Below are 57,671 nucleotides of genomic sequence, written 5' to 3'. Positions count from 1 at the left end.
GTGTCCTGTGGGGGCGGCGGGGGTGCTTGAAAGGTCGAGGCGGACTCCGGCTCTGGGGGTGCGTCCCGTTCCGGCTCCTCGTCTTCATTTAAAAGGTGGTCAGTGGTGACGCCGAAGGCCTTTGACAGGGCCAGCAGCTTGCCAATGTCGGGGGACGCCTCACCCAGCTCCCATTTGCTCACGGCCTGACGGGACACCCCCACATGGGTGGCCAATTCCTCCTGAGACAGCTTTTTGGTCCGGCGGTAGTAAGCGATCTTTTCATTGAGCTTCATATTCAGCTCTCCTCTCTGCTATCTTTTGGGTTTCCACCCTGTGGGCGGCAAACCTGTGTCTTCAACGATATCAGAAAAGGCGGTTGCAATCTACCAGCAAGGGCTGGAAGTTTCCGCAACCTGTGGTTGCGGCGGCTCAGAAGGGCAGGAGCCAGTCGTAATTGGGCGCGCTGCTCTGGTTGTTCCAATTACTCCAGTTGGGGGTCAGGCAGATGTTCAGATCCACCCGGCCATCAATCCCATCCACCACGCCGCTGCTGGAGTACTGCCACATGTTGTAGTGGTAGCGGAAGCTGGTGGGGGCGGTATCCTTGGTGTAGTGGGCCAGCCAGAAGGGGTAATCCTGCAAATACTCCAGCTGGAGGCCCCCGCTGTACACCTTTGTGGGACTGCCATAGGTCATGGGGGTATAGCCGGCGTCCTTAATCACCTTGCAGAAGGCCAGGGCGCAGGCGGTGACGGTGTTGCCGTCAGTGCCCCTGGTGCGGGAATCCTCCTTATCCTGCTCCTCCCAGTCGAAGACCACCGGGTAGGTGACCCGGTAGCCCTTCTGCCACTCCAGCAGCTGGTAGGCCTCCTCCTCCGCTTCGGCGGGAGTGAGGGCCTGGGAGAAGAAGTATACTCCCACCTCCATACCGTTGGAGAGGGCACCCGTCATGTTGGCGTCAAAGTACTCATCCTTCTGGATGGTGCCCAGGGTGTAGCCCCGATAGCCGGCCCGGATCATGGCAAAGTCCATGCCGGTGGCGGCCACCCGGGACCAGTCGATTTCCTTCTGGTGGGCGGAGACATCAATGCCCCGAACAGCGGATCCATAGCGGTAAGAGAGATATCCCGTCTCCTCATCCAGACTGTAGTACTCATTAGAATATGTATTGCTCCGAATGGTTTTTGGGGCCGGGAGGGTGTAGCCATAGCTTATACCGTAGTAGGCTTGGGCATAGTTCATGATGATGGTGGCGCCCTCCGCCCGGGTGGTGTTGTTTTGAGGCAGGAAGGTGCCGTCTGTGTTGCCGGACATCATCTTGGCTCCATAGGCCCACTCCACGGCGGTAAGAGCCCAGTCGGAAATGTCAGCCCGGTCTGTATAAGGGGACTGGGCTGCGGATTCCTGTCCCCGGTTGGTCCACAGCAGTACGGCGATCTCTTCCCGGGTAATGGAGGCCTCCGGCCGGAAGGTACCATCCGGATAGCCGTTGACCACGCCGTTGGCCTTGGCCCAGCGGATGGCTGCGAAATTGGGGTGATCCACTGTCACATCGGTGAAGGGGGGTTCCTCATCCTGGTTGTCCTCCGCCCCTGCCGCCTCCAGGGCAGAGCCCTCCAGACGGTAGAGGGCCTCGGCCAAAACGGCCCGGGTCAATGGGGCCTCAGGCTGGAAGGAACCCTTGTTCACGCCATCCATCAGAGTGTGCTGCTGGCAGAAGGCGATTGGTGTGGAGTACCAGATTGCGTCATCCACATCCAAGTAGGTTGTCTTGTTAGCATGGGCAGGGGTCAGGCTCAGGGTTAGCGCCAGCGCCAGGCCGGCGGCCAGGGATCTGCATTTTTTCATCATTCTCCTCGCTCTCTTGATCTGCGTTTTTTGGGAGTCTCTCCCAATGTCGTACCCTGTCAGTATAACACGAAGAGCCCGGCTGGCTCAACTATATTTTTATGGAAATCAAAGGGGACTGGGCGGGATGAATATATAGGCCACGTCTACCAAATGTCTACCTCAAAACCAGCCAATCCCTTGCGGCACAAGGGATTGGCGGGTTTTCCATTTTCCAGGTCATCTACCAGGTGTCTACCGGTCCGCACTTTTTTATATCAAATCAGGTGATTTTTGCGGATTTCTATCCGTTTTTGCAATCTTTAATACCATGCAAGAGGCGTGACACGGCGGTGGTAGGGCGGGAACGTTAAAAAACCTCTGATTTTTTGGTCAAAATGTAGAATTTTCCGGCAAAAAGGTTGGACTTACGGGGTCTACCAAAGATCGGACGAGGATGCGTTTGACCAGACCGGCCCCTCTCAGGCCGAAAAAAATTAAAGGAGGAAATCCGAATGAGAAACCTGAAGCGGGCCCTCAGCCTCACTCTGGCTTCTGTCATGCTCCTGGGCATGATGGTTGTCGGTTCCAGCGCGGCTGCGGGCTACGACGATGTCAGCGAAACTGACAACGTCGAAGCGATCGAGGTTCTGCAGACCATCGAAGTCATGGTCGGCGACGAGCGGGGCTTTGGCCCTGAGCGTTCCGTCAACCGCGCTGAGATGGCGGTTGTCATGGGCAAGCTGCTGAACCTGGATTACAACTACTATACTGCTACCTGCCCCTTTGACGACGTGTACGACTGGGCCCGGGGCTGGGTCGGCGCCTGCGCCGCCAACGGCATTGTGTCCGGCCGCGGCGACGGCGTGTACGATCCCGGCGCCACTGTGACCGCTGTGGAGGCCGCCTCCATGCTGATGCGTGCCCTGGGCTACTTCAAGTACCAGAGCGACTACGCCAACGGCTTTGAGGTCTCCACCGTCCTCCAGGGCAACAACATCGGCATCTTCAAGGGCGTTGGTTCCAGCGCCACCGAGCCCATGACCCGTAATCAGGTGGCTCAGATGGTGCTGAATGCTCTGAAGAGCGGCATGGTTCGCCCTGACGGCAACACCCTGAACTACTTTGACTCCGAGGGCAACGTGATTGCCACCAACGGCAAGGTCAACTACGTCTTTGTCACCAGCTGGGAAGCTTTTGCTACCTCCATCAGCTCCGTGAACGCCACCTCCATGGGCTCCACCAACAACGCCCCCATTGTGGAGCTGGGCGAGCAGCTGTACAACGGCGAGCTGAAGCTGTACGGCGAGGGCAGCACCATTGCTGACCGTGAGTGGGACGTCTTTGGCCGCCCCGCCCGCCGCTGGGAGTACAAGGGCAAGGATATCGGCACCTACGTGAAGAATGAGCTGCTGAAAGAGAGCTACACCGCCAAGGTGACCGGCCAGACCTTGTACGATCTGCTGGGCAAGAGCACCGTTGACACCTACAACTTCCAGATTGAGATCGACGGCGTGCAGATTGTGGGTACCAACCCCGACACCAACGCCTCTGGCATTCTGGGCAGCGCCGCCTTTACCAAGGACGACCTGTACCGTACCAACAAGGACGCTGTGGGCAACACCGGCAACGGCGTGCTGACCCAGGTCTATGTGGATACCGAGTTTACCAAGAGCAACGCCAACTCCAACACCTACTGGGTCTACATCTCCGTCATCAACACCTATCTGGCCAAGTCCAACGAGGACTATGACGCCAAGAATGATGATGTAGAGCTGCGTACCTGGCGCCTGGACAACAAGGGCACCAAGGATTCCCCCATCTTTGTGAAGTCCACCGACAAGGTGAAGAACAAGGTGGAGGATACAGGTAAGGAGAAGGACTTCTGCGACATCTACGCCAAGGGTGAGGACTTCAGCCTGGTGCCTGATGTGAAGAAGGATGAGCTGTACCTGGTCACCGTGGCTGACGGCGAAATCCAGACCATTGAGGCCCCCGAGATTCTCAGCGCTGTCACTGTGGACGCCTTCAAGCTGTTTGACCACGTGACCACCGGCGGCCAGCAGTATGACCACGCCACCACCGCCCGCTACGACGTGGAGGCCATTGAGAACTGGACCAGCTTTGACGGCGCGCTGAACCTGAAGGAGCTGACCTACAACGTCATTCTGGACGAGTACGGCTACCTGATCGGCCTGGAGCGCAACGAGAATCCTGATCAGTACGTGTTCCTGACCGGCCTGGAGGCTGGGGCCAGCAACCTGTACGCCAAGCAGGTTGACGGCAACATCATCCACCTGGACGGCACCATGGAGACCGTCAAGATTGACCTGAGCAAGAGCCGCTGCGGCCAGTACAACGCCGACGGCACCGCTCACACCAACCACGGCCTGATGTACCACAACACTGGTGTTGGCCAGACTGTGAACCTGTCCCAGCTGAACACCTGGTGCACCTACACCGTGGACAACAACGGTGTGTACACCCTGAAGATGGTGCCCGTGGCCGCCGCCGTCAACGCCACCAGCAGCACCATCAAGATCGGCCAGTTCGCTCAGGACGTTGATGTGTTCAATGACGGCACTACCGACTCCAAGGGCAACGACACCAAGGCCATCAACACCAAGCGCGTGTCCCTGAAGGCCTCCGCCGCTGCTACCAGCGACTATGTCTACGGCAACGACGACACCGTGTACCTGACTGTGGGTCTGGAGAAGGTCGCCGTGGATGATGACTTTGGACCCAGCGGCATCTACAAGTGGATCATTGACGACGTGGACTCCGTCACCACCGGCGTGAAGAACGCCAACCTGATTGCCACCGAGCTGGGCGCCGGCGAGGGCGGCTACGCCTATCCCGCCGCCGAGATCTACACCCTGTATGACAACAAGGGCATTGTGATTGCCGCTGTTGTGATCGGTGAGGACGAGGGCGCCAGCAGCAACTACGCCTACATCCACACCTCCGGCCTGGAGGAGGAGTCCTACAAGCACACCTCCGACACCAAGTCCGGCGACGGCGAGTGGACCTGGCTGCGTAAGGCCGTTGTCAACGGCGAGATCGTCACCCTGAGAGAGGTCGGCGACCAGCCCGAGTACCTGCACCCCAGCAACATGGCTCAGGGCCAGTGGTATGAGATCAAGTACGACGCCAGCGGCAACGTCCGCCGGGCCGACGCGGTCGAGTACGTCAACGACAAGAAGTGGCCTGCGGTCGATATCGCCAAGTGGATCGCCGAGGTCGTGGACGTTGAGGACTCCACCGACGAGTACAACACCGTTGTTCTGCGGGACATCACCACTGTGGACGGCCTGTCCTACAAGAACGGCACCCTGTACACCGCCAAGAATGAGACCCGCGGCTTCTCCGTCGATCCCGACGTGAAGACCGTCCTGGCTCTGGCCGGCAAGAACGGCAACGGCAAGGGCGCTGACTGGTTCGACTCCACCACCGACGGCTACAAGGGCTATGTCGGCCTGGAGCAGGCCCTGCGCGAGATGAACGCTGAGGATTCCGGCTCCTTCGATCTGGCCAGCGTTCAGATTATGGCCCTCTTCGAGAATGGCCGCGCTACCACCATTATCATCAACGACCTGAACAAGGCTCCCGACAACAAGAAGCCCGGTACCAACAGTGGCAGCCAGACCCCGGGCAGCAGTGTCACCGCCGGCAAGAATGAGCCCATCGAGTCTGTCAGCGGCAGTGTGGAAATCAACAAGTTCACCAACGCGTCCACCTTGAATGTGACCTTCAAGGCTCCCGAGTGGGCCGATGGCGTCAATGGTGCTGCGGGAGATGTTACCTTCAAGTACACTGTAAAGGTGAACGGCGATAAGCTGACTGAGGGCACCAACAATAGCGCCACTTACGACGCTAACGCGAAGGAGTACACTGCCTCTGCGAACCTCAATGACCTGAAAACCGCTCTCGATCGTGAGCAGGTCAGCTCCAGCGACAAGATCACCGTTGAGATTACCAATGTCACTTGGAAGTATGCGGTTGTGGAGTACTATGTGACCGACGGCACCAAGGAGACCGAAATTGACGCTGCGAACATTAAGGATGGCACCGGTAACACTGCGGTAGATAAGCTGGCTATCGGCGGCAATGGTGTTGCCCTCTCCTTCAAGTACACCAGGCCCGATGGCTATGAGGACGTCGGTACTGTGAAAGCCACTTACACTGGCATGACTTCTACCACCGCGAGCGGTGCGACTGTCGATACCACTGGCAACACTGCCGTTAACCTGGCTGCCGCTAAGGCTGAGGGCGGCAAGATCGTCAAGATCGTGATCGGCAATGTGAAGGCTGCCACGCCTCCCACTCCCGCTGTTGAGTACAACGTTGAGGTTGCTTCTGGGGTAACTGGCCTCAAGTTCGCTGTGCTGGATGCCGGTAGCAATCCCGCTACTATCGCCGGCATCGCGGCTGACAAGTGGCAGGACCTCCCCGTGAAGGCTGCTAAGGACAAGGTTATTGCGGTCAAGTTTGCCGAAGATGGAGTTGGATTTGCTACCAATGAATTCGCTGTGAGCGACAAGGGTAATTATACGGCGATTTCTGCAACCGCTATTGAAGCCAACAAGGGGTACTTCTTCACCATGCCTGAGGGCGACGTGATCGTCACGAAGGCTGAGAACAATGTGCCTAAGGTCATCCACGGTTGGGTGAAGGCTGACGGTGCTGTTATTAACCTGCAGACCGACAAGGCTGCCGATTCGTTGACCACGATGGCCCAGAAGGTGCCTCTCGCTGTTGAGTGGGTCAATGCGAAAACCGACTATACAGCTGTAGCTGTGAAGGACCTGAACGGAAATATCACCGGTATGACAGTGAATGGCCTGAACGTTGGCACGATCAACATCGGCGACGCGACCACTGACTCGGTAATATATGTCAAGGTCGATGGCAAGGATGTCGTAGCCGACGGCACGAGCGTTGCTAAGACCGTCACTGGTGTTCTGAGTGCGGCTGGTAAGACCCTCAGCAGTGCGAACCTCTACGTTTATATAGACACCACTGGCACAAAGACCGCTGCTGTATCCAACGCTGCTACCAATGTTGCGGATGGTGCTATCATTAACACCAATAGCGATAAGGGTTACTTCAACCTGACTGCCAGCACCGTTACTGCTGTAACGACCGGAGCGAGCACCGGCAACTCCATCGACACTAGCACCAATACTCCCATTATGGCTCTGGTTGTTGCTGACGGAGACAAGGTTACTACAACGACTGCGAATGCCGCTACACTGGTGAAAGCCGATGCTACTCTGAAGGTCACTCTGAAGTTCACCACCGCTGGCACGGTTGGAACTAAGGATTTGAAGGCCGCCATTTCGGCCACAGGCGCAGCTGCGGCTGGTACGTTTGCGAATGCGGCTGTTATTCCTGAGTTTGCCAAGGGTACTGCGTTTACTGTTGGTACGGATGGAACGACCGCTGAGATGGAATTCACCTTTGACGCTATCGGTGCTACCGATGTGTCCGTCATAACTGTTACTTTCTCTGAGTAAGAAACAGTTTATGGATATGTGGTAAAGCACAGAGACCCCGGGCTTTGGCCCGGGGTCCCTTTTACATTAAGACACGTCGTGGAAAGAGACAACGAAATAGTTTCGGTTAGGTATATTCATCATGATTCTGCTGTCAAGGTTGCCGTTTTCGGTGATGGAAAGCTGGGAACCGTTCCATGAGACGTCGAGGGTGGTAGGCAGAATCCCGTGGGCGGAATCCTGGACGAAGGAGACGCCGGCGTTATAGCTCAGGAGCGCCGCTCCCTGGGGGCCGATAATGACCACAAACTTCGGCATGGAGGTGAAGGAGAGGGTTTTAACTGTGTTGCCGTCTCCGACATAAGCGCTGGTCTGGACGCTGCAATTCCCCCTCCTGGCCAGCGAGTAGTTCAGCGACGCCACCGCCGACGCCCTGGCGTTGACCTCCGCCGTCACCGCATTGGCCGTCTCCTTGAGCACCCTGTCGATCTTCAAGTTGTCCTCGTTGAAGTCGATACGCCGCACGGCGTCATCTTCCTCCCACTGGCAGAGCTGGTAGTTGGCTGTGTGTTTGCTGGACATAGAAATTCCTCCTTAACATGTAAAAGTAATTGAGCCCGAAAAAAGCTCCTTTCGCAAAGGAGCTGTCAGCCGCAGGCTGACTGAGGATTGTATTTTGCGAAGCAAAATGTATGAAATAAACAAGATTTATGCAATTCTCATTTGCTGCGCACATTTCGTCTGCGACGAAATACAATCCTCCGTCACGGCTCCGCCGTGCCACCTCCTTTGCGAAAGGAGGCTTTTCGCTGCGGCGGGTGGGCTCTCTATATAACGAGGGAAAACGCCCCAAAGTGGGACGTTTGCATACATTTAATGGAAATGAGGGCGCATTGCGCCCTTTTTTGATCAAAATAAATTGGGTGGTGAAAATTTAGGCATTTGCCAAAAGCTGTCTATTGAAGGGGACAAGCTTCCTCATTAAAATCGAAAGTAATCTCCCGCCGGTAATGGCTGGCGGGCAGTGTTCAGAGGAGTGATTTAAAATGAGGAACAATCACAAGCATCGGGTTCTTGCGCTGGTCATGGCCGCAGTTATGACGGGGGGCTGTGCGGTACCTGTCGGGGCGGCCGCCATTGGCGACGGTGTGACTCCCACCTGTGATGAGGCCTATTATGCCACGCTGGATTACTACGGAAATCTGCTGGAGGGCAGTGTGGTCAAGAGCTACGCCCTGAACGGGGCCGGCTCTGTCACCGATTACGGCAGCTACGACGAGGTGGTCAACCTGACCGACAGCACCCCCGCCGCTCTGGAGGCGGGCAGCGCCACCTTCCAATTTGACCAGGTCCCGTCCCATTTCTACTTTGAGGGCAAAACCGCCGCCCCCTTCCGGGAGCTGCCCTGGACCATCACCCTGCGCTATACCCTCAACGGGGTCCCCGCCAAGGCGGAGGATCTGGCGGGAAAAACCGGTGTGGTGGAGATTTTTCTGGATATCGTCCCCAACGAAAAGGCCAGCAGCTATGCCCGGTACAACTACACACTGGAGGCCATGGCCCTGTTCAATGAGGATGATATCCTCTCTCTGGAGGCGCCTGGGGCTCAGGTCCAGCTGGTGGGCAATCTGCGCACCGTCCTCTTCCTGGCCCTGCCTGGGGAGGAACAGCACTTTTCCATCCGGGTGGGCAGCGAGGATTTCTCCTTTGGCGGCCTGACCGTCCTGATGGTGCCCGCCACCCTGGCCCAGCTGGAGGAGATTGCCAAGCTGAGCCAGCGCAAGGACGACCTGGAGGAGGATTACAAAAACCTCTCCGGCAGTCTGGACGCCCTTCTGGACGCGCTGAACAACGTGCAGGACGGCCTGTACGCCTCCGCCAGCGGTCTGGACCAGCTGGACGCCGCCCGGGGCACCATCTCCGTCGGCAAGGGTCAGCTCTATGACGAGGCCGGGGTGCTGCGGGGAGACCTGTCCAACATTGCCCAACTGCTGGAGCCGGTGGAGCAGCGGACCCTGGCCCTCAGCCAGACCATTACCGGCTCCAAGGCGGTGCTGGGCAGCATGACGGACACGGTGGTGTCCCTCCGGACCCAGCTCAATGACTTGGAGAAGGCCCTGACGGGCCTGGAGAGCGGGGCCAGCGACGTGCGCCAGGTGGTCCGCGGGCTGGCCGATATGAAGAGCAGTCTGCGCTCCCTCCAGCGGGCCCTGGGCGACAGCCACATGGGCGGCAGCAGCAGCGGCGACAGAAACACGTCCAACCTGAAGGACCAGGTGGACAAGACAAAGCAGGTGGGAAGCGCCTACAACGAGACCAACGACGTGGAGTTTATGGCCAAAATGCTGCAGCTTCAAGGGCAGAGCCCGGAGCAGATTGCCGGGATCAAAAGCCTGGTCGGTCTGACCCAGCAGCAGGCCGAGGCGATGGGGGTAGCGTCAGAGTGGCAGGCGGCCCAGGGGGCAAAGGCGCAGACGGACGCCATGTACCAGGCCAAGGGCAGCCTGAGCTTTCAGCAGTTCTGCGGAACCCTCCCCGGCGTGGACGACAAAACCGCCAAGCAGATGAGCGACCTGTGGACCGTCTATAATAGCGGCCCGGCGGAGAAAAACGCCGAACAGAGGACGGTCCCCGAGGCGGAGGAGCCGTCTGAGCCTGCTGAGCCCGAGGCTGAAGGTGAAACTGTGGAGGCTGAAGCGGTCACATCCGAAACCGGAACAGAGACCCAGGCGGAACCGGAGCAGAGCGTATCCGGTACAGCGGGCGCGGCCCTCTCCGCCGCCTTCGGTTCCGGCGGGGGACTGCTGTCCGCCGCCATGGCAGGCAGCGGGCTGTACATTGACAATGTCACCGCCGAAAGTCTGTCCAATGAGGAGGGAACCGGCGATACTCCCAGCCCCGCCGCCGCTTCCGACGAGAAGCAGACCGTGGGCGGCGCGGCGGTGGACCTGATTGTAGACGGCCTGGACAGCGCTCTGAATCAGGCCAGCAACAAGATCAACACCATCCAGAATGAGCTGAACAGCACCATTGACAGCATTACCCGTCCCACCGGCAGAGTGGTGGGGGAGCTGGCTGACCTGTGTGATGATGTGGACGATCTGATCGACCTGATCGACAGCGCCGAGGACTTGTCTGCCGCCCTGCGCCAGTCCTCCGAAAAGCTCCAGGGCGTTCTGGGTGACATAGACGCCCTGCGCAATATCCTCAATGAGTATGAGCCCACCCTCCAGGAGGGAATCGCCAACGTGGGCAGCCTGAGCACCTCGGCCTCCTCCGCCCTCCGGGACCTGGAGACCCTGCTGGCAGACACCGAGTCGCTGATGAAGACCTCCGGAAACCAGCTGGACAGCGGCACCCGGCAGGCCCTCCGCGGGCTGGCCGCCACCCTGCGCCAGACCGCCAAGGCCATGGCCGCCACCGGCGACGTCCGGGACGCCAAGTCCACCATCAATACCATCATTGAGGACACATGGAACGAGTACACCGGGGATATCAACAACATTTTGCTGATGGACGCAGAAGCGGAGGCCGTCTCCCTCACCGACAGCCGCAACCCCGCTCCGTCCAGCGTTCAGGTTCTGATCCGGACCCAGGAGATCAAGGCGGAGGAGCCGGACCAGGCCGCAGAGGAGATGGCCGCCAGGGCGGAGACCACCTTCTGGGGCCGGGTGGCCCAGATGTTCAAAGACTTCTGGAGCGCCATTACCGGCATCTTCCATTGAAAGGAGGGCCCGCCCTATGGTGGAAAAAATTGCCCATAAGCTGACCCGAAAGCCCAAACTGGTGGCCCTTATCGCCCTGCTGATGCTGATTCCCGCCATAATCGGCTATGCCGCCACCCGCATCAACTATGATATTCTGTCCTATCTGCCCCAGGATTTGCCCTCCTCCCAGGGGGAACAGATGCTGGAGGAGCCCTTCCACATGGCGGCCACCAGCATGCTCATTGTGGAGAACATGCCTGCGGGCTACACCAACCGGCTGATTCAGGATATCAAGGAGGTTCCCGGCGTATCCAGCGCCATCTGGATCAGCAACCTGGTGGGCATCCAGGTACCGGTGGAGATGATTCCAGCCAACTTCCGGGATATGTTTTTCTCCGGAAAGGCTACCATGATGCTGATTCAGTATGACCACGCCGGCGCCTCCGACGAAACCATGGAGGCCATTGAGCAGGTGCGCCGGGTGTGCAATGAGAACTGCTTTCTGGCCGGCTTCTCCGTGGTGGTGAAGGACACCCGGGATGTGATGGACAGTGAGCTGCCCATCTTTGTGGGCCTGGCAGTGCTGCTGGCCCTAGCGGCCATGTCGGTCACCCTGGAGTCCACCGTGCTTCCCTTTGTCTACCTGGCCAGTATCGGTATGGCGGTGGTCTACAACTTTGGAAGCAACATTTTTCTGGGGGAAATCTCCTATATCACCAAGGCCATTGCCGCCGTCTTGCAGCTGGGGGTGACCATGGACTACTCCATCTTCCTCTACCACCGGTATGAGGAGGAGCGGGAGCACTACGACGACAAGCGGGACGCCATGACCCAGGCCATCATTGCGGCGTTTCGGTCCCTGTCCGGCTCCAGCCTGACCACCATCGCCGGCTTTCTGGCCCTGTGCTTCATGCGCCTGACTTTGGGCCGGGATATCGGCATTGTGATGGCCAAGGGCGTGGTGCTGGGAGTGGCCACCGTCATTCTGGTGCTGCCATCTCTGGTACTGATTTTTGACAAGCAGATCGACAAGCACCGGCACAAAACCCTGATCCCCTCCTTCGACCGGGTCAACAGCTTTATCATCCGCCGCCGGGTGCCCATTGTGGTCCTCACCCTGGTGCTCTTCCTGCCCGCAGTGTATGCCCAGCGGCACGCGGAAATCTACTACAAGCTGGATGAGTCCCTGCCCCGGGACCTGCCCTCTATTATCAGCAATGAGAAGCTGAAAAACGACTTTGATATGGCCACCTCCCACTTTGTGGTCCTGCGGGACGACATCTCCGCCTCCGATATGAATGAGCTGGAGACCCGGATGGAAGCGGTGCCCGGGATCACCTCGGTGGTGTCCTACCACAGCATGCTGGGTACCGGTATCCCGGACTTCTTTGTCCCCAGTGAGGTAAAGGATATGCTGCGGCAGGAGGGCTATCAGCTGATGATGATCAACTCCAGCTATGAGCCGGCCACCGACCAGGTGGCCCGTCAGCTGGACCAGATGAACGAGATTATCTTCCACTATGACCCGGAGGCCATGGTCACCGGCGAGGGCGCCATGTACCGGGACCTGATCGACACCTCCTCGGTGGACTTTCAGATCACCAACTACATCTCTATCGCCGCCATTTTCCTTATTATTGCCTTTGTGTTCCGATCTGTCACTGTCCCTCTGGTGCTGGTGGCCACCATTGAGCTGGCCATCTTCATCAACCAGGGCTGCTGCTACTTCCTGGGCACTGAGATTCCCTTCATCGCTCCCACCATTATCAGCTGTGTCCAGCTGGGGGCCACGGTGGACTACGCCATCCTGATGACCTCCCGCTTTCAGGAGGAGCTGCGCTCCGGAAAGAGCCGGGAGGAGGCCATCCGCATCGCCGCCTCCTCCTCAGATGCCTCCATTGTCACCAGCGCTCTGGTGCTGTTCTGCGCCACCCTGGGCGTGTCCTTCGTCTCCTCCATCGACCTGATCGGCTCCATCTGCGTCATGCTGTCTCGGGGAGCCCTCATTTCCGCCCTGGTGAGCATCTTCCTGATGCCGGCGGTGCTGTATGTCTGTGAGCCGGTGTTCAGCAAAACCGGCCTGAACTGGCGTAATGCGCCGCCGCCCAGAGAGCGCCGGCGCAAAGTAAAGCAGGAGGCCGCCCCTGCGGGCAAAGCCTCCTGACAGCGCTATGTATTCACGTCCCGGCGAAGGACCTCTCCTTCCCAGCCCCGCTTGAGCTGGTAGATCCGGTGGAAGTAGGCGGAGATGTCGTACTCCATCCCGCTGTTCAGCCAGTCGATCACATTGCCAAAGACCTCACACTTGTGGTAGCGGATGAGCATCTCCTTGTCCTGCTGGTCCACAGGCCGGCCGGCAAAGTCCACCTCCACATAGGTCCGCACCACATACTCGCAGACCTCCATCAGATGGCGCTCAAAGACCTCCCGGCTCAGAGAGTGGTAGATATGGAAAATCGCACGGCGGTTTTGCTGTACAAATTCCGCCGCAGTGTCGCAGCAGTCCTCCAGGGAGTCCATCGTAGGGTGGCTGTCTATTAATTCCCGCACCCGTTCGGCGATGATCTCCTCCAGCAGGGCGGGCAGGTCCTCAAAGTGGTAGTAAAAGGAGTTGCGGTTGATCCCGCAGGACTCCACAATGTCCTTCACCGTGATCCGGTTCAGAGGACGTTCATCCAGCAGTGAAAGAAAGGTATCCTTGATGGCTTTTTTCGTAAAATTAGGCATTGACGGTTACCTCCTTGCCAGCAAATAAAGCTCAGTTTACAGTATATCATATTTTGCTCAGACTTGATACCTTCTTTTATTTGCCTTTTGTGTTTCCCTGCGGCAGCTTAGTCAATAAAACAAAAAACCGCCATTCCTTTTGATATAGTCAACACACTTGAAAAAACGCAGTTCGCGTTTTCATCCAGTGGGCTAATGCCCGATGGGCGTGCAAAGCACGCAGGTGCTGCCTATGAATCCAAAGCCAGGCTGCATAAGCGGCCCGCTGCAGCGAAAATCGCCACAGACTTCACAAGAATCATTTTGATTCTTGTGAAGTGCTTTGACTATACAAAGGATGGCGGTTTCTTTGACATGTTCTGTCAGGTAGAAATGAGGCAGGAACTCCAGAAAACACAGTTGGTAGGTGAATGTGGAACTGTCTTAAATGGACCAGCAATTTTGCCGCCTGGCAATCAATCTGCGGTCCCCTTGCCGTCAAATGCGATAAACAGTACAGATCCTATGATACACAGACATCCAATCAGCGAGCGAAGCGGGAAAGACTCTCGATAGATCAGAACACTTAAAAAAACACCGGCCACAGGCTCCAGCATATTTAAAAACGACGCTTTCCTTGCTCCTATCTGCTTAATTCCGGCAGTGATCAAATAGAATGCCAGCAAGGAGCCCAAGCCAACTACCCCAATCGCTATCGCACCTGTTTTTAAATCGGCTGGAAGCGAAAAATGGTGACTAACACCGGTCTTAATAAGATAAATTATCATTGTAATCAGGGACATGTAAAACAGCTTGAGCATAAGAGGCAGCCGATTGACCTGACCATGCTGATTGGCGGTTACAAAGAAGGCGTATGACAAAGCGGAGCCCAAGGCAAATATGACACCCTGCAGGCTAATGCCCCCCTGCAGGTCACTGACTAAAACCAGACCAAAGATACTCAATAACACAGCCCCGGCGGAAAAGATGGAAATCCCCTGGTGAAATACCCCACAGGAGATAATCAAGACAATGGCTGGATAGAGAAAGTGCAGCATTACCACAGTACTAACCGGAAGCAATTCATAGGCAAGATTGAGCAGATAGTCGGTTACACCCATACCAACAGCGCCTAAAACAAAGAGCTCCAAGATATCCTTAATCGGAATTTTTATCGAAAGCTTCTTTACTATCAGCAGACAGGCTGCACCCAATACCATAGTAACCGTCTGATAGCATAACAGACAATCTGCTTCCATTCCTCGAAGCAGAACATAATTATTGCCAGAGGGAATCACGCCAAACAAAAAAGATGCGGCGGCAATATAGAGGATACCAAGCAGCAAATTAACAGATCCTTTCATGCTGTTTCTTTGGAAATTTTGTTTCAAAGTTCGGCTCGCTGTTGTGGGGAACAGAGGGCACCACCCCTGTTTTCTTTAGGCAAAGAGAGACACAAACCGGAATAGCGACAGCTAAGAGGGCGATCAGAAACACCAGCTGCTGTCCCTCGCCGAATGCCAGCATTATGAGGCAGACAATCTGGGCAACCAGCGCAAACATAGGCACCCATCTCTTTTTCTCAGATACGGCGGCCTGCAGGCACTTCTCGGGGATATATCCGTTTCGGCGCAGCCGGCGACGAAACATCATCTGTGATGCGATAATGCCAATCCAGGCCAGCGTGCCGGTAAAACCGGAGACGCTCAGCAAGCTCTCATACAGAACACCGCCACCGGCAAACAGTCCCAGCATCAACACCAACCACATGGCGGCTAAGGTAAAGAGCACAGCAGGCCTTGGGCTTCCATTTTTATCTAACTTAGAGAAGATTTTGGGGGCCAGCCCCTCTACAGATAGCCCATACAGGCAGCGAACCGTTCCATAAAAGCCGGTATTGGCGCAGCTGAACGCAGCAATCAAAACCGCGGCTGAGAACAAACCCGCCCAGAAGTTAAGGCCGTAGTAGGACAGGACCTGGGCAAAGACCGAGCCGTCTAATGTGGCGTTTTCGCTTGGGAAAATACCCAAAATCAAAAGAATTGGAACCAGATACAGGCAGGCAATGCGGTATGTAACGCTTTTGCAGGCTGCTGGTACCGCCACGTCGGGATTCTGGGTTTCCGATGCGGCCAGCCCCACGATTTCAGTGCCCTGAAAGGTGACAAGCACTACTACCATGTTGGTCAGTACCACGCCAGCCCCGTTGGGAAACAGGTTTTGGACAAAGGAACCGGCTCCAAAATTGACGCTGGAGCCCAGAAAGCCCTCGGCGCCCCAAAGGCCAATCCAGATTCCAAACGCAATCACGGAAAATAAAATGACCGCGCACACCTTAATAATGGCCAGTGTGGACTCCACTCGGGCAAATACGTCTACAGCGCTCAGATTTATAACTGTCAGCATCGCCAGAGCACCGATGGCATAAGCACCCGTATGGCCTGGGAAAAATGTATTTAGCACCATGGCTGCCGCAAGTGCCTCCGAAGGGACATAGCACACCCAGTTGAACCAAAAGGACCAGCCGATTCCAACCGAGGCCGTCTCTCCCAAAAATTCGCAGGTGTATGACACAAAGGAGCCGGTTCGGGGCAGATTGACCAGCAGCTCCGCATAGGCGATCATCATGCCGTAGACAATGACACCCACTAAAAGAAATGCCAGCAGTACAGCGGGCCCCATGTCTCGGATTAGAGCGCCAAGTCCCAAAAAATAGCAGGAACCAATTACCCCGCCAAGGCCGATAAAGGCCACCTGCCAGCCCTGAATCCCTTGGCGCAATTCGGTTGAAGCGGATTGTTCGGAGGGTTTTCCCCCAGAATCACGCATAAAATCTCCCCCTTTTCTTTTGGTGTTAATTATGGTATACTGAAAAAACAATAAGGTCGGATGGTGTGGTATGAAAGATTGGATCAAACGGTTCTGGAACGCAAAACTGCCTGTTCATAACCGGGTAACCGTGGGGCTGGGAATTTTCTGCCTCCTGATTGCAGTTGTACTGACAGTTGTATATATCAAAGGCGGGTAAAAAAACAAGCTCCGGTTTTAACCGGAGCTTGTCTGCTTTATTGCGCACGAATCCGGGCAAGCTGATCCGGGAGGAAGGTTGCAATGTCGGGAATGTAAGTTACCAGAAGCAGCGCAATCAGTCCGGCAATAACATAGGGAATAACGCCCTTGACAACCTCCTTGAATTTGATTCCAGTTACGCCGCTTACTACGTTCAGGTTACAGCCAACAGGGGGTGTTACCATGCCGACAGCTGTGTTCATCGACATCACAACGCCCAGTGCAATGGGGCTGTACCCCAGGCTGACACAGATGGGATAAAAGATCGGGGTGAAAATGTACTGACAGCAGTTTCCGTCGATAAAGCAGCCCGCAATCAGTAGGATAATGTTTACAATAATAAGAAATACCACTGTGCTGCCATTGGTAAAGGTCTTGAGCAGCGTAGTAACAGAGCCGGAGATTCCGGAGACGGTCAGCACATAGGAGAACAGGGCGGCAGTTCCAATCGTAAACATAGTCTGTCCGCTGGTCTCGCAGGCGGCGCTGAACACCTCCACAATGTCCGAAAACTTCAATGTCCGGTAGATAACTACACCTACAAATAGTCCGTAGACAGCGGCCACTGCGGCGGCTTCTGTAGCGGTAAAGATACCGCCATAAATTCCACCCAGAATAATCACAGGCATCAAAAGTCCCCAAAAGGCATCCTTAAATGCGTTCCACCGCTCCCTTGAGCTGGCTTTCGGTAAGACTTTCAGCTTTTTTTTGTCCGTGGTCAACAGACAGGCGGCAATCAGCAGAGCGCCCATCAAAATTCCGGGGATGATTCCGGCCATAAACAGATCGCTGGTGGATACACCGGTAATGGACGCATATACAATAAAGACAATAGAGGGTGGGATGATAATGCCGATGGAGCCCGCCGTCGCCATCAGTGCTGCAGAGGAGCCCGGTTCATGGCCCACATCCATCATGGCGGGAACCAGGATCATTCCCAGGGCCGCCACAGTGGCCGGTCCAGAGCCGCAGATGGCGGCAAAAAAGCAGCACACGATCACACATACAATGGCCAATCCACCACGCACATGCCCTACCATGGCCTGCGCAAAGCGGATTAGGCGGCTGGAAATGCCTGCGCGCTCCATAATTGCGCCGCCCAAAATAAAGTAGGGAATTGCCAACAGCACAAAGCTGGTCAGGGAGGAGTAGTAGTTGTACGGTACTACCGTCAGCGTGGTTCCATCCAGAACCAGACAGACCAACCCGGCCACGCCCATGGATGTACCAATGGGCGCCCCGATCAACACCAGGGCCAGGAACAGAAATAGAACAATGAACCCAATCATTCCGTCTCCCCCTTAGCGTCTGACCCCTCCGGTCCTGACAGCTCCTGTCCGCGGTGCCGCAGAGTACGGATCAGCACAATAATGGAATAATACGCCATAAAGCCGCAGCCGATTGGAACCGCAAGTCCCCAGACCCACTCTGGCCAGCGCAGCATAGTAGTTACCTTTCCCAACTTAAACTGCTGCTGCACCATGGTAATTCCCGCATAGGTCATATAGATGCAAAACAGCATATTAAGCACCGCACTGAACACTTTAAAACAACGGGAAACTCTTGGAGAGACCAGTCCTTCCAGAAGCGGGATATCATAGTGCGACTCATTTCGCACCGCCTGGGACGCCCCCAGGCCTGAGAGCAAAACCGCCAGATGGGCTACGACCTCTTCCGACCATGAGATTCCCAAACGCAGCACATAGCGGGAGACAACGTTCATAAACGTGATAAACAGCATTACCGCAAAGATCAACGCGGCCAGCCTGTCATTTGGGTACAGCTTTTTCATGAAAAGAATCTCCTTCTGATTCAGTGGCTTATTGCCCGCGTGAATAAAGCGGCTCTACCCGCGGGCAGGTTTATGTCTGGAAAGACTTATGAGTCCAGGCCCCAAACCTGAAGGGTCTTCTCATCCATACCAGCCAGATTTTCTTCAGTAACCGGACGGGCCAGTTCCTTAAAGGCGTTCAACTGTTCGTCGGTCAGATCGCAGAAGGTCATGCCTTGAGTCTCAAACTCGCTACGCAGGCCTGCTTCCTGGCTGGAAAGCTCTTCTCTTGCATACTGGGCCGCCTCCTTGGCGCACTCCTCCAGAACTTGCCGCAGTTCCTCACTGTAACCATCCCAAGCGTTAGTATTACATACAATGTGGAATGTAGACAGCGACATATTCATAATGGTGCAGTAGCTCTGGACCTCCTGCAGATTGGCAGAGGCGATGGTGGCCAAGCCGTTGATTTGTCCATCTACCGTCTTCTGCTGCAGAGCGGAATAGAGTTCGGAGAAGCTCATTACAAACGCGTCGCCGCCCAGAGCCTTAATCAGGCGCATATCGTTATCACCATAGACGCGGAAGCGCAGGTCGGCCAGGTCGGCGGGCTCATACACCGGGTGCTTGGAGTTGGTCATCTGTAAAATGCCGTTTCCAAGGCTGGCCAGGTAAGTCAGGCCGGTTTCATTGAACTCATCCTTCAGCCACTGCTGGCCCTCTTCCGAGTCAATGCGCTCATAGGCATCCTCATAGCTTTTAAATACAAAGGGTGATTCCAAAATATAAAACTCAGGGTTGATGCTCTCCATCACAGCCTCAGAAAGGATACACATGTCATATGCGCCGCCCTGGATAAGCAGCTCAACCATGCGGTCCATATCGCCGCCGGCCAGTTGGGCATTTCCGTAGCCCTCGATTGTCACGGCACCGTCAGTCCGTTCCGCCACAAGCTCCTTTAGCTTAGCGCAGGCAATTCCATCCAGGCCATTGTCTCCTGTGGAATACGAGACCTTGATCGTCATCTTCTCAAATGTGCTTTGGGCAGTGCCGTCAGATTTAACAGAAGAGGATGCCTGACTGGGGCTGCTTTGATTGCCGCACGCCGCAAGGCTCAGACACATTGCAAAGGTAAGAACCGCAGCAAGTAACTTTTTCATATAAAACCTCCTACACATTATCCGTATTCCTTTATGGTGCAAACTCTACTTCTGCTTCCAGAGTTTACTGTTTTTTTGAAATCATGCACTCATTGATAAAAGCACTGATTTCGTCCACAGCCCGCTTAACCGTCTCCGCGCCTTTTTCAGCGGTCCCCTTGGTGGCATCGCCCAAGGTGCCGGTTTTTGTGTACTCAATGAAATCTGTATAGACTGTAATGCGAGGGTAGGGGTCCTCAATCAGAGCAGGGGAGTTGACCGCCTTGCTCATGTCTACCAATTCCGGGAAAAGGTGGAGCAGCACCGACGTGCCCGCCTCACTGGCATGGCCATGGGGAGTGTCTGTTTCCCACAGATCTTGGGTCAGGCCAGGAATGTACTGCCAGAAAGCAATCAGTCCGCCGTTTACCCCATGCTCCTGCCGTAACTCATCCATCAGCTCATTCAGAGGCTGTGTATTGGCCACATGGCTGTTGACAATAAAAATGTTCTGGAATCCCCACTTAATAAAGCCCTCACAGATATCCCGGTAGACCGCTTTCAAATGGGAGCTCCGGGTGGCGATTGTACCTGGGAAGGCGTTCAAGTCATAAGACTGCCCCACCTCCAGACTGGGCCCTACCAGGGCGCCAGTCTGTTCCGCCACCAACTCCGCAATTTTGCGGGAGACCAGAATATCGCTGCCCATTGGCAGATGTGGACCATAGACCTCGGTGGCGCCGGAAGGAAGAATGACAGTATTCGTCTCCTTTCGGCGCTGGTCGAACTCGACCCAGGACATTTCGCTGACAATATTGGTTCTCATATTTACTTTTCCTCCAAAGAAACTGTAATCAGGTTGCGGCAGGTTCTCTCTGCCTGGATCCGGTAATTAGCAAATATTCACCGCGAATTGGGAGCGCTCTCTATTTACAAACTTACAACTTTTCCGCCTAAAATTCAATTCATATTTTACACAAAATTCAGACCATGAATTGTACATAACGACGAAAATAGTGTATAAAGTCTGATTTTTCTATGTTTATTATTGACTTTACTCTTGAAATAAAGCATAGTAAGCATAGCGTGAAAACTGTTATTTATACGCCACATACATAAAATTGGTAGCGCTTTCATTATGGAGACGCGCAAAAAGTAATTGAAGGAGGTATTATTTATGGTAAAGGTAGCGCTGTGCCAGTCAGACACTGTCGGTACTCCCAAGGAAAATGTTGCGCTGATTGCACGAATGGTGGAGCAGGCCGTTCAGGAAGGAGGCGTGGACATCGCTGTTTTTCCGGAGGACTGTTACTACGATGTGGATGCCGCTGAGGCCACCCGGCTTGGTAAGCCTGAAGATCTGGACGGCTATTTTGTCACTCAGATGCGGGAACTGGCCCAAAAGCATCACGTCAACCTAATCCCGGGTACATTTCACCGTTTGGCGGAGAATGGAAAATACTACAACACTGAGCTGTTTATCAACAGAGAAGGAGAAATCATTGGGCAGTACGACAAAATACACCTGATGAAGGCGATGAACTATGACGAGTCGGAGACCGTAGAGGCCGGCAGCCACAGCGCCGTATTCGATACAGATATCGGACGAGTGGGTATGATGGTTTGCTATGACCTGCGCTTCCCAGAGTTAGCCCGCGGCATGGTTCAGGAGGGGGCCAATATTATTTTTGTCCCCGCTTTTTGGCCTGCTGGTAACCCCCTGCCCCCCCGCACCGATCACTGGGATGCGTTGGTAAACTGTACAGCTCTCCTCAATCAGACCTATGTGGTCGCTGTAAACCAATACGGCCAAATGTCCTCAGAAATCCCCTTTGGCCGATCCTGTGTAGTGGACCCTTGGGGAACTGTACTGGCCCAATGTCCCAACAAGGTCAGCATTGCTTATGCCCAGTTGGATATGGACTATCAGGAGCAGGTCCGTCAGCGGCTGGCCACCTGGCAGAACCGCCGCCCTGATTGCTACACTCTGCGCTGAAATACAGCCGCATTTGACAACAAGCGCGTGATCGTGTATATTTATAACTGAAAACAGTAATGTTTGCAGGAGCGTAGTTCAGTTATGAGTACAACGATTGATGATATCGCAAAGGCTTGCGGACTGTCCCGCGCCACGGTTTCCCGCGTTCTGCAAAATAGTCCCAATGTCAGCGCCAGGAGCCGTCGGCTTGTGGAGCACGTGATTCAGGAGACCGGCTATCAGCCCAATAAGATGGCTCAGAGCCTGGCGCAGGGATTTTCTAATACGGTGGCCCTGATTGTCGGCAACATCTCCAGTATTGCCCAAATTGAGATCGCAAAGGTCATTCAAAAGGGACTGTACGATCACAATTACATGGTTTGGCTGTGCAACAGCGACTACAGCACAGAGCTGTGTGACTCTTATCTGGACGTCGCTATGGCCAACAAACTGGCAGGGACCTTTTTGGTGACAGCAAGTGCGACCCCCAAAAAATTGATGCAGGCTACCAACAGCGACATGCCCATTGTAATGATCCACCGGCAGGACCTGGCCTCCTCCTGTGACTCCATTTTGGGCGACGATCAAAAGGCCGCCTATCAATCGGTACTATATCTGCTGTCTATGGGACACAGACATATCGTTCTGCTGGGTGTTCCGCAGACCATGATCGCCGGGCGCAACGCCTACTGGGGATACCGGTGCGCATTGATGGACAGCGGCTTTCCCTTTTCAGAAAGCAGCGTCTATGAAATTGATATCACCTCTTATTCAGACGCGCTGAAAAGCCGCAATCCCTTTGATGTGTCTCGAGTGTTCCAGGAACATCCGAACACCACAGCTGTTATCAGCTTGTCTCACGAGGTGGCCATTGACTTTTATCTGCAGTGCCGGAAGATGGGGAAACAGATTCCCAAAGACCTAAGTTTGATCTCCCTAGACCCCGTTCAAACCAGCATGATACCGGAAATCTCCTTTTCCACTTTCGGCGCGAACCAGAGGGCGCTGGGGCAGGCGGCGGTTAAGCAAATGCTGGAGCGTATTCAGGCCCGTAAGTCCTCTAAGCGGGATACTCAGCCGTATATCAGCTCCAACATTATTATTGAGCCTACTTTTTTTGAGGGAAACAGTGTGCAGAAATTATAAGCACAAAACAGGCTTGTTTTCCCGGTTCGACACCGTACGCTGGAAGGATTTCTCTAATCGGATAGTGGAGAAGTTTTGGGGGTGCCAGGTTGAGGCACGGCAAACCTGTTTTGCCATTTTCCTCCTGGCCTCACACAAGTGCGGACTTGCAGGCGATAATTTTGTTATTCTTTTCCTAAACAGTCAGGACCACCCGTTATGCGGGTGGTCCTGACTGCGAAAAAGTGTGTTTCGTTGGCAAAAAAGATGCGTCAAAGAAGCCTTGTACCGAGGGGGATTTAATCTTGAAACAGTCATACTTAAAAGGACGCGGTTGATTTTGTTTGGGCAATCGGTATAATATCCCTAAAAACACACAAACGGCAAGCTCCCTCCACGGAGGAGAGAAACCGTAATTATGGGGAGGGCTATATGCGGTTAATATATCTGTATATCAATAAATACTGCAATCTTCGTGAAGTGGAGTTCAATTTTAGCCCGGAGATGCGGCTGCATTTTGATGGAGAGACCGGCAGGCTTACTGCGTCAGATACCAAATTCCGCCTCCCGGAGCGGTTTTGGGGAGAGAATATCAGCGGCCTCAGTGTTGTTGTGGGCAGCAACGGCGCGGGGAAAACGAGTCTGATGCAGGCCGTTATAGAGCTTTTTCTGGATGCCCATGGTAGCGGGAATGGAGACGCAGAGGGCATATTGATTTTTCAAGAGGGCGATAAGCTGGTTGGGTACTATAATCCGGAGCGGAATGTCGCTCCGGTAAGAGAGTGGAAGGGCTTTGGGAACTATAGCCTGCCGAAGTGGTTGGATCGCGACAGCGTGAGCCGTATTTTGGGCAGGACAAAGCTGATTTATTTGACCAACGCGCTGACCGTGCGGGACAGCCGGAGAAGCCAGTGGTATCCCAGCGACCGGTCCGCCCCACTTTATGACTGCTCAGTGGGAAATCTGCTCGTGTCTGACGCTGACAAGGATGTAAATCAGGCCTCGCGCTCCGGTTCATTGGAATTGGAATCCTACCTTTTGTATGAGCAGTACAAGCAGATCAAATTTGTCTTCGATAAGCGCCAGCGCCAGACATGTGTTGGACTAAAGGAGGAGGGCTATCCGATGCCTGTGCCGGAGAGGCTCTATATTGACCTGCTGCTGGACAACCGTTTGTCCTCCGCGCTGGATACGAACGATTATTATGATGACAACGATTTTTCGGCGTGGAAGATTGATGAACTGTTATTTTCTGAACTGTATCCACCCCGGGACAAGGAGCTAAACCGCAGGACAGACCCAATCTCAAATTATGGGTATATTCTTTTGAGAGAGCAGTTAAAACGGTGCGCTATCTGGTGCGCAGTCAGAAGTGCGGCAAACGGGATGGATGACATAGAGAAGGTCAGGCTCCAGAAGCTGCTTGCAGAATGGGAACCGAGTGCGGTTCATTACAGTGGAACGGTGGAAGAAGCGTGGGTAGAAATTGATTCTATCATGAATTGCTTCGCTATAGAATGGAAGACACTGAAGGAGCATTGCCTGAAATTTTTGCAATTTATTGGGAATGAGAAGCTGGAAGAGCATTTCAGGCTTGAAACGAAGTTATGGGGCACGTTTCATCTGGACACGGAGCGCACATCTATCACTTTTTTCGTTGATGCAACGGATACAGAGTGGTTTATGGAGTTTTTGGAAAAATACCGCCGGATTTGTGAGCCGGATTATTTTCTGGATTTCCACTGGGGGCTCAGCAGCGGGGAAAACAGCCTGCTCAGCCTGTTTGCGTCCCTCTACTATATCTTCGGGGAAGATTACGCCAGCTCCAAGGCTGAAGATTACCGTATTATCAACAAATTCCGGAATGATCAAGCTGTTGTGTGTGACAGCGTTATCCTGCTCATTGACGAGGCAGACCTGACCTATCATCCCGACTGGCAGTTGGAACTGATTGACCTGCTGACAGCGTTCCTGCCCCGGATATATCCCCCGCAGTGCTGCCAGGATATTCAGATCATACTTTCCACCCATTCACCGATTTTGCTGAGCGACGTCCCACAGCAGAACGTGATCTACTTAAAGCTGGACCCGGAGCGCCATTGCGCTGTTGTGGACGAGTCCGCCCATGGAGGGACCTTTGGGCAGAACATCCACCTCCTGTTTCGGGACAGCTTTTTCCTGAAAAACGGTACCATCGGGCGCTTTGCCCGGCGCAAGATCGACCGCCTTTTTGAGGATCTGAAAGGAGTGGAGGCCGCTCTGGCGTCCAATTCAAAGGGGCAGACGGAGGAGCTTGGCTATTTGCTGGAGCACCGGTACCGCCCCTGCGCGGAGCTGATCGCGGAGCCGATCATCCGCCGGAAGGCGCTGCTGTGGATTGAGGAGCTGGAGCAGAAGCTGCCGTGGCGCAGGAGGGATGACCGGGTCCGCCGGCTTTCGGACGAGGAGCTGGAGCGGGAATACTGCCGGCTCAGGCAGGAACGGGACAGGAGGAAGCATGATACGGATTTTGACCTATAAAGAGCACCCCCGGGGAGATGCGATTCTGGACTGCTATTTATATCTGGCAGCATATGTGCTGCCATTTGATCCGGAAGATGTCCTGGATGGCCGGGTATTGCATGTGAGAGGAATTACGATAGCACCCGAAGATTTTTTGAAGAAATCCGGGAAAAGAGCCCGAATGCGGACCAAAAAATATCTGAAGCTGTTGAAGAAGTACCACATCGCAGGCCCGGCGGACTCCAAGGAGGAGCGGCTGGCGCAGGACCGTCTGCTGGCCGCGAAACTGATCTGGAAAGCCAGCCCGGAGCTGTACTGGTATTTGTACACGGCGGGGGGCGGGCCTGCGGTCCGGCGAGGCAATCTGCGGACGCTGCTGACGGTGAAAATGGACGAGCTGCCCCAGGCGCTGAGAATGATTGGGGCAATCCAGAAAAAAGAATCCGTTCAGAAGCTTCTAAACGAGGTGTTCCGCTACAAGGACTTTTCCAGCAATCCCCTGGCGGCGAAGCTGCTGGAATATATGGATGTCAACGTGTGCCCCTACTGTAACCGGCTGTACACTGTGACCTTGACGGAGGGGGAGGGAACGTCCAGACCGCAGTTCGACCACTACAAGAGCCAATCGAAATACCCGTATTTCGCCGTTTCCCTCATGAACCTGATTCCCTCCTGCGGCCTGTGCAACCAGAGTAAGGGAGACCGGGATGAGGAGGTGCTGTACCCCTATTCGGACCAGATGGGGACAAGGGTGGTATTCCGCACCAGGCCGGAGAAAAGCCTGCGCTACCTGACAGGCTGTCAAGACACACAGGAGGAATTCAGTGTGACGCTGGATACTGTGGACGGAGGTCTTCCGGAAAAGCTGCGGGACAGGGTTGAGGCCTCCAAGGATTTGTTTCAGCTGGTACCTCTTTACAACAAACATAAGGATTATATTTTATACCTGTTTTGGAAAAATTACGTGTTCAGCAGCGAGTATCTGCAAACCCTGTGCAGCATGTTTCCAGATGCCTTTCACACACTCCAGGACGTGAAGACCATGATGTATCTGATGGACATCGACCAGGCCCAATGGGGCCGGCGCCCCCTGGGAAAGCTGACTCACGACATCGACATGGAGATAAAAGGCCTGACCGAAGAGAAATCTTGATAGACTGACGGTATAAAGAGATTTGGACCACCTTCGATGGAGAGATGATCTTCTGGTACGATGCTGACGCCGGCGGCGTGAAGGACTGGACAGCTTGGCTGGAGCAGCTTTTGATGATGTCTGCAAACAGGCAACGCAAATAAAACGCTCCTTTTGATGCGAAGTGGTGAGGCTGGCAGATATTTGGCGGACGGGGCAGGGTAATGGGTCCTGTCGGGACTGGGAGCAGAATGGGAAAGATCAGGTGCGGTTTTTAAAGAACTCTTGGTGGTGGCATGTTCATATACGATAAAAAGTTATAAAAATACATAAAATGAGAAAATTTGGTTAAAATTGCAAATTGAAAAGTTTAATCTTTCGTGCTGTGAAAATTTTCTTTGGCTATTGCAAAATGTAGGCTCCCTGTGGTAAAATATTTAGGAACGATCTTGCGCCGTCAAGCGAAAAACATTTACAGTGCTTGGAAAACCAGGCATGAGTGTTTTATCGATCTGTAAAGGGAATTACCTTTACAGAGGCACGGGAGCCAAATTACGGTCCACTACTATTTAATGCGGCGGAAGTACGTTGCAATCCGGGGGAACTTCAATGAAATTGAAGGTAGATTGCAAGTACTGAACCGTGCAAAGCACAAGACGTTCAATGTGAATTGAAATGGGTCGCAAAGAGGACCGCTTGCTGATTCCATTGGAAAGGTGATTATCATGCCTGGATTTAAGCAGAATCGTTTTGCCGATCGGAAGGCGAAAGGGTCTCGCGGCGTGTCATCCTTCTATGGCACGGTTGAAAAAACCACAGTCAAGATAGGCCCCCCCGATGTTTCTTTGGGTGGGCCTGGAATTGATTTGGACGGACCTCATGCCTCCTTTGGAGGACTGTCACGTGTGGCCCCCCCCGGGAAACGTCCTTAATAACCGAGCCCCTGCGAAATTTTGTTTCGCGGGGGCTCTTTTATACTAAACTGCGAAAGACTTATAGAATAGAGATGAGAGGATTTTGCAATGGGAGATCATAACACAAAACCTTGCGGTATAACGATTAAGCTGGAAAAGGATATTTTGTGGGCACCGCACCATGGGGACGACTACATTTTAGGATACTTTGACCGGATTACATTTCAACCGGTTAAATATTGGCTGGGTTTTTCCCCCGGGGCCTCTGCTATTCGGTTTGACAGCAGAAATTCCAAGACCGAAAAGCAGAGCATACCCTCCTACCCGTTGAGCGGCTATCCGATTAAACTGCTCTTTCCTGCCTCGAAAATGATCGGGCGTTTGGAGGACTGCGGCCTGGATTATCAGAGCTGGCAGGGAAATATATCCGCGCTTCTGGACCGTTATCCCTGCGTCACTGTGGCGCTGGTCAACCTGACCGATGATTTTAAGGGGCGATGGCCCCAGGACGTATGCGGGGAACAGCTGGAGCGGTTTGCCCAGATAATCCGAGACGGCAAGTATCTTCCCCAAGGGGTTCAGGATGAGATTCCGGTTTCCTTTGCACAGGCCGGGACAGAAGATATCCATTTATGTATTTTACCGAGCCTGGGATATTCCGACTACTGCATTCTGCTGGCGGAGAAGGACTGGTCGTTTGCGCCGGTGCTGATTGAATATCTGCACCGCGCAGTGTCTGAAGGCAAGGCGATACTTTCCACCGATTATGTTATGCCGGTCTATCATATTTGCCCCAAAAGACCGGAACGCCCCATCTGCAGCGATGGGCATCGGCAGGGGATTCGTCTGTCCATGCGCGTCCATATGAAGCCTGGCACACCTATAGGTGAGCTGCGGCGCCGTGTGGGGGATTTTGCTGATGTCTATCAGCTTTCCGGCTCGTCAGATTGTCTGCTGAACTCAAAGGAGGGACAGGATTTCAGCGAATTGCTGCGTATGGTTATGGCGGACCACAAGAAAGGGACGGGTAAGATCAAAAATCTGGTGATCAGCACAGAGTCAACCCTCCAGCGCTCGGTGAGCTATACGGCGGAAACACAAAAATGGGCTAAATTTTCCGCACCCAATCCACGGAATCAGAGAATAACAAAATTGCGAGATGTCTTGATTAAGTACTGGAAGCTTCTGGACGAGACAAACAGGCATATGCGGCTTTTCAGCGCCACATGGGAACGGGTGACTGCCATTGAAAATATCTGCCGGCAGCCCCACAACCGTGCGCTGAAGAAAATTATGGATCAATGGCTGCTTGCCTTTACCAACAGCCTGGATCGAGGACTGGAAGCGGTGGCGCTTATCAAGCAGGACCTGGAGCAGGAGAGGGATGATGCGAAGCGCGAAGAACTGGACGAGAAGATGAATGAGCAGTGGGAGCGGATCGAGGAAGCGCTGGAAATCTTTGTGTCTCAGGTGGGAAGTTTTCTCGCCGACCTGTCCCGCTCAGACTGCTTTTCCATGGAGAACGAGCGGTATAACCATGCGTCTGTGAGCTCCGCTACCGCCCTGCTGCTGGCCTACAATCGGTGGCAGAACAAGTTTGTCGAGGATGTTTTGGATGAGGAGGCAAATAAAGTTTCCCGCTACGCCTTTCTTGTTTGCAGCGGCGGCTGTGACCACACCCATACAAACAATATTTTCTCCGACCTTGAGCCGGATGTACGCAGGGTATCTCGCGGTAAGCAAGGAGCGCGAGAGGATTTGGTTGAGAATATGCCCCTGATTACCCACATGTCGGAGATGGCTCTGTTTGACTGCGGCGGCGCGGTGCTTCGCATGACGCATGAGTGCATGCACTACTGTGGAAACAGGCGCAGAAAGGATCGGGTTGATTACATCCTTGATTTTACCGCTCGCTACTTCGGACGGTTTTTGGCCTATTCGCTTTTTTCTGAGCAGGATTACTGTGAATCTATGATTTCCTGCCTGAAATCCACATTTCAGGTGGAGGATGACAGCTTAAGCAGCGAGATCAGGGCCTGCTGGGCGGGCGAGGTTCAGGGGCTGTGCGAGGCGGTTGCAAAGGCCTTGCAAAACATTTTAGGCCAGCGATGCTGCCAGGACAGTGCCCGCTTCTGCTGGGACGAGAGAAATTATATGAGTGCGGATCTGATGCAGTGGCTTCAGGAGGAGCTGTCCAGGCAATTCCTCTGGTACCGCAAAACCGACGGCCCCCTGGAAAACCGCTACCCCTACAGTGAGTTGGTAGCGGTCCTGTACCGCGAGATGCTGAATACCGCTGTCCGTTTTTACGACCGCTGCAATGATATCCTGCAGGCGGCGGAGAAAAGCCTGACCTTCTGCGCTGTGGAACGGCGGCGGCTGGCAAGTTACCTTGACTGGTTCGACAGCACGGGGGAGTTCAGGGCCCAGGACCTGAGACGGTTTATTGTGGCGATCCTCAATCAGCTGTTAATGGACTCGCTCTGTCAGCCGCCCCGGCAGGACCAGATTGGAGTTTTTGGCGACTGCAATTTGGGCAATATCCTGGAACAGCTGGTATTCAACTGCTACAGTGAGACCTTTGCCGACCTTGAAGCGTGCATGCGGTTGGATGCATCGCCGGTGGATTACATCTTAGCCTTCGTTTTTGAGGAGTGGAATGTGTTGGTCTCGCTGCCCAGGGATGCCCCACACGTCTTTCGGATCTCCTCCGTACTGAGGGTCTGTTTTCCCGACGCCATAAACGATGAGAAGACTGCCCTTACCCAGGCGGTCCGGAAAGAGCTGAAGGCCGCCGTTGAAAATCTAGGCAGGCATCAGATGCCGGAAAAGCGCCTTAAATATGAGGATGTCGCCAATCAAATAGATCTCCTTCTGCGGACATATCGTCAACACTGCGAATGGGTGGCGGAACCCCTGGAGGCATATCTGCGCCTGTGTCAAAATGACTATAACAGCGCCCAGCATGACGGTATGAAGCTGTATCAGCGTGCCTTTAAGCGGATCCGTCTGCTGGATGGTAATGTGGACAGCGATGGGGTAGTCCAAATGTTTTCCAGCCTGATTTCAATAGGGGAGGTGAATGGCTTTGACGAAAGCACCTGAGCGGCTGGACTGCAAACGCCTGGTCCAGGCTCCGGACAAGAGCTGTTACTGCGGATTTACCGGGAAAGACTGGAGGGAATTCCCGGCTGGCTGCGGTGCGTGTATTGATGTGCCTTTGGTAAAAGACCTGCTGGGGCGGCATATGGAGCAGCAGGAGAACTATCTTCAGGAGATCCGCCAGACGATGAAGTCAGGCCAGACCGCGCTGGTCCTCGGCGCCGGGATCAGCATCCCGATGAAGATGCCCACCTGGCAGGGGTTGGTCTCGCAGATGGCCGGCCACGCGATGAAGTACTATGACTATAAGAACCAGAGGGACAAGCCGGACGCCGATGAGACCGACCACAGGCGGCTGTCCAGGCTGGAGCAGGAGCTGATCTCGAAAGAGCTTACCTTGTTCAGCGGGATCAATGTACTGGAGTCCGGGCAATATATCGCGCAGACTCTGGGAAAGCCCGGACAGAGAAGATCGGGAGAGGAATTGATTAAAGAGATCGTTTCTGTCATCGTAGAGGACAGCACAAAGCCCCAGGATTTTTTGAAAAACTGGGAGGCTGAGCACCCGGACCAGGCCTCCGGTGCGCTGAACCGGGAGGAAAAACTCTTGGCTTTGGCACGCAGCGAATCCCTGTGCGCTGCCGCCTACCTCCTGCGGGCTAAAAATGGATTCCGGTGTGCGCTGACCTACAACTTTGACACCTTGGTCGAGGAGTATTTGATCAAGCTGTTTGATGTTCCGCCAGGGCGGATTATCTCCCATCCGGGGGAGTGGAGCGGTAAATGCGCAAAAAAGTCCAAGGACCCGATTCATATTTTCCATGTCCATGGGTGCATACCCAGAAGGGAAAGCCGACAGGATCCCGACCTCACCTTCCTCCGGGAATCCCGGAGTATCATCCTGTCGGAGGACAGTTACTATGACACAGAACGCTATGAGGCTTATAACTGGCAGAACAGCATACAGTCCTACTATCTGAATCGAAACAGCTGCGTTTTCGTGGGATTTTCCGCAGACGATTATAATTTCCGGCGGATTTTGCGGCAGATGGATACCCCCGGTGCGCGGAGGACCAATGGGCCCAGGCACTACCTGATCCTGACGATCAATGAGCTTGTCAAGGATATCTGGATGAGCATTTGCCGCAGCCACCTTTCCAAGGGCACCACTGCCGAGAACATCCGGAGGGATACGCTCATGCTCCTCAGAAAACTGCTCTATATGAAAGAAAACTACTGGGCCCGTTATGGGTTTTATCCGATCTGGGTGTCGGTTGATGACATCCCCGAGACGTTGCTGTCGCTGATATAGCCTGCCATCCCCAGAATGGGTGCACTGCGCCCTCACTTCCAATAAATGTATGAAAGTGTCCTGCATTGGGGGCTGATAAAGAACCTTGTGAAACCTCGAAAAAGTTGAACGGTTACCGAAAAAAGCAAGACTTTGAGACAAAAATCAACATCCCTGAAAGCACGATTGTGAAATCGTGCTTTTTTACGCCTAGAAGGAGGCAACGATTATGCCAGAAGCCGTCCTGCTATATTACTTCTATGACGACGAATTTGAGCAGTTTATATTTTTCAAAATCCCCGCCAGCTTATCACCGACCCTGAATTTAAGCATAGTTCTACTTAATGGAACAACTAAAAGGAGAATCCAAATATGAGGCTGACATTTGCACAAAAAATTCTGGGGAGAAAAGTCCATCAGAAGGTTCGTGCCGGAGACTGTGTGATTGTTGATGTGGACGTTATGATGGCAAGCGATATAACTAGACCTATTGCGATCAAAGCATTTGAAAGCATAGAAGGCAAACAACAATAAATCAACAAAACTTAAAAAACTGGAAATTACCTCTTGCATTTAAAAAAAGACTGTGCTATAATAACAAAGCTGTTAAGAGGAATACCTCTTTACGGTATGCGGGCGTAGCTCAGTTGGATAGAGTGACTGGCTACGAACCAGTAGGTCGGGGGTTCGAATCCCTTCGCCCGTACCAACCTGTGTCGCCAAAAAAGATGCAGGCGAAAAACACCACATGAGAATGTGGTGTTTTTCATTTTTTTAGCAGAAATCAGAGAAAACAAAACAGAAGAGTTAAGACTTGAAATTTCTGGAAGCATTATTTTAAAATAACGTGAAAAAGATGCAAATCGGCCCGAAATTGGCCGATTCTGAAGCTGGAGGGGGTCGAACTCTCGAGTGATGCTCAAAACCTCCAAAAAGCAAAGAAAACCAACCGCCCCTGACCTGTTGGAAGTAATCCGATGGGCCAGGGGCGGTTTTTTGTTTCCCATCTTACTCAGGAGGAAAACCAATATGGCATACCGAAACACATATAAGAAATTTGCCCAGTCCTCATTCGCTGTGGGCAGCACGATCCGGAGCGACGGTTACCGCAGCTATATTCCAGCATTGGAGGGGTACACCCATGAGCACAGTCCCTATGATCCTAACTCCGGCCTGCTTCACTGGCTGCACATCGTGATCAGCAACACAAAAGCGTTCATCCTGGGTGCCTATCATGGTCTGCCAAAAGACAATTTACAGTCCTATCTGGACGAATATTGCTTCCGCTTCAGCCGCCGCAACTTTGATGGCGCTTTGCTGGAGCGCCTGTCCCTTGCTGTCGGCACCTCTGTCCGGCTGAGTTAAAGGGATAACCACATTTCGAAATAACGTGAAGAAGATGCAAAACGGCCCTGAACGGGCCGATTCTGAAGGTGAGGTGGAATTCTCAAGCAATACCTAACCTCCAAAAGCAAAGAAAATGAGCTGCTTTTGTGAATATTTCATAAAAATCAATTTTGGATTTTTCTGCATTTAACCCTGGACATTTTCTATAATACCATGACATTTCAAGGTCGTTATGGTATAATGGAAAAGCTATATGGGAGCTGCCGCTATGACAGACACACAGCGCCACGCTGCCGCAAAACAGTTTGCCGCCGATTGGCGGGGCAAAGGCTACGAGAAAGACCACAGCCAGACCTTTTGGCTGTCCTATTGAAATATGTCATTGTTGTTCGTTTATAAGGAGATGGAGTATGGCCAAACTGCTGGATTCAGACAAAATAGAATCCGCAAGGAGAACGAACAGCAAAGCGGAGCGCAGAGAGCAGGAGAGACGCAGATTACAGGAAGAAATTGCTCGAAATCGCGGCGGCAATGGTGTAATTGTAATTCCACCGCCTAAAAAAGAGCCCTTGGCGCAGGAATCGCCCAAACTGCGAGTGGCCGCGTATTGCCGGGTGAGTACGCAGGAAGAACAGCAGCTGGGCAGCTTTGAAATGCAGATATCCCATTACAGAAAGAAAATCGAAAGCAATCCAATGTGGGAATTGGTTGAAATATACCAAGACGAAGGAATAAGCGGTACTTCTGTCAATAAACGGTTGGGATTTCAAAAAATGATATCGGACGCCGTGGACGGACGAATTGATCTCATACTCACAAAGGGCATTAACCGATTTGGCAGAAATATTGTTGACATTCTTGATAATCTTCGCATTCTGTCCAGCCTGAATCCACCAGTAACGGTTTCTTTTGAAACAGAGGGCATTACCTCTACCGGTGATAGCAATAACAACCTTCTAATTGCGATCCTGTCCGCGTTGGCAGAGCTTGAGTCGCAGCAAAAGAGCGAAGCAATCAAGGCCGGTATCCGATGGCGAATGGCAGACGGTGTCTATAAGTTTTCTGTACATAATACACTCGGATATTATCGTGACCATTTTGGACGGCTGGTTATAGAGCCAACTGAAGCAAAAATTGTAGAGTATATTTACGACAGTTGTTTAGAAGGGGCGACTGCCACTGAAATTGCAGCTGCTCTAACAGAACAGCAAATTAGATCTCCAATGGGGCGTGATCATTGGTCACCTGGAACCGTCAGAAGTATTCTGCTTAATGAGAAATATTGTGGCGACGCGCTAATGCAAAAGACATATACAAAGGATTTTCGTACACATAAATCGGTGAAGAATGTCGATTTAAATAAGTATTTTAAGGAAAACCATCACGATGCAATTATTAAGAAAAATGATTGGAACAAAGTGCAGGAAATTCTTTCTCTACATCAGACAGTAAAGAGAACATCAAAACTCCGGCGGTTGGGGAGCCGCATAGTAGCAACACGTATAAAAGACGGACTCTTTAAGGGATATTTTGTGCTGGATAAGCGCTGGAATTATGATGACCGCAAAGAATTTTTAAAAATAATTGGAGAAGTATCCGATCCTAAACTCGAAAGGCAGGCACAAGTATGAATTTTGATTTTTCCGCTTTGAACTTTGAAACAATCGACGCTAATGTAAACGCTTATCCGGATTTATTCATTAATCAAAACGGGGTCACATTTACAAAAAAAGTAATTGAATATCTAGGCTATCCGGCATATGTACTCTGTTTGCTCGACCCGAAAGCAAAGGTATTCGCAATACGCGCCTGCAAAAGCAGTGAGTCCAAGGCGTTTAAATTCTCCAAACCTAAGAATGAACAAAAGGGAGTTGTTACAATCGGCAATAAAAACTTGTTGGATCCCTTACGCAGTGTCGTTGGAGAGGGATGGGTTCCAGGAAAACGATATCGGGTACGGGGCTTTTGGGTTTCTGACGCTAAAACTATGTGTTTTGATTTAAATGAAGGAACACAAGAGGATTTTCGTTCCACAAATCAGGAAAACGGTATTGAATAAGGTCGGTTAAATCATAATAAAAACAGCTTATTTGTGCTTTAGCTGCTGCGTGTCCGCATCTATGCTGCTTTTTATCCTGGGAAATCCTGATGTCTCTCAGGACTTCCTGGGACTATTTTTCCAACCGATTCACGTAACATTTTTCATCTGTCCAATACGGAAGGAGCGGTCGGTGGCCTGATTCTCCACCACCGCAATTTTATGTAACACAGCTTGAGGCAGCTCTTAGGAACTCTGTTTTGGGATGTAATGTATCAAGGGTGGTTTCACCAGACCACTACTATACGTTGACTGAGGTTCGTTTGTGGCAAAATGACACAGGCTGGAGGGACGGCGATCTACCAGCAGGAGAGGACCGAAGCGGGAGCGTCCGGGGATGACCTGGGCGCTCCGTTCTCTTTGTCAGCCCTCTCGAAGAACGCACTCACTCACCACCCGCAAGCGGGCGGCGGTACTGCCTGCGGCAGTCGTGCGCTCTCCGAGGGGCGGCCCGCCGGATGTCCCTTCCCTGCCCAGTATGGACAGGCCAGCAGACACCACCGGCGGCTTGTGCATCGGGCGGAGCTGCACCGATGCACAAGGGGCTTGGGGACCATCGGCCACCAACAAGCGGCACCGGGTATATACCGGGGCATTGCTTGCTGCTACTCCGCTTCTATAAAAGAGGGTTGAAAAGTGCTTATACTGATGGTATACTGGGCCAGTGCCAATTCGAAAAATCGGAATCTGTATTTTGGAAACTATGATTCATAATAGGAGGAAATAAATCATGTACACTTACAAAACAGAAATTTTGATGGTCGGAACCAAGTGGTTTTCCGACAAAGCAGACGCAAACGATATAGCAGTATTAGACCAGTTAATCAACGAAAGGGCTGCTGATGGATGGGAACTTGTGACATACGATTACATGGCGACATCAGTACAGATTAAAGGGGGATTTGTAATTACATTCAGAAAGCAGCAGTAACTCTAGCAGATGTATAAGACAGCTTCCAGTTTATCAGGGGGATTTCATCTTTATGGTGAAATCCCCCTTGACAATTGTTCTCTTGATATCCTATACACAGGCTTTGTGCAATGTTTATTTTTCAAACAAGGCCTGATTGATATAGAAATGCGTCACCCAACGACAACTTGAGATGAGTGACGCATTTTTAGCCTCTATATTTGGCTGTAGCGGCGTTCCTGTTCTCCCTATAGTGGGATAGAGAAACGCCGCATATACGCCGTATGCAGTTTTCATTTATTCTTTCTCAATGCTGTGTGCTGGTGTTTGGGCTTGCAGAGTTCCGGACGGCATATCAAGGTTCTTTCCCTCAAAAGTTGCAAATTGGTAGTAAATTCTGCTTAAAATCCTGCTTGTATCCCCATAAGTCGAGGTTTTTTGGAGATAATCAGCCATTTTCCGTTGGAAATTTCGGGGGAATAGAAACATTCCCTCTTGACATTTCGGCTTTATTGCGTTACACTTCAACGGTACAAAGCGTCAAAGCGACGTAAAGGAGAGGACTGTTCCATATGGCAATTAAGTTGATGATGCTGCTGGTGTTCTTTGGGGTTATGGTAGGCATTGGCCTGTACTGCCGAAAAAACGCCACTGACGTCAGCGGTTTTGTGCTGGGCGGACGGTCGGTGGGGCCCTGGCTCACCGCCTTTGCTTACGGCACGTCCTATTTCTCCGCTGTGGTCTTTGTGGGCTACGCCGGTCAGTTTGGCTGGAAGTATGGCATTGCCGCCACCTGGGCGGGCATTGGCAACGCGGTGCTGGGCTCTCTGCTGGCCTGGGTGGTGCTGGGCCGGCGTACCCGCATTATGACGCAGCACCTGGATTCGGCCACCATGCCCGAGTTCTTCGGCAAGCGGTTTGGCTCCACCTCGTTGAAAATTGCCGCCTCGGTGATTATCTTCATCTTCCTGATCCCCTACACCGCCAGCCTGTACAACGGCTTATCCCGGCTGTTTGGCATGGCCTTTGACATTGACTACTCCGTTTGTGTTATTGTAATGGCCATCCTTACTGGTGTCTACGTCATCGCCGGAGGCTATATGGCTACCGCCATTAACGACTTTATTCAGGGCATTATCATGCTCTTCGGCATCTCCGCCGTCATCTTCGCGGTGCTCCACAGTCAGGGCGGTTTTATGGTGGCTCTGACCAAGCTGGCTCAGGTGCCCACTGAAACCGCCTCCGGCCCTGTGGCCAGCGCTCCGGGTGTGTTTGCCTCCTTCTTTGGCCCTGATCCGGTGAATCTGCTGGGTGTGGTCCTTCTCACCTCCCTGGGTACCTGGGGCCTGCCCCAGATGGTGCAGAAATTTTACGCCATCAAGAGCGAGAAGTCCATCAACACCGGCACTGTAATCTCCACCCTCTTCGCCATGGTGGTGGCCGGGGGCGGCTACTTCCTGGGCGGCTTTGGACGGCTGTTCGCCGGCGTGGTGGGGGTCACCGAGGCGGGCACCCCAGTGGGCGGCTTTGACGCCGTGATCCCCGCCATGCTCTCCGGACTGCCTGACCTGCTGCTGGCCGTGGTGGTCATTCTGGTGCTGTCCGCCTCAATGTCCACTCTCAGCTCCCTGGTGCTCACCTCCAGTTCCACCCTCACCTTGGACCTGCTCAAGGGCCATGTGGTGAAAAAAATGGACGAAAAACAGCAGGTCTTCATCATGCGGTGTCTGATCGTGGTGTTTATCGCCATCTCGGTGGTGTTGGCTATTATCCAGTATAAGTCCACTGTCACCTTTATCGCCCAGCTGATGGGCGTGTCCTGGGGCGCTCTGGCCGGAGCCTTCCTGGCTCCCTTCCTTTACGGCCTGTACTGGAGAGGGACCACCAAAATCGCCTGCTGGTGCAGCTTTATCTTTTCCACTGCAGTCATGCTGGCTGATATCTCTCCCCTGAGCGCCAGCTTCCCCGCCCTGCTGGTCTCTCCCATCAACTGCGGCGCCTTCTGCATGATCGCCGGGCTGATTATTGTGCCGGTGGTGTCCCTCATCACTGCCAAGCCCAAAAAGGAACTGGTGGACAACGCCTTTTCCTGTTATGAGGAGAAGGTCACCGTCCGCAAGAGCCAGGCCCTGGGCGACCCTCAATAAAATTCCCCTCTTCCTCTTTTCAACCGGCGGAGCCTGTGGTATGCTGTACCATGGGCTTCGCCACTTTTACCCGGAAAGGAAGCGTGCTTCTATGATTTTCGATATCCACACCCACACCTTCCCCGACGAAATCGCCGGGGCCACCATAGAAAAGCTCCAGTCCATGTGCCACACGGCGGCTTTTTCTGACGGGACGGAAACAGGGCTGCGGGCCTCCATGGCCGTTGCCGGAATAGATGGCTGCCTGGTTCTCCCCGTGGCCACCAACGCCCGGCAGGTGGTCCATGTCAACGACGCCTCAGCCCGCCTCAACGACACCGGTCCGGACACCGGCCTGTGGTCCTTCGGCTGCATGCACCCGGATTTCGACGGCTGGAAGGGGGAGCTGGCACGGATTGCGGACCTGGGGATGAAGGGGGTTAAGCTCCACCCCATTTACCAGGGCATTGATTTTGATGACATCCGCTATCTGCGCATTCTGGACCGCTGCGGCGAGCTGGGGCTGGCCGTCCTCACCCATGCGGGCCGGGATATTGGCTTTCCCCTCCGGGACCACTGTACCCCGGAGATGACGCTGAATGCCCTGAAACAGGTGGGGCCGGTGCCCCTGATTCTGGCCCACATGGGGGGCTGGCGGGAGTGGGACCGGGTGGAGGCGCTGCTGCCCGACACCGGAGTCTATCTGGACACCGCCTTTGCCCTGGGCCGCATCTCCCCCCTGGGGGACGGCTACTACGGTCCCTCCGACCTGCCCCTGATGGAGGTGGAGCAGTTTGTCCGTATGGTGCGCAAGTTCCCAGGCCGGGTCCTCTTTGGCACCGACACCCCCTGGCGGGACCAAAAAGAGGGCGTTGCCCTCATTGAGGCGCTGCCCCTCACCCGGGAGGAGAAGGAGGGCATTTTAGGCGGCTATGCCCAAAAACTGCTGGGGCTTCCATGCGGAACATGAAAGCCTCCCTCCTTGAGGGAGGCGGCACGGCGAAGCCGTGACAGAGGGAGTTTTAGAGACTATCTTAAAAAAGGAGCGATACCATGTACATAGACCAAACCAAATATACCACCCGTCCCGCCGGCAACCGTATTCCTCAGGAATTCGCCATCTATGACCGGCTGGAGGAGCTGGACATCCCCTATGTCCGGGTGGACCACGACCACGCGGACACTATCGAGATCTGCCACCAGGTGGAACAGGTGCTGGGCTCCAAGATCTGCAAGAACCTGTTTTTGTGCAATAAGCAGCAGACCGATTTCTATCTGCTGATGATGCCGGGGGACAAGCCCTTTAAGACGAAATTTCTCTCCGCCCAGCTGGGCTGTACCCGGCTGTCCTTCGCCGATGACGGCCATATGCAAGATTACCTACAGACTGTCCCCGGCTCCGTGTCCGCGCTGGAGCTGCTGTTCGACAGATCACACCAGGTCCAGCTGGTCATTGACAAAGACCTGATGGCGAACGAATACATCAGCGGCCACCCGGGCATCTCCACCTCCACCCTCCAGCTCAAGCGGGAGGACCTTCTGAGCTTTGTGGAGTCCACCGGCCACCCGCCTGTCTATGTGGACCTGCCCGACCCCAGAAAGGAAGAACCATGATAGCGCGATTTTTGAACTACATGCGGGCCAAGGGCTGTCAGGTGGAGATGGAATCACCTCCTCCGCTGCCTCAATGGATTACCGGCCGATACCACAACCTTCCCCACCTGTGGCTCCAATTTGTAGGTACAGTCAGCGAGCTGTTCAGCCCTGACGAGACGGTCTGGTTCCTGTGCGCAGAGGACTACGACACCCGCCTGGACCACGCCTGGCGCTGGAATGAGTGGGAACAGCTCAGCCTGGAAAACGCACAGGGCGACCGGGAGTGGACCGGCCAGATTAAAGATTTTTGGGACCAGCATCTGCCCATTGTCCTGTCGGTGAGGGATGGCTATGCCTATTACGCCATCTCTATGGCGGACGGCTCGGTGGTGTACGGCCGCGGGCCTGAATTTGAGGCGTGCGAAACGGCTGCCGCCTCCTTTGCGGAATTTTTGGAGCGCATCATGGACGGGACCATACAAATCTGACAAAAAAGCACCGGCTTTCCAGGAAAGCCGGTGCTTTTTTTACGCCTTGCGCAAAATGCCCATGGGGGTGCATTCCTCCCCCTGGCCCAGGGGGTTGTCCCCAAGAGCCCGGGCCAGCCAGTCCATGGTGGGCTGTTTCTCGGAGAAGCCTAGGATGTTGGCCCCCAAATCGTTGATGTCCACAATGGCGACGGGATATCCAAGCGCCTGTGCCAGTCGCTTGGCCGTCCCCATGGGGTCGGCGGGGGTAAGGACCACGTAGTGGTCATAGGGCGGGATGGTGCCCTCGGTGGGGCCGTCAATGCCCCGGGCCTTGGGGCCGGCCACGTTGTAGAACCAGCCCTTTTTGCCCAATAGCTTGCCGATGACCGAGCAGAAGGCGGCGAATAAAATCCGCAGGGTGCCGCACTCCTGGAGGGCCATCTCCATAGTCTCCGGGATGCCCAGGCCGATACCGGCGGGGGTTTTGGTGACGTAGCGGCTCAGTGTGACGGCCAGCTTCCGGGGCTTGATGTCCTCCATAGGGATGGCCCGGCTCTGGGTACAGGCCACCGCCTTTTCGGAGATGAACAGAATGTCCCCCGCCTGCATTTTGTCCCTGGGGTACTTGTTTACCACGTCCACCATGTCGTCATCCTTGGTAATCAGGTGGGTTTTTACGGGGATGCGCAGATAATCCACGCCGTCTACGGCGCGGACCAGATTCTTGCCGGGATTGGCGCTGTAGTTTTCCATGGAGCAGGACTCCTCTCATTGGTTCAATCAAGTCTGGGTTATTATACCACTGTTGCGGCCCGGTTGCTACTTATTTTCCAAATTTAATAATTCGCCCAAAAGACAGCCCTTCTCCACCGCTGTAATTTGGATCTTCCGCAGCTGGTTGTGGAGGTTTTCTCCGCTGGGTACCCCCACCTTGCAGTACTGACGGGTGTGGCCCCACCACAGGCCGTCCCGCTCCTCCTCGAAGAGGACAATCACCTTGTCCCACTGCTCCAGATAGCTGTGCTCCATCCGCGCGGCCACCTCCGCCGCCTCCCGGGCCCGCTCCTCCTTGACAGCCTTTGGCACCTGGCCGGGCATGGAGGCCGCCGGGGTGCCGGGGCGCCTGGAGTAGGGGAAGATGTGCATGGAGGAAAAGGCGCACCGCTTGGCAAAGTCAATGGACTCACAAAACTCCTCGTCGGTCTCTCCGGGGAAGCCCACAATCATGTCGGCGGTGATGGCGGGAACGGGGGTTTGAAAATAGTCCCAGATCAGGCCCACGCTCTCCATAAATCGGGCGGTGTCGTACTTCCGGTTCATCCGTTTCAGAGTGGCATCGCACCCCGACTGGAGAGACAGGTGGAAGTGAGGGCACAGGTTGGGAAGGTTCACTGCCCGCTGGCAGAACGCCTCGGTGATGGTCCGGGGCTCCAGGGAGCCCAGCCGGATGCGGCAGTCCGGGGCGGCGGCGCACACCGCCTCAATCAGGTCGATGAGCTCCGGCTTTCCCTCTAAATCCAGGCCCCAGGAGGAAATCTCAATCCCGGTGAGGACCAACTCCTTGTAGCCCTCCGCCGCCAGACGTTCCGCCTCCGCTGCCGCACTTGCCAGGGGCAGGGAGCGGACTGGGCCCCGGGCGTAGGGGATAATGCAATAGGTGCAGAAGTTGACACAGCCGTCCTCCACCTTGAGCATGGCACGGGTACGGCCCTCCAGCCCCCCAGCGGGGAGGGGCTCAAAGACCCGGCGCTTCATCACGTCGTCCAGGGCGGTGATCTTTTCCTGGCGCTCCGCCCAGGCCTGCTCCACCAGCTCCACAAAGCCCAGGCGGTCCCCGGTGCCCGCCACCAGGTCCACGGGCAGGTCCGCCATGTCCGACTGGTGGGTCTGGGGGTAACAGCCGCACACCGCCACCAGAGCCTCCGGCGACCGCTTCCGGGCCTGCCGGATGGTCTGCCGGGATTTTTTGTCGCTCACCGCCGTGACAGTGCAGGTGTTGATGATGTAGACGTCCGCCTCCCCCTCGAAGGGGGCCAAGGTGTGGCCCCGCCCGGTGAACAGCTGCTCCAGGGCCTGGGTCTCGTACTGGTTCACCTTACAGCCCAGGGTGTAAAAAGCGACGGTCATGCGCCGTGCTCCGGAACCACGGCGAAGAAGGTCAAATCGCCGTCGCTGTCGTTGATAAGGCTGTGCTCATGGCCCTTGGGGCAGTAGTGGACCGACCCGGCGGACAGGGGCTCGTACTCGCCGTCGCACAGCACCTTGCCCGTGCCGGACAGGATGTAAATGATCTCGCTGCTGGTGTCGTGGGTGTGCAGGCCGATGGTGCAGCCGGGGGCCAGCAGGCCCTTCATGATCTTGTTGTCCCCGTCCACGTGCATCCGATTGACCACCTGGCCCTCGCCCCCCCGCATGTGGGGGATGACATTTTCCGGAAGCTGGTTGAAGTTAATTAACATATTGATTTCCTCCTTGTTTTTTATCTGCAAGACGGGTATTACCCGCCCCTACGCGTCCTCAAATTCGCATTCCTCCCAGCGGAGGCTGTAATGCTCGTTGTTGTAGCCCGGGTCCTCCAGGTCGCCGGTCAGCTCCGGGTGAACCACGCAGGTCTCGCACTCGCTGAGATGCAGGCCCACGCTGCGGGTGAAGACTGCGCCCAGAGCCTCAACGTAGATCATCTGGTTCAGGAGCGCCACCGCCCGCTGGGTCTCCCCCTGGGGGACGCCGGTGAGGCCGATATCCGGGCGACCGAATTTCCGCATCCCCCGGGTGTGGAACCAGAGGGTCCCGTCCTCACAGGGGGAGCTCAGGATCACCGCGTGCTCGCAGGGGCGGAACCGGGGACAAAGACCTGCTCCGTCCACCCCTTCCCGGAGTACAGCTCCAGGGTCTGCAAGTCCAGCACCGCCACGGCTCCAGTCTCCACCGCCGCCTGGACAAACCCCACAGCGCTGCGCAGGTAGTCCAGGGCACCGTCATTTTGGACCTCCCCCTGGAGGACCAGCCAGCTTTGGGCGGCCTTGGCCGCTTCATAGAGGGTGTGGTCCCGCTCCTCCAGGATTTTCCCCAGCGTGCCGCCCAGCAGTCGGTCTATGTACTCGCTGTGCTCCGGCCGCTGGAGACTGATCAGATTCAGCCCCAGGGGCATCTCCTCCACGTGGTGCCGGGAGCGGGAGACGTGCAGCTCCTCCGCCTCCCCCCCGATGGCGGCGTAGTACAAATAGGGCCGGCGGCCCGTGTCCTGGTAGTAGGGGCGCTCAAGATTCGGTTCCATAGTACCCCTCCGTTTTCCCCCTTTTTACCGGAAAGCCCAGCCGCTCCAGCGTGGGGGACAGGGCATCCAGGAGGGGATCGCCAAAGATCCAAATCTCCTGCCGCCAGGGGTGGCCCAGCCAGCCCCACTTTAAATCCCGCTGGACAAAAAAGTAGTAGTCCCCGTCGGGATAGAGGTCGGGGAAATAGGCGTTGTAGCGTCCAAGGTGCTCGTCCTCCACCCAGTGCGTGTGTTCTGTAACCGGCAGGCGGGGGTCGTAGCGGAAGCCGCTGTGCTGCCAGTCCAGGGCGTACATCCAGCCGTCCTCCCCCAGACAGCGGGAAAATGCCTGGGGGACCTCCGCAAACAGCTGATCCAGCTGCTCCGCTGAGGCACAGGCCAGGTCCAAAACCAGATAGGGCGCCGAAATCTGAAAGGGCAGGACGTGTTTCCGAATGCTGGGCTCGAACGCCAGCCCCTCATAGATCCGGTCCCAAATGGCCCGGACCTCCGGCTCCTCCAAGATGGTATAAAAGGTTTCCACGCTGTTACGCCTCCTTCTTTGTCAATTCCGTCACAATGTCCTGGGCAAAATCAGAGACTTCCTCGTGTTCCGAAGCGGCAAGGGCGGCAAATATGGGCAGGTCGGCCGTCAGCTTGTCCCGCAGCTGGCGGGGCCAGAGGGCGTCCGAGCTGAACCGCCCGGTGCAGACGGCAAAGCCCAGGAAAATGTCCAGCAGCTCCACCTTTAGCTTGTCGTCCGCCTCTTGCAGGGCGAGTATCAGGAAGTCATAGGCGGGCAGGGCGGCGGAGGACACATAGGCGTGCTGGTGGCACAGACCTGCCCACAGGTCGCTGGCGGCCTGCATGGCCTTGTTCCAGTTCCCGGAGAACAGTTTTTCCAGGGAGTGGGGCACGCTGGGGGTCTGTCCGCACTGGAAATGGGGGATATCCTGGGCGGCGTTTCCGTAGGCGGTCTCATACCGGTACCAGTCCACCGCCCCGATCAGCCGCTTCGCAACATCCCGCTTCACATCATAGTCCCCGCCGGGGGAGAGGGGCGGCAGGGCGCGCCATTCCGCTTTACTGATGGGCTCTGTCTGGTCAAAGACGTTGGACTTTTTGCCGCAGTCGCTGTCTCCCCAGGAGAACCAGATGTCCCTCGCGTCCTCCGGCGGGGTGTAGTCCTCCTGATGGCCGACGATCCGCCACTCCCCCTCGCTCTTCCGGTCGAAAAGGCGGTAGGTGTCCAGCGGTGTCACCAGAAGCCGTTTTGCCGCGAGGATGTCCGCCTCGGTGATGACCGGCTGGTCGGAGGCGCAATCGAAAATTTCCACGATGTGGAAGATCACCTTCGCCATGATCCGCCCGAAGCGGTAGGTGCGGTGGCCGTACCGGAAGCAGAAAATATCCCCGATCTTGATGTACCGCAGCATGGTCCGCGGCTTCTTCTCCCAGCCCCAGAGCGTTATCATGAGGACTCCTCCCCGGCAGGCAGCGGCCCGGTGAACTCACATCTGCTGCCGTTCCAAAATTCGTCGGCGTAGTCGAAAATGTGATCTCCCGTATTGCCGTCCCCCCAGAAAAGCAGCTGGTCGTGGTCGAAGACAAATTCACAGCCGTCCTCCGGGGCCTCATACTCATATTCCAGCTCGGAAATGAAGGAAAACACCGCGATATCGTCCTTTACATCATCCAGATTGATTTGAATCTCGCGAATGAAGTCCTGCTCCGACCGGGCGTTGTGGAGGTCGGCCAGAGTTTTCACCACGCCGTGTTCGGTTTCGCTCCCCACCCCGCCGGGGCCGAACACCGGGAGCATGGCCTCCAGCGAAGTCTCGTAGAGGGTCCGGATGTGTCCGGTGACAAAGCCCAGGGTGTTTTTCAGCAGCTCCTCCCGACCCTCCTGGAAGCCAATCGCACGCAAAATCGCTTGGGAGCGCCCGGAATACGGGCCGTTCCACTTCAAATTGATCCGCACAAGGTACTTTTCAAACCGCTCGTATTTTTCGTGGCGCATGATGGCCAGGTGCTTCTGGAATGTTGCTTCATCATAGGGATAGATCATATCGGTTCCTCCAAATCTCCGGGCAGCAGCTCCATGAGCTGCTCCTTGGTGGGCTCCTCCAGCTGGGACACCCGGTCGGCCTGGCGGGCCACCGCCTGTTCGAAGAGGTTGCGCACGTCCCGGGCATTGCCGAAGTTCTCGTCCCGCTCCTCGTAGAGCTCCTGGAGGTCTTTTTCCATAAACTTCTCCCCCTCCTCTGACAGGGTGTAGCCGTTGGCCCCGCACATGGAGCGGAAAATCTCCATCAGCTGTTTTCCGTCGTAGTCCTCGAAGAAGAAGTACTTGTTGAACCGGGACTCCAGCCCCGGATTGGAGTGGATAAATTGCTCCATCCGGTCGGTGTAGCCCGCCACAATAACGATCAGATCGTCCCGGTGGTCCTCCATGTTCTTCAAAATGACCTCAATGGCCTCGTGGCCGAAGTCGTTGGCGCTGTCGGCGTTGACCAGGGCGTAGGCCTCGTCGATAAACAGCACCCCGCCAATGGCCTTCTGTACCGCCTCCTGGGCCTTCAGAGCAGTCTGGCCCACAAACCCGGCCACCAGCCCGGAGCGGTCCACCTCCACCAGCTGGCCCTTGGACAGCACGCCTACAACGTGGTAAATCTTGGCCAGCAGACGGGCCACCGTGGTCTTGCCAGTGCCCGGATTGCCCATAAAGACCAGATGCAGAGACATAGGCGGCACGGGCAGGCCGGCCTCCTCCCGGAGCTTGCGCACCTTGACCAGGTTGATGAGGCTTTTTACATCCTTTTTCACCTTGTCCAGGCCGCACAGGGCGTCCAGCTGGGCCAGCAGCTCGTCCAGGGTGGGCTCGGGCTCGGCGGGGGAGGGCTTCTCCTGCTTGGCGGGGACCGCCTCCTCCTTTACGGCGGGGGCGGCGGGCTGGCCGGACCTGGGGGTTACAAACTGGTCCACCCGGATGGCGGGGCGGTTGGCACGCAGGCCGTCCTTGTCGCACAGCTCCAGCAGGGCGTCATTGCAGGCATTGACAAAGCCCGCCTCGCTCTCGCTGACCACCCCGTCCACTGCGGCAAAGAGGAGCAGAAGGAGGGTCAGCTGGTCGGCAAACCTCCGGGCCAGGGCGGTGCCCGACCTCCGGTCGTATTGCCGCAGGTCCTGGAAAAAGGCGGGGGGCTGGAACAGGTCAAAGTTGGCCACCCCGGAGGCCACCTCCCAGTACAGGGCGGAGGGCACCGGGTTGCCGGGGGTCCAGATGGCGTTGTAGAACTCCACGTGCCGGGGGGTGATGGAGCTGGCGTTGTCCGCCTGCCACACCCCCAGGACGTACTGGCGGATGTAGCCGTCCACCTGGCGGCTGAAGGTCAGGCGCAGGGAGGGGTCTGGGATAAGCTTGCGAAAGGCGGCAGCAGCCTCGGTGTACTGCTTGTGAACCTCACTGGCGGTGATGGCGGTAGACATGGCGGAACATCTCCTACATTTTGGTGATACTATTATAGTGAAAAGGGGACGGAAGGTCAAGTAGGGGACAAATTCCGGCCCTGACACAAGATGTTGGGAGCGGGTGGAGGAGATTGACATAAAATCGTGAATTTTTTGTTATTTCCACCGGAACTTGTTGACGGGAAGGAAAAATACCTGTAAAATAGAAAACATCTTATCTTTTGAAACAGTCTTTTTACGGAAACTTGGAGGAAATAACCATGGCAGACAAAACAACTCTCCCGCCCAGCGGCAGCGGCGACAGCGGTGAGCGCCGTACAGTGCCTCCCCGCAGCACCGGCGGTTATGATGAGCGCCCCACCCAGCAGATTCACAGCGGCTCCAGTTACGGGGAGCGGCCCCAGAGCACTCGGACCGGCGGCTATGGGACCCAGCCCCAGTCCACCCGCAGCACCGGCGAACGGCCCCCATCCCGCAGCACCTCCCCTTACGGGGAGCGGTCCCAGAGCTCCCGCAGTGCCGGGGGCTATGGAGAGCGCCGCCCCGCGGCGCCCCGCAGCGCGGGAAGCTCCAGCGGACGGCAGTCCTCCCCCCGGCGGGCCGACGTGATCCGCTGTGAGAACTGCGGTGAGGACTACTCTGTCACCTACAAGCGATGTCCCTTCTGTGACGAGCGGCCCGGACGGGGCGGGGTTGCCGGCAAGCGGGTGGCCAACACCCGGGGCGGCGGCTACGGCAGGCCGGTCAACCCCATCCAGATTGCCGGACTGGTGGTGTCCCTGGCCCTGATCGCCAGCGCGCTGTTCATTGTGTTCCGCTTTGTGGGCGCGCCCATCTTTGGCGGCAGGAAGCCAAACAACTCCAGCCAGAGCAATTCAAGCAGCCAGAGCAGCAGTCAGAGCCAGAAGGGCAGTCAGAGCAGTGTGAGTTCCGGGAACAACTCTATCGTTGTTCCCCCGGCCCTCCAGTCGATTTCGCTGAACAACAATGACGCCACCGTGAATAACGGCGCAACTCTCCAGATGACAGCCGACCTGCTCCCCGTAGGGGCTGTGGGGGATGTGACCTGGACCAGCAGCGACGTGACAGCGGCCACCGTGGACTCCACCGGCCTGGTGACCAACGTGAATACAGGCAGTTCTGACGTCAAGGTCACCATTACCGCCACCTGCGGTGATGTGAGCGCGGAGACCTCCCTGACCTGTAAGGGCAAGGGCGGCGGCACCGCCGCTGTGGGCTCCAGAGGCAGGATTGTCAACGCGGAGAAGGGGCTGAACATCCGCTCCGGTCCTGGCAAGGAGCATCCCGTTGTGGCCAGCGCCCAAAACGGCGCCTCTATCACCATCCTGGGCGAGGAGAACGGCTACTACAAGATCAATTACTCCGGCGATAACATTGGCTATGTGTCCAAGGACTACGTCTCTGTGGGATAAAAAACAGGTCCGCTTCCCGGCCGGGAAGCGGACCTTGTTATTCTTGTTCTGGCTGGGTGGGACTCTCATCTTCGGGGGAGGAGAGCTCCCGCATACGATCCAGCACCATCTTGTATCCTCCGGAGCCGTAACGCAGTTCAGTGTTTACCCGTGTGATGGTGGAACTGCTGGTGGATATCTCGGCGCGGATGGACTCATAGGTCTTTCCCTCGGAGAGCATGCGGGCCACCTGGAGGCGCTGAGCAAAGGCGGACAGCTCCTGCACGGTGAGCAGATCGCCAAAAAAGAGGTAGCATTCATCCACGTCCCGCAGGGACAAAATGGCGTGAAACAGCGCGTCGATGGAATCGTTGGGGTCGTTGCGAATACGAGGCATGGGGAATAACCCTCCTTGCTCAAATAACTGAAAGCTCGACCACCCCAGGGGGGTCCAGTATGACCGGGCCGCCGATATAAGCGGATACCACTTCACCTTTACGTCGCACTACGGCGGCCTCCACCGTGCCGGCGGGCTGAACATAGGACCGGACAAAGGGGCCGTCAGGGGCGTTTTGACTCTGGGCGACAGCGGCGGCCAGAGAGCCTGAGCCGCAGCTGCCCTCCCACACCAGTGTGCCCGCTGCGGGGACCTTGACCAGCGGAGTCATGGTCCCACTGGCGCGGTCCAGAAAAATCACGCCGTAGGCCTCTAGGCCTGAGATATCCGCAAAAAGAGGTTCGGCCCTTTGGAAAAACTCCAGGCTGGGGGGGACATCTTCCACAACCAGGTGGGCAATGCCCGTTAAATCCACCACAGTGCCGGGGCGGTCCCCTATCTGGACGGGGCGTACCTCCCGGGGCAGAGGCATTTCGGCCTGGGCGGCATGGCGGGACCAGTGGATTTTGACTGTGACAGGCCGGACACAGCCGCTGACCTCCACCTGAACCTGGTCCGCCCCGCCCTGCCTGCTGGCCAGCAGCATGCCAAAGGCCCGGGCGGCGTTGCCGCAGAATTCGCCTCCGGCCATCTCCAGCCGGCCTGCGGTGTCGTGGAGAGGAGAGCAGACAAACCCCACCTGCTCCACATCAGATCCGTGCAGGGCCATGAGCCGGGCGGCGAGGGCCGCCCGGTCCCCTTTGGGGACCGGGTCCAGAACGAAAAGGGTGATATTGCCCGCCGGGTCGGCGCGCAAAACCTTGAGCTTCACAGCTTACTGGAAGTCGGGGATGTATTCCTTGACGATATCCAGCAGCTCACCGCTGCGGATCATCTTCTCTACCTCCAGGATGTCAGGCCAGATCTCCCGGTCGATCTCGTAGAAGTCTACCTTCTCACGGACGTGCTTGAGAATGGCCTCATGGACGGGGGCGATACCCTGGCCGTGGGTGCCCAGACGGCGGCGGACGTCAATGGCCTGGCAGGCGGTGAGCAGCTCGTCGGCCAGCACGGAGAAGGTGTTCTGGACGATCATCCCTGCCTTGCGGCCGGCGGTGGTGCCCATGGACACGATGTCCTCCTGGTTGGCGGAGGAGGGGATGGAATCCACGCTGGCGGGGTGGGCCAGCACCTTGTTTTCCGACACCATGGAGGCGGCGGAGTACTGCACGATCATGAAGCCGGAGTTGACGCCGGGCTTGGTGGTGAGGAAGGGGGTCAGGCCGTTGGACAAAGCGGCGTTGACCATCCGCTCGGTGCGCCGCTCGGAGATGTTGGCAATCTCAGAGCAGGCGATTCCCAGGGTGTCGAAGGGGATGGCCATGGGCTCACCGTGGAAATTGCCGCCGGAGATGACCGCCTCGTCCTCCAGGAAGATGAGGGGGTTGTCGGTGACGGCGTTGAGCTCGATCTCCACCTTGTCCCGGACATAGTCCAGGGCGTCACGGACGGCGCCGTGGATCTGGGGGATGCACCGCAGGGCGTAGGCATCCTGTACCCGGTCGGTCTGGCAGTTGTCCAGAATCTCGGAACCGGCCAGCAGCTTGCGCATATTCTCGGCCACCAGCATCTGACCCTTCTGGCCGCGCACCTGATGGATGCGGGGGTCGAAGGCGTTGCGCAGGCCGGTAAGGGCCTCAAAGTCCATGGAACCGATCACATCGCCCAACTGGGCGGCGCAGATGGTGTCGTACAGGGCCAGGGAGCCCACGCTGGTCATGGCGCAGGTGCCGTTGGTCATGCCCAGGCCCTCTTTGCACACCAGGGTGTCCAGAGTGGCAATGCCCGCCTTGGACATGGCCTCGCCGCCGTCCATCAACTGGCCCTGGTAGTAGGCCTGGCCCTTGCCCAGCAGGGGGAGGGTCATGTGGGCCAGAGGGGCCAGGTCGCCGGAGGAGCCCAGAGAGCCCTTCTGGGGCACCCAGGGGTGGACGCCCTTGTTGAGCATCTCAATCATCATCTCCACCAGGACGGGGCGCACGCCGGACACGCCGCCGCACAGGGCGTTGGCCCGCAGCAGGAGCATGCCCCGGACTACCTCCTCGGCGTAGGGCTCGCCTGCGCCGGTGCAGTGGCTCAAAATCAGGTTGGTGGACAGCTGGTTGCTCATCTCCTCGGGGACGGCAACCTTTTGGAAGTCGCCAAAGCCGGTGGTGATGCCGTAGGCCACCCGGCCTTCGTCGGCGATCTTCTCGGCCAGAGCCCGGGACTTCTTCATGGCCTCCAGGGCGGAGCCGGCCAGCTCCACGGTGGCATTGTACCGGGCCACGGCCACAAAGCTCTCCAGATTCAGGCTGTGGCCGTCTAAGACGACATGCTTGGTGGCGGAAGGATTCATAATCATGGGGAATTACCTCACTTTATTTATATTTTCCGGCGGGTTAAACGCCGGGAGTGTCCAAAATACAGGGGCGGCCCCCAAAAGGGAGGGGTCCCTCTGAGGGCCGCGGGCGGTTAAATACCCTTGCTCTTGCGGGAAAAACCCTTGGAGCGGGGGGCGTCGTTAAGCTGGCGAATAGGAACGCCAGGGTGCTTTTCACGGGCCAGGATCAGAATATCCTGGGTGTCCTGACGGGTGAAGAAGAAGCGTTTGCTGGCGCTGCCGCGCCCTAAATGGAGCGCGATCAGCTCCGGATGGTTGCGGTCCTCGACCACAATGGCGTTGATCTCCTCCCAGGGCCAGAAGTTGTAGTTGGTGGTGATCCTCATCTGATAGAAAATCTCCAGCCCCCGCTGGGTCACCGCCACGTCCTTTTTTGTCAGCAGGGTGAGGGCATAGAGTGCGCTGAAAATCAGGGCGATCTTGAAGGGGGTGAAGATGCCGCCCACCAGCAGAAGCACTACCATGGCCCAGCAGCTGTAAGTAACGTGGGGCTTCCGGGGTTTCAGCTCCCGGGGGGTGTAGATGGGGCCGCTCAGGCCGGCCCAGGGGAGAGATGTTTTGCTCACAGGCAAATTCCTTTCTGACTTAAAAGAGACGGATCAGGCGTTGATCTTGGGGGCCTTGCCGGCGGCGCGGCGGGCTTCCAGAGCTTTCAGGGCCTTCTCGTGGGCCTCGGCGGGAGCCTTGGCGGGCTTGCCGGCCTTGGTCTTGCCCAGCAGGTTGGTGTAGGAGCCGTCAGCCCAGAAGATGTTGCGGCCCATAAAGGCGGTAATGGCGGCGTAAATGGGATTGAGCAGGTTTACGAAGGCGAAGGGGAAGTAGACGAAGGGGGACATGCCCAGGGTGGTCTGCTGGTAAGCGCCGCAGCCGGTCCAGGGGAACATGACGGCCCACAAGGTGCCGCAGTCCTCCAGCGTGCGGGACATCATGTTCCGGCCCAGGCCCAGCTCGTCGTACTTCTCTACGTACAGAGGAGCGGGGACGCCGATGCCCAGGAACTGGTCGCACATGGTGGCGTCGCAGAACAGGGAAGTGGCCATGGTGGCGAACACCAGGCTGCCTACAGAGTTCAGGTGCTTCTTGAGGCCGCCAAACAGGGTCTCGGTGCAGCCGCAGCGCTCCAGGGCGCCGCCGTAGGCCACGGCCAGGAGGATCAGGTTGATGGTCCACATGGTGTGGTCCATGCCGCCCCGGGTGAGCAGACTGGAGGCCAGCTCATTGCTGGACTCGAATTCAAAACCGTAATGCAGGATGCTGAAGATCTCGGCCAGGCTCTCCACGCCCTGGAAAACGATGGTGAACAGCACGCCGGTGCCCACGGACAGGGCGATGCCTACCAGGCCGGGCAGACGCATGATGCACGCGCCGATAACCACCAGGATGGGCAACAGCAGGACGGGGCTCATATTGAAGCCCTCCTTCAAAGCGGCCTGGAGCTCGGTGGCCAAAGTGGGGTCATAGTTGCCGCCGCCAGTGACAAAGCCGATGATGGCGTACAGGACGATAGCGATCACAAAGGTGGGGGCGGTGGAGGACACCATGGCGGTCACGTGGTCGAACAGGCCGGTTTCAGACACGGCGGCGGCCAGGTTGGTGGTGTCGGACAGGGGGGAGAACTTGTCGCCCACATAGGCGCCGGAGATGACCATACCGGCGGTGATGGCTGGATTGATGCCCAGGCCGGCGCCGATGCCCAGCATGGCAATACCCATGGTAGCGGTGGCGGTCCAGGAGGAGCCGCAGGCCAGGCCCACGATGGCGCACAGGACGCAGCCAATGGGCAGGAACAGCTGGGGGGTGAGGAGGTTCAGACCGTAGTAGATCAGAGCGGGGATGGTGCCCGACATGATGAAGGAGGCGACCAGCAGGCCCACGGTGCACAGAATCAGGATGGCCTCCATGGTGGCGTTGAGCCGGTCGATCATACCGGCCAGCATGTCGGAGAAGCTGTGGCCGCAGAAGCAGCCCACGGCGCAGGCCACCACGATGGACACAGCCAGCGGCATGTGCGCGTCGTAATACAGCTCGTTGGTGAAGTTCAGGCCGTAGATCATCAGGCCCATCATCACGGCGATGGGGAGCAGCGCCTCAACTACGTTGGGCAGCCGCACGTTGCGGGTTTTTTCGTTACTTGCCATAGAATGTACCCCTCTTTCTTAAATATGTTTCCTCTTCCGATTTTCGCGACTCCGCCAGATCCCCTTTTCCAGGAGGATGGTTTTCCTGGAAAAAGGGCCCCTCTCCAACAGGAGCCCCGACACGAATGTATCATAGCACACTCAATGGTTAAAATCAACAAAAAAGTTGTCTCCACGAAAAAGTTGGTTGTGCATTATTAAAATCTACTGCTAATGCGGCGGTGCATTAGCGCTCTGCTGTTAAAAAGAACCCTTGGGAGAGAAGGACTTTGAGGGATGCGGGAGGGCGAAGTTAAAAAAAGTGGGGAGAGAGGCTGTTTTTCTTTCGAAAAAAATAAATTTGTCCTGATGTGAGAAAAAAATGTGGTTTACGGAATTGGCTTTGTACGCTATAATGATGACAGTCAAAATTTGAGGCACGCCTCAAGACCGAATACAAAATCAATAAGAAAGCAGGAGGTCCACCAAGATGAGCATCAAATCTGATATCGAGATCGCCCAGGAGCATTCCGCCAAGCGCATTACCGAAATTGCCGCAGCCGCCGGCATTGACGAGAAGTACCTGGAGATGTACGGCAACTACAAGGCCAAGATCGACTACAAGCTGCTCAACGAAACCACAGCTCCCGACGGCAAGCTGATCCTGGTCACCGCCATCACCCCCACCCCCGCCGGCGAGGGCAAGACCACCACCTCGGTGGGCCTGGCTGACGGCCTGCGCAAGATCGGCAAGAAGGCCACTGTGGCCCTGCGTGAGCCCTCCCTGGGCCCCGTGTTCGGCGTGAAGGGTGGTGCGGCCGGCGGCGGCTACGCCCAGGTGGTGCCCATGGAGGACATCAACCTGCACTTTACCGGCGACTTCCACGCTATTGGCGCGGCCAACAACCTGATGGCTGCTATGCTGGACAACCACATCCAGCAGGGCAACGCCCTGGGCATTGACGTCAAGCAGATCACCTGGAAGCGGGCGGTGGACATGAACGACCGCCAGCTGCGCCACATTATCAACGGCCTGGGCGGCAAGATGCAGGGCGTGCCCCGTGAGGACGGCTTTGAGATCACTGTGGCCAGCGAGATTATGGCGGTGCTGTGCCTGTCCTCCTCCATCACCGACCTGAAAGAGCGGCTGGGCAAGATGATCGTGGCCTATACTTACGACGGCAAGCCCGTTACCGCCCACGACCTGAAGGCCGAGGGAGCCATGGCCGCCCTGCTCAAGGACGCCATGAAGCCCAACCTGGTGCAGACCCTGGAGGGCGCTCCCGCCTTTATCCACGGCGGCCCCTTTGCCAACATTGCCCACGGCTGCAACTCCGTCATGGCCACCCGCATGGCCCTGAAAATGGGTGACTACGCCGTGACCGAGGCCGGCTTTGCCGCCGACCTGGGCGCTGAGAAGTTTATCGACATCAAGTGCCGCAAGGCCGGGCTCAAGCCTTCCGCCGTTGTGATTGTGGCCACCGTCCGGGCTCTGAAGTACCATGGCGGCGTGCCCAAGCCCGAGCTGAACAACGAGAACCTGGAGGCTCTGGAGAAGGGTCTGCCCAACCTGCTCCAGCACGTGGACAACGTGAAGAACGTCTACGGCCTGCCCTGCGTGGTGGCCATCAACGCCTTCCCCACTGACACCAAGGCTGAGCTGGACCTGGTGGAGAAGAAGTGCAATGAGCTGGGCGTCAACGTGGCCCTCAGCGAGGTTTGGGCCAAGGGCGGCGAGGGCGGCAAGGCCCTGGCCGAGGAGGTTGTCCGGCTGTGCGAGCAGCCCAACCAGTTCTCCTTCGTCTACGACGAGAAGGCCTCTATCGAGGAGAAGCTGAACACCATTGTCACCCGGGTGTACCACGGCGACAAGGTGGTGCTCACCACCAACGCCAAGAAGCAGGCCCAGCAGCTCACCGACCTGGGCTTTGGTGATCTGCCCATCTGCATGGCCAAGACCCAGTACTCCTTCTCCGACAACGCCGCCCTGCTGGGCGCCCCCAAGGGCTTTGAGGTCACCGTCCGCAACCTGAAGGTGTGCGCCGGCGCCGGCTTTATCGTGGCCCTCACCGGCGACATCATGACCATGCCCGGCCTGCCCAAGGTGCCCGCCGCCGAGCGCATTGATATCGACGAGAACGGCGTGATTTCCGGACTGTTCTAAGACAAAAAAGCCTCCCTCGCTGAGGGAGGTGGCACGCGAAGCCGTGACGGAGGAAGTCCATCCGAAAAGAAGGCAGCCTAAGACCGCCCCCCAGTCAGCCTGCGGCTGACAGCTCCCCCACAAAGGGGAGAGCCTGGTTGGAACTGCGGAAGAATAAATAAATTTTGAATGGGATATGCTTGTGTCGTTCTGTGATACAGATGTGAGAAACTCCTGCGCTGGTACCTGCCCCATGGGCGCGATTTCCCGGGGCTAATGACCAAAAAACAACGCCGGTTTTACCGGCGCTGTTTTTTTGCGCTCAAAACAGGCAATGTTCTTCCACATATCTCTCGTTTATTTCAAATGCTGTTGCCCGCCAAGCTGTGCTTTTGTATTGACGAAAGTAGGGACATGTGATATCATGACACCGACTTTTCTAATTTTCTGCGGTAAAACCACAGAAACAAATTGGAATGACACCAAAACGGCGCTTTCCGGTGAGGAGTTGTCTCTCCATGCCGGAACTCGCCGCGGCGGCTATGGCCGGAAAGCGGGCTATATGGAGGGCGGGCTTATGGACTATTCAGGGGAACTTTTAAAACGGACTGGAGATGAAGCTCCGCTGATCTGGGAACGGGAGCGGCACAGCGGTATGCGGAGTGTTCAGAATCTGGAGGCCGTTATCAATGAGGGCCTTCGCGTCGCCCTGCTGGAGGAAACGCCCGACCAGTCCCTGGAGGTGCTGCTGGAGCACTTGGGAAAAGCGTTGAATGGGGAACGGACCTACATATTTGAGCAGAATGAGTCGGGCGGCGACGATAACACCTATGAGTGGGCGGCTGACGGGGTGGAGCCGGAAAAGGAATATCTCCAAAATGTTCCCCCGGAGGTATGTGCAAGCTGGTACCGGAAGTTCCGGGTCGGCAAGCATATCGTAATTGAGCGCCTGGAGGATATCCGGGAAACGGAGCCGCTTCAGTATGAAAATCTGAAGCGGCAGGATGTTCATGCCCTTGTGGTGGTTCCCCTTTATGACGGCAAACGGATCATTGGCTTTTACGGCGTGGACAATCCCCCTGTGCGGTCGCTGGAATACGCGTCCAATATGCTCCAGACCGCGGCGTATTTTATCGTATCCTCCCTGAAGCGGCGGAATCTGTTCCGGGAGCTGCAAAAGCGGAGCTATAACGTGCTCCATGCCCTCAGCGTGGACTATCTGGGCATCTATCAGGTGAACTTCGATACCGGCGAATGCGAGGTCTACCGGAGCAGTGAACAGACGGGGATTGATTGGGCCGCCCAGTTTAAGGACGGCTACCAGACGGCGGTGGAGCGGTATATTTCCCAATATGTGGTTCCCAGGGACCGGGAGCGGCTCCGCGCCGTGACAAAGAAGGACTATGTGCTTGCTCAGCTCAGAACAAAGAAAAAGTTCTCCGTTCGATACCAGGTGAACGACAGCTGTTCCGGGCTGAAGCACATGGAGCTTCATTTTTCCGCCACAGAGAAGACGGCTCAGGAGAACTGCGCGATCTTTGCCCAGCGGGACATCAATGCCGTGGTGGAGCAGGAGGAAAAATACAAGCTGGAGGCGCGGCAGAGCCTGGAGGACATTCTGGAGGGCGCCAGAACCGGCATCTGGACCATTGAGCTGGAAGAGGGCTGCCAGCCAAGGATGTACCCGGACCGCACGATGCGGATTCTCCTGGGTGCACCGGATGAGATCGATCCGGAGGAGTGCTACCGGATCTGGTTTGAAAATATTGAGCCGGACTATGTGGATATGGTGCAGGACGCGGTACTGCAAATTTTGGAAACCGGACGGGGCGAGGTAATCTATCCCTGGAAGCATCCGGAGCTGGGGAAAATTTATGTCCGCTGCGGCGGCGTGCCAGATAAAACGTTTAAAAAACCGGGTGCCTGCCTGCACGGCTACCACCAGGACATCACAGAGACCATGGTGGCGCGGAAGAAACAGGAGCAGTCCATCATGGAGCTGCTGGAACGGGTAAGACGGGCAAATTCTGCAAAGAGTGAATTTCTCTCCCATATGTCCCACGATCTCCGTACGCCGATCAATGGAATTTTAGGGAACCGCTGATTAAAGGCCCGTCAAACGCAATATGCAATCGAAATTGGGGGTAAAAATCCAAGTATAGGCCC

General features: G+C 55.8%; 45 protein-coding genes, 1 tRNA gene and 1 pseudogene (1 of these 47 running past the window's edge). 22 read left to right on the top strand and 25 right to left on the bottom strand.

What is annotated here, in order from left to right:
- Positions 1-275, bottom strand: the start of a protein-coding gene (locus NFS22_RS11790) for a helix-turn-helix domain-containing protein (protein ID WP_251317954.1). Its footprint begins 388 nt before the window's first position; the window shows 275 of its 663 coding nt (coding positions 1-275); its start codon is at positions 273-275; its stop codon lies beyond the left edge, outside the window.
- Between the two features lie 136 nt (positions 276-411).
- Positions 412-1,830 (bottom strand): S-layer homology domain-containing protein, encoded by a 1,419-nt coding sequence (locus tag NFS22_RS11785; RefSeq protein ID WP_251317953.1) that lies wholly within the window; start codon positions 1,828-1,830, stop codon positions 412-414.
- A gap of 494 nt (positions 1,831-2,324) precedes the next feature.
- Between NFS22_RS11785 and NFS22_RS11780 the strand changes: the two genes are divergently transcribed.
- The gene (locus tag NFS22_RS11780) at positions 2,325-7,325 is read left to right on the top strand and encodes an S-layer homology domain-containing protein (protein ID WP_251317952.1); all 5,001 of its coding nucleotides are present in this window, start codon (positions 2,325-2,327) and stop codon (positions 7,323-7,325) included.
- Between the two features lie 66 nt (positions 7,326-7,391).
- Here the strand turns inward: NFS22_RS11780 and NFS22_RS11775 are convergent, their stop codons facing one another.
- Positions 7,392-7,886 carry a hypothetical protein gene (locus NFS22_RS11775; RefSeq protein WP_251317951.1) on the bottom strand — a complete coding sequence of 165 codons (495 nt, stop codon included), beginning with the start codon at positions 7,884-7,886 and terminating at the stop codon, positions 7,392-7,394.
- Positions 7,887-8,350: 464 nt separating this feature from the next.
- On the opposite strand from NFS22_RS11775, the gene NFS22_RS11770 reads away from it, so the two are divergent.
- Positions 8,351-11,029 carry a hypothetical protein gene (locus tag NFS22_RS11770; RefSeq protein ID WP_251317950.1) on the top strand — a complete coding sequence of 893 codons (2,679 nt, stop codon included), beginning with the start codon at positions 8,351-8,353 and terminating at the stop codon, positions 11,027-11,029.
- 16 nt (positions 11,030-11,045) lie between these two features.
- Positions 11,046-13,175 carry an efflux RND transporter permease subunit gene (locus NFS22_RS11765; protein ID WP_251317949.1) on the top strand — a complete coding sequence of 710 codons (2,130 nt, stop codon included), beginning with the start codon at positions 11,046-11,048 and terminating at the stop codon, positions 13,173-13,175.
- Between the two features lie 5 nt (positions 13,176-13,180).
- Here the strand turns inward: NFS22_RS11765 and NFS22_RS11760 are convergent, their stop codons facing one another.
- From NFS22_RS11760 to NFS22_RS11730, 7 genes are all read right to left on the bottom strand, one after another.
- On the bottom strand, positions 13,181-13,738 hold the full coding sequence (locus tag NFS22_RS11760) for a TetR/AcrR family transcriptional regulator (RefSeq protein ID WP_251317948.1): 558 nt from the start codon (positions 13,736-13,738) through the stop codon (positions 13,181-13,183).
- Between the two features lie 455 nt (positions 13,739-14,193).
- Positions 14,194-15,063: a DMT family transporter gene (locus NFS22_RS11755; protein WP_251317947.1), complete on the bottom strand. Its 870-nt coding sequence runs from the start codon at positions 15,061-15,063 to the stop codon at positions 14,194-14,196.
- Position 15,064: 1 nt separating this feature from the next.
- Positions 15,065-16,633 carry an amino acid permease gene (locus NFS22_RS11750; protein ID WP_251317946.1) on the bottom strand — a complete coding sequence of 523 codons (1,569 nt, stop codon included), beginning with the start codon at positions 16,631-16,633 and terminating at the stop codon, positions 15,065-15,067.
- A 149-nt stretch (positions 16,634-16,782) separates the two neighbouring features.
- Entirely contained in the window at positions 16,783-18,075 is a 1,293-nt protein-coding gene (locus NFS22_RS11745; RefSeq protein WP_251317945.1) for a TRAP transporter large permease, read from the bottom strand.
- Positions 18,072-18,578 (bottom strand): TRAP transporter small permease, encoded by a 507-nt coding sequence (locus NFS22_RS11740; RefSeq protein ID WP_251317944.1) that lies wholly within the window; start codon positions 18,576-18,578, stop codon positions 18,072-18,074. Before NFS22_RS11740 ends, NFS22_RS11745 begins: the two co-directional genes overlap by 4 nt.
- Before the next feature lie 86 nt (positions 18,579-18,664).
- Complete coding sequence (locus NFS22_RS11735) at positions 18,665-19,717, bottom strand: TRAP transporter substrate-binding protein (RefSeq protein WP_251317943.1); 1,053 nt, start codon at positions 19,715-19,717, stop codon at positions 18,665-18,667.
- Between the two features lie 64 nt (positions 19,718-19,781).
- Positions 19,782-20,522 carry a creatininase family protein gene (locus tag NFS22_RS11730; protein WP_251317942.1) on the bottom strand — a complete coding sequence of 247 codons (741 nt, stop codon included), beginning with the start codon at positions 20,520-20,522 and terminating at the stop codon, positions 19,782-19,784.
- 351 nt (positions 20,523-20,873) lie between these two features.
- Between NFS22_RS11730 and NFS22_RS11725 the strand changes: the two genes are divergently transcribed.
- From NFS22_RS11725 to NFS22_RS11675, 11 genes and pseudogenes are all read left to right on the top strand, one after another.
- Complete coding sequence (locus NFS22_RS11725; RefSeq protein WP_251317941.1) at positions 20,874-21,692, top strand: carbon-nitrogen hydrolase family protein; 819 nt, start codon at positions 20,874-20,876, stop codon at positions 21,690-21,692.
- A gap of 84 nt (positions 21,693-21,776) precedes the next feature.
- Positions 21,777-22,820, top strand: a complete 1,044-nt coding sequence (locus NFS22_RS11720) for a LacI family DNA-binding transcriptional regulator (protein ID WP_251317940.1) — start codon at positions 21,777-21,779, stop codon at positions 22,818-22,820.
- Between the two features lie 411 nt (positions 22,821-23,231).
- Positions 23,232-25,319 carry an AAA family ATPase gene (locus NFS22_RS11715; RefSeq protein ID WP_251317939.1) on the top strand — a complete coding sequence of 696 codons (2,088 nt, stop codon included), beginning with the start codon at positions 23,232-23,234 and terminating at the stop codon, positions 25,317-25,319.
- Positions 25,297-26,454 carry a hypothetical protein gene (locus tag NFS22_RS11710; protein ID WP_251317938.1) on the top strand — a complete coding sequence of 386 codons (1,158 nt, stop codon included), beginning with the start codon at positions 25,297-25,299 and terminating at the stop codon, positions 26,452-26,454. The genes NFS22_RS11715 and NFS22_RS11710 overlap by 23 nt, the downstream gene beginning before the upstream one ends.
- 1,001 nt (positions 26,455-27,455) lie before the next feature.
- A complete protein-coding gene (locus NFS22_RS11705; RefSeq protein WP_251317937.1) occupies positions 27,456-30,452 on the top strand; it encodes a hypothetical protein in 2,997 nt (998 codons plus the stop codon).
- A complete protein-coding gene (locus NFS22_RS11700) occupies positions 30,436-31,761 on the top strand; it encodes an SIR2 family protein (protein ID WP_251317936.1) in 1,326 nt (441 codons plus the stop codon). The genes NFS22_RS11705 and NFS22_RS11700 overlap by 17 nt, the downstream gene beginning before the upstream one ends.
- A 351-nt stretch (positions 31,762-32,112) precedes the next feature.
- Positions 32,113-32,274 carry a hypothetical protein gene (locus NFS22_RS11695; RefSeq protein WP_251317935.1) on the top strand — a complete coding sequence of 54 codons (162 nt, stop codon included), beginning with the start codon at positions 32,113-32,115 and terminating at the stop codon, positions 32,272-32,274.
- A 98-nt stretch (positions 32,275-32,372) separates the two neighbouring features.
- Positions 32,373-32,449 (top strand) — tRNA-Arg (locus tag NFS22_RS11690).
- 335 nt (positions 32,450-32,784) lie between these two features.
- Positions 32,785-33,105, top strand: a pseudogene (locus NFS22_RS11685) (transposase); the annotation flags it as partial.
- Between the two features lie 392 nt (positions 33,106-33,497).
- Entirely contained in the window at positions 33,498-34,718 is a 1,221-nt protein-coding gene (locus NFS22_RS11680) for a recombinase family protein (protein ID WP_251317934.1), read from the top strand.
- Positions 34,715-35,146 carry a hypothetical protein gene (locus NFS22_RS11675; RefSeq protein ID WP_251317933.1) on the top strand — a complete coding sequence of 144 codons (432 nt, stop codon included), beginning with the start codon at positions 34,715-34,717 and terminating at the stop codon, positions 35,144-35,146. Before NFS22_RS11680 ends, NFS22_RS11675 begins: the two co-directional genes overlap by 4 nt.
- 402 nt (positions 35,147-35,548) lie before the next feature.
- On the opposite strand, the gene NFS22_RS11670 is transcribed toward NFS22_RS11675, so the two are convergent.
- Positions 35,549-35,701, bottom strand: coding sequence for a hypothetical protein (locus tag NFS22_RS11670; RefSeq protein WP_251317932.1), 153 nt, complete (start codon positions 35,699-35,701; stop codon positions 35,549-35,551).
- Between the two features lie 214 nt (positions 35,702-35,915).
- Between NFS22_RS11670 and NFS22_RS11665 the strand changes: the two genes are divergently transcribed.
- The 5 genes from NFS22_RS11665 to NFS22_RS11645 all read left to right on the top strand — a co-directional run bounded on the left by NFS22_RS11665 (position 35,916) and on the right by NFS22_RS11645 (position 40,305).
- Complete coding sequence (locus tag NFS22_RS11665) at positions 35,916-36,116, top strand: DUF4177 domain-containing protein (protein ID WP_251317931.1); 201 nt, start codon at positions 35,916-35,918, stop codon at positions 36,114-36,116.
- Positions 36,117-36,667: 551 nt separating this feature from the next.
- Positions 36,668-38,242 carry a sodium:solute symporter family protein gene (locus tag NFS22_RS11660; RefSeq protein ID WP_251317930.1) on the top strand — a complete coding sequence of 525 codons (1,575 nt, stop codon included), beginning with the start codon at positions 36,668-36,670 and terminating at the stop codon, positions 38,240-38,242.
- Positions 38,243-38,333: 91 nt separating this feature from the next.
- Positions 38,334-39,191: an amidohydrolase family protein gene (locus NFS22_RS11655; protein WP_251317929.1), complete on the top strand. Its 858-nt coding sequence runs from the start codon at positions 38,334-38,336 to the stop codon at positions 39,189-39,191.
- A gap of 83 nt (positions 39,192-39,274) precedes the next feature.
- Positions 39,275-39,835: a prolyl-tRNA synthetase associated domain-containing protein gene (locus NFS22_RS11650; protein WP_251317928.1), complete on the top strand. Its 561-nt coding sequence runs from the start codon at positions 39,275-39,277 to the stop codon at positions 39,833-39,835.
- A complete protein-coding gene (locus NFS22_RS11645) occupies positions 39,832-40,305 on the top strand; it encodes an SMI1/KNR4 family protein (RefSeq protein WP_251317927.1) in 474 nt (157 codons plus the stop codon). The genes NFS22_RS11650 and NFS22_RS11645 overlap by 4 nt, the downstream gene beginning before the upstream one ends.
- A gap of 39 nt (positions 40,306-40,344) precedes the next feature.
- Here the strand turns inward: NFS22_RS11645 and NFS22_RS11640 are convergent, their stop codons facing one another.
- The 9 genes from NFS22_RS11640 to NFS22_RS11600 all read right to left on the bottom strand — a co-directional run bounded on the left by NFS22_RS11640 (position 40,345) and on the right by NFS22_RS11600 (position 47,032).
- A complete protein-coding gene (locus NFS22_RS11640) occupies positions 40,345-41,040 on the bottom strand; it encodes a coenzyme F420-0:L-glutamate ligase (protein ID WP_251317926.1) in 696 nt (231 codons plus the stop codon).
- Between the two features lie 66 nt (positions 41,041-41,106).
- The gene (gene mtaB / locus NFS22_RS11635) at positions 41,107-42,414 is read right to left on the bottom strand and encodes a tRNA (N(6)-L-threonylcarbamoyladenosine(37)-C(2))-methylthiotransferase MtaB (protein ID WP_251317925.1); all 1,308 of its coding nucleotides are present in this window, start codon (positions 42,412-42,414) and stop codon (positions 41,107-41,109) included.
- On the bottom strand, positions 42,411-42,746 hold the full coding sequence (locus NFS22_RS11630) for a cupin domain-containing protein (RefSeq protein ID WP_251317924.1): 336 nt from the start codon (positions 42,744-42,746) through the stop codon (positions 42,411-42,413). The genes mtaB and NFS22_RS11630 overlap by 4 nt, the downstream gene beginning before the upstream one ends.
- Before the next feature lie 48 nt (positions 42,747-42,794).
- Entirely contained in the window at positions 42,795-43,106 is a 312-nt protein-coding gene (locus NFS22_RS11625) for a hypothetical protein (protein ID WP_251317923.1), read from the bottom strand.
- A complete protein-coding gene (locus tag NFS22_RS11620; protein ID WP_251317922.1) occupies positions 43,103-43,564 on the bottom strand; it encodes a hypothetical protein in 462 nt (153 codons plus the stop codon). Before NFS22_RS11620 ends, NFS22_RS11625 begins: the two co-directional genes overlap by 4 nt.
- A complete protein-coding gene (locus tag NFS22_RS11615; protein ID WP_251317921.1) occupies positions 43,548-44,087 on the bottom strand; it encodes a DUF2716 domain-containing protein in 540 nt (179 codons plus the stop codon). The genes NFS22_RS11620 and NFS22_RS11615 overlap by 17 nt, the downstream gene beginning before the upstream one ends.
- Positions 44,088-44,091: 4 nt before the next feature.
- A complete protein-coding gene (locus NFS22_RS11610) occupies positions 44,092-45,018 on the bottom strand; it encodes an Imm26 family immunity protein (protein ID WP_251317920.1) in 927 nt (308 codons plus the stop codon).
- Positions 45,015-45,611: a hypothetical protein gene (locus NFS22_RS11605; RefSeq protein ID WP_251317919.1), complete on the bottom strand. Its 597-nt coding sequence runs from the start codon at positions 45,609-45,611 to the stop codon at positions 45,015-45,017. The genes NFS22_RS11610 and NFS22_RS11605 overlap by 4 nt, the downstream gene beginning before the upstream one ends.
- On the bottom strand, positions 45,608-47,032 hold the full coding sequence (locus NFS22_RS11600) for an AAA family ATPase (RefSeq protein ID WP_251317918.1): 1,425 nt from the start codon (positions 47,030-47,032) through the stop codon (positions 45,608-45,610). Before NFS22_RS11600 ends, NFS22_RS11605 begins: the two co-directional genes overlap by 4 nt.
- A gap of 242 nt (positions 47,033-47,274) precedes the next feature.
- Here NFS22_RS11600 and NFS22_RS11595 point away from each other — a divergent pair, with 242 nt between their 5' ends.
- On the top strand, positions 47,275-48,447 hold the full coding sequence (locus NFS22_RS11595) for an SH3 domain-containing protein (RefSeq protein ID WP_251317917.1): 1,173 nt from the start codon (positions 47,275-47,277) through the stop codon (positions 48,445-48,447).
- Between the two features lie 37 nt (positions 48,448-48,484).
- On the opposite strand, the gene NFS22_RS11590 is transcribed toward NFS22_RS11595, so the two are convergent.
- From NFS22_RS11590 to nhaC, 5 genes are all read right to left on the bottom strand, one after another.
- Positions 48,485-48,823, bottom strand: a complete 339-nt coding sequence (locus tag NFS22_RS11590) for a YerC/YecD family TrpR-related protein (protein ID WP_251317916.1) — start codon at positions 48,821-48,823, stop codon at positions 48,485-48,487.
- A 19-nt stretch (positions 48,824-48,842) separates the two neighbouring features.
- A complete protein-coding gene (locus NFS22_RS11585; RefSeq protein ID WP_251317915.1) occupies positions 48,843-49,634 on the bottom strand; it encodes a histidine racemase CntK family protein in 792 nt (263 codons plus the stop codon).
- Between the two features lie 3 nt (positions 49,635-49,637).
- Positions 49,638-51,206: a histidine ammonia-lyase gene (hutH, locus tag NFS22_RS11580; RefSeq protein ID WP_251317914.1), complete on the bottom strand. Its 1,569-nt coding sequence runs from the start codon at positions 51,204-51,206 to the stop codon at positions 49,638-49,640.
- 110 nt (positions 51,207-51,316) lie between these two features.
- Positions 51,317-51,811 carry a hypothetical protein gene (locus NFS22_RS11575; protein WP_251317913.1) on the bottom strand — a complete coding sequence of 165 codons (495 nt, stop codon included), beginning with the start codon at positions 51,809-51,811 and terminating at the stop codon, positions 51,317-51,319.
- A gap of 33 nt (positions 51,812-51,844) precedes the next feature.
- Positions 51,845-53,383: a Na+/H+ antiporter NhaC gene (nhaC, locus tag NFS22_RS11570; RefSeq protein ID WP_251317912.1), complete on the bottom strand. Its 1,539-nt coding sequence runs from the start codon at positions 53,381-53,383 to the stop codon at positions 51,845-51,847.
- A 469-nt stretch (positions 53,384-53,852) separates the two neighbouring features.
- Here nhaC and NFS22_RS11565 point away from each other — a divergent pair, with 469 nt between their 5' ends.
- Together NFS22_RS11565 and NFS22_RS11560 are read left to right on the top strand one after the other, a co-directional pair.
- Positions 53,853-55,526, top strand: coding sequence for a formate--tetrahydrofolate ligase (locus NFS22_RS11565; RefSeq protein WP_251317911.1), 1,674 nt, complete (start codon positions 53,853-53,855; stop codon positions 55,524-55,526).
- Positions 55,527-56,082: 556 nt separating this feature from the next.
- Entirely contained in the window at positions 56,083-57,609 is a 1,527-nt protein-coding gene (locus tag NFS22_RS11560) for a GAF domain-containing protein (protein ID WP_251317910.1), read from the top strand.
- Positions 57,610-57,671 lie beyond the last annotated feature (62 nt).

The sequence above is a fragment of the Flintibacter muris genome (assembly GCF_943192995.1).
Classification (GTDB): domain Bacteria; phylum Bacillota; class Clostridia; order Oscillospirales; family Oscillospiraceae; genus Lawsonibacter; species Lawsonibacter muris.
This window is presented reverse-complemented; position numbering and strand designations above follow the sequence as displayed.

What these genes read in the sequence shown, in the direction of transcription:
- NFS22_RS11785 (WP_251317953.1), bottom strand. Translation starts at nt 1,830, where the DNA reads ATGAAAAAATGCAGATCCCTGGCCGCCGGCCTGGCGCTGGCGCTAACC.
- NFS22_RS11780 (WP_251317952.1), top strand. Translation starts at nt 2,325, where the DNA reads ATGAGAAACCTGAAGCGGGCCCTCAGCCTCACTCTGGCTTCTGTCATG.
- NFS22_RS11775 (WP_251317951.1), bottom strand. Translation starts at nt 7,886, where the DNA reads ATGTCCAGCAAACACACAGCCAACTACCAGCTCTGCCAGTGGGAGGAA.
- NFS22_RS11770 (WP_251317950.1), top strand. Translation starts at nt 8,351, where the DNA reads ATGAGGAACAATCACAAGCATCGGGTTCTTGCGCTGGTCATGGCCGCA.
- NFS22_RS11765 (WP_251317949.1), top strand. Translation starts at nt 11,046, where the DNA reads ATGGTGGAAAAAATTGCCCATAAGCTGACCCGAAAGCCCAAACTGGTG.
- NFS22_RS11760 (WP_251317948.1), bottom strand. Translation starts at nt 13,738, where the DNA reads ATGCCTAATTTTACGAAAAAAGCCATCAAGGATACCTTTCTTTCACTG.
- NFS22_RS11745 (WP_251317945.1), bottom strand. Translation starts at nt 18,075, where the DNA reads ATGATTGGGTTCATTGTTCTATTTCTGTTCCTGGCCCTGGTGTTGATC.
- NFS22_RS11740 (WP_251317944.1), bottom strand. Translation starts at nt 18,578, where the DNA reads ATGAAAAAGCTGTACCCAAATGACAGGCTGGCCGCGTTGATCTTTGCG.
- NFS22_RS11735 (WP_251317943.1), bottom strand. Translation starts at nt 19,717, where the DNA reads ATGAAAAAGTTACTTGCTGCGGTTCTTACCTTTGCAATGTGTCTGAGC.
- NFS22_RS11730 (WP_251317942.1), bottom strand. Translation starts at nt 20,522, where the DNA reads ATGAGAACCAATATTGTCAGCGAAATGTCCTGGGTCGAGTTCGACCAG.
- NFS22_RS11725 (WP_251317941.1), top strand. Translation starts at nt 20,874, where the DNA reads ATGGTAAAGGTAGCGCTGTGCCAGTCAGACACTGTCGGTACTCCCAAG.
- NFS22_RS11720 (WP_251317940.1), top strand. Translation starts at nt 21,777, where the DNA reads ATGAGTACAACGATTGATGATATCGCAAAGGCTTGCGGACTGTCCCGC.
- NFS22_RS11715 (WP_251317939.1), top strand. Translation starts at nt 23,232, where the DNA reads ATGCGGTTAATATATCTGTATATCAATAAATACTGCAATCTTCGTGAA.
- NFS22_RS11710 (WP_251317938.1), top strand. Translation starts at nt 25,297, where the DNA reads ATGATACGGATTTTGACCTATAAAGAGCACCCCCGGGGAGATGCGATT.
- NFS22_RS11705 (WP_251317937.1), top strand. Translation starts at nt 27,456, where the DNA reads ATGGGAGATCATAACACAAAACCTTGCGGTATAACGATTAAGCTGGAA.
- NFS22_RS11695 (WP_251317935.1), top strand. Translation starts at nt 32,113, where the DNA reads ATGAGGCTGACATTTGCACAAAAAATTCTGGGGAGAAAAGTCCATCAG.
- NFS22_RS11680 (WP_251317934.1), top strand. Translation starts at nt 33,498, where the DNA reads ATGGCCAAACTGCTGGATTCAGACAAAATAGAATCCGCAAGGAGAACG.
- NFS22_RS11675 (WP_251317933.1), top strand. Translation starts at nt 34,715, where the DNA reads ATGAATTTTGATTTTTCCGCTTTGAACTTTGAAACAATCGACGCTAAT.
- NFS22_RS11670 (WP_251317932.1), bottom strand. Translation starts at nt 35,701, where the DNA reads ATGCACAAGCCGCCGGTGGTGTCTGCTGGCCTGTCCATACTGGGCAGG.
- NFS22_RS11665 (WP_251317931.1), top strand. Translation starts at nt 35,916, where the DNA reads ATGTACACTTACAAAACAGAAATTTTGATGGTCGGAACCAAGTGGTTT.
- NFS22_RS11660 (WP_251317930.1), top strand. Translation starts at nt 36,668, where the DNA reads ATGGCAATTAAGTTGATGATGCTGCTGGTGTTCTTTGGGGTTATGGTA.
- NFS22_RS11655 (WP_251317929.1), top strand. Translation starts at nt 38,334, where the DNA reads ATGATTTTCGATATCCACACCCACACCTTCCCCGACGAAATCGCCGGG.
- NFS22_RS11650 (WP_251317928.1), top strand. Translation starts at nt 39,275, where the DNA reads ATGTACATAGACCAAACCAAATATACCACCCGTCCCGCCGGCAACCGT.
- NFS22_RS11645 (WP_251317927.1), top strand. Translation starts at nt 39,832, where the DNA reads ATGATAGCGCGATTTTTGAACTACATGCGGGCCAAGGGCTGTCAGGTG.
- NFS22_RS11640 (WP_251317926.1), bottom strand. Translation starts at nt 41,040, where the DNA reads ATGGAAAACTACAGCGCCAATCCCGGCAAGAATCTGGTCCGCGCCGTA.
- mtaB (WP_251317925.1), bottom strand. Translation starts at nt 42,414, where the DNA reads ATGACCGTCGCTTTTTACACCCTGGGCTGTAAGGTGAACCAGTACGAG.
- NFS22_RS11630 (WP_251317924.1), bottom strand. Translation starts at nt 42,746, where the DNA reads ATGTTAATTAACTTCAACCAGCTTCCGGAAAATGTCATCCCCCACATG.
- NFS22_RS11620 (WP_251317922.1), bottom strand. Translation starts at nt 43,564, where the DNA reads ATGGAACCGAATCTTGAGCGCCCCTACTACCAGGACACGGGCCGCCGG.
- NFS22_RS11610 (WP_251317920.1), bottom strand. Translation starts at nt 45,018, where the DNA reads ATGATAACGCTCTGGGGCTGGGAGAAGAAGCCGCGGACCATGCTGCGG.
- NFS22_RS11605 (WP_251317919.1), bottom strand. Translation starts at nt 45,611, where the DNA reads ATGATCTATCCCTATGATGAAGCAACATTCCAGAAGCACCTGGCCATC.
- NFS22_RS11600 (WP_251317918.1), bottom strand. Translation starts at nt 47,032, where the DNA reads ATGTCTACCGCCATCACCGCCAGTGAGGTTCACAAGCAGTACACCGAG.
- NFS22_RS11595 (WP_251317917.1), top strand. Translation starts at nt 47,275, where the DNA reads ATGGCAGACAAAACAACTCTCCCGCCCAGCGGCAGCGGCGACAGCGGT.
- NFS22_RS11590 (WP_251317916.1), bottom strand. Translation starts at nt 48,823, where the DNA reads ATGCCTCGTATTCGCAACGACCCCAACGATTCCATCGACGCGCTGTTT.
- hutH (WP_251317914.1), bottom strand. Translation starts at nt 51,206, where the DNA reads ATGATTATGAATCCTTCCGCCACCAAGCATGTCGTCTTAGACGGCCAC.
- nhaC (WP_251317912.1), bottom strand. Translation starts at nt 53,383, where the DNA reads ATGGCAAGTAACGAAAAAACCCGCAACGTGCGGCTGCCCAACGTAGTT.
- NFS22_RS11565 (WP_251317911.1), top strand. Translation starts at nt 53,853, where the DNA reads ATGAGCATCAAATCTGATATCGAGATCGCCCAGGAGCATTCCGCCAAG.
- NFS22_RS11560 (WP_251317910.1), top strand. Translation starts at nt 56,083, where the DNA reads ATGGACTATTCAGGGGAACTTTTAAAACGGACTGGAGATGAAGCTCCG.